At 71.3% G+C, this 56,757-nt stretch carries 52 protein-coding genes, 5 tRNA genes and 1 pseudogene (1 of these 58 only partly in view); 39 read left to right on the forward strand and 19 right to left on the reverse strand.

The window, feature by feature from the left end; all coding sequences use genetic code 11:
- Together AB0D46_RS04815 and AB0D46_RS04820 are read left to right on the forward strand one after the other, a co-directional pair.
- A partial coding sequence (locus AB0D46_RS04815; RefSeq protein WP_362875848.1) for a carboxyl transferase domain-containing protein occupies positions 1-408 on the forward strand: 408 nt, incomplete at its 5' end.
- A gap of 20 nt (positions 409-428) precedes the next feature.
- Positions 429-623: an acyl-CoA carboxylase subunit epsilon gene (locus AB0D46_RS04820; RefSeq protein WP_362875849.1), complete on the forward strand. Its 195-nt coding sequence runs from the start codon at positions 429-431 to the stop codon at positions 621-623.
- Positions 624-1,343: 720 nt separating this feature from the next.
- Here AB0D46_RS04820 and AB0D46_RS04825 read toward each other — a convergent pair.
- The 9 genes from AB0D46_RS04825 to AB0D46_RS04865 form a co-directional block, all read right to left on the reverse strand.
- Entirely contained in the window at positions 1,344-2,474 is a 1,131-nt protein-coding gene (locus tag AB0D46_RS04825) for a hypothetical protein (protein ID WP_362875850.1), read from the reverse strand.
- A gap of 86 nt (positions 2,475-2,560) precedes the next feature.
- Positions 2,561-3,154, reverse strand: coding sequence for an ATP/GTP-binding protein (locus AB0D46_RS04830; protein ID WP_319192543.1), 594 nt, complete (start codon positions 3,152-3,154; stop codon positions 2,561-2,563).
- Positions 3,135-3,695: a DUF742 domain-containing protein gene (locus tag AB0D46_RS04835; protein ID WP_362875851.1), complete on the reverse strand. Its 561-nt coding sequence runs from the start codon at positions 3,693-3,695 to the stop codon at positions 3,135-3,137. The genes AB0D46_RS04830 and AB0D46_RS04835 overlap by 20 nt, the downstream gene beginning before the upstream one ends.
- 93 nt (positions 3,696-3,788) lie before the next feature.
- Entirely contained in the window at positions 3,789-4,202 is a 414-nt protein-coding gene (locus AB0D46_RS04840) for a roadblock/LC7 domain-containing protein (RefSeq protein ID WP_030037347.1), read from the reverse strand.
- A 10-nt stretch (positions 4,203-4,212) separates the two neighbouring features.
- Positions 4,213-7,401: a nitrate- and nitrite sensing domain-containing protein gene (locus tag AB0D46_RS04845; RefSeq protein ID WP_362875852.1), complete on the reverse strand. Its 3,189-nt coding sequence runs from the start codon at positions 7,399-7,401 to the stop codon at positions 4,213-4,215.
- A 293-nt stretch (positions 7,402-7,694) separates the two neighbouring features.
- Positions 7,695-8,279 carry an ATP/GTP-binding protein gene (locus tag AB0D46_RS04850; RefSeq protein WP_362875853.1) on the reverse strand — a complete coding sequence of 195 codons (585 nt, stop codon included), beginning with the start codon at positions 8,277-8,279 and terminating at the stop codon, positions 7,695-7,697.
- Positions 8,260-8,652: a DUF742 domain-containing protein gene (locus AB0D46_RS04855; protein ID WP_215149806.1), complete on the reverse strand. Its 393-nt coding sequence runs from the start codon at positions 8,650-8,652 to the stop codon at positions 8,260-8,262. Before AB0D46_RS04855 ends, AB0D46_RS04850 begins: the two co-directional genes overlap by 20 nt.
- 152 nt (positions 8,653-8,804) lie before the next feature.
- Positions 8,805-9,218, reverse strand: coding sequence for a roadblock/LC7 domain-containing protein (locus tag AB0D46_RS04860; protein WP_150207164.1), 414 nt, complete (start codon positions 9,216-9,218; stop codon positions 8,805-8,807).
- Between the two features lie 9 nt (positions 9,219-9,227).
- The gene (locus tag AB0D46_RS04865; RefSeq protein WP_362875854.1) at positions 9,228-13,007 is read right to left on the reverse strand and encodes a nitrate- and nitrite sensing domain-containing protein; all 3,780 of its coding nucleotides are present in this window, start codon (positions 13,005-13,007) and stop codon (positions 9,228-9,230) included.
- Positions 13,008-13,588: 581 nt separating this feature from the next.
- Between AB0D46_RS04865 and AB0D46_RS04870 the strand changes: the two genes are divergently transcribed.
- The 9 genes from AB0D46_RS04870 (at position 13,589) to AB0D46_RS04910 (ending at position 17,573) form a co-directional block, all read left to right on the forward strand.
- Complete coding sequence (locus AB0D46_RS04870; protein WP_362875855.1) at positions 13,589-13,777, forward strand: hypothetical protein; 189 nt, start codon at positions 13,589-13,591, stop codon at positions 13,775-13,777.
- A gap of 97 nt (positions 13,778-13,874) precedes the next feature.
- The gene (locus AB0D46_RS04875) at positions 13,875-14,681 is read left to right on the forward strand and encodes a fumarylacetoacetate hydrolase family protein (protein ID WP_362875856.1); all 807 of its coding nucleotides are present in this window, start codon (positions 13,875-13,877) and stop codon (positions 14,679-14,681) included.
- On the forward strand, positions 14,674-16,149 hold the full coding sequence (gene gltX / locus AB0D46_RS04880; protein WP_362875857.1) for a glutamate--tRNA ligase: 1,476 nt from the start codon (positions 14,674-14,676) through the stop codon (positions 16,147-16,149). The genes AB0D46_RS04875 and gltX overlap by 8 nt, the downstream gene beginning before the upstream one ends.
- A gap of 115 nt (positions 16,150-16,264) precedes the next feature.
- Positions 16,265-16,993 carry an HAD family hydrolase gene (locus tag AB0D46_RS04885; protein ID WP_362875858.1) on the forward strand — a complete coding sequence of 243 codons (729 nt, stop codon included), beginning with the start codon at positions 16,265-16,267 and terminating at the stop codon, positions 16,991-16,993.
- Positions 16,994-17,079: 86 nt separating this feature from the next.
- A tRNA-Gln gene (locus AB0D46_RS04890) sits at positions 17,080-17,151 on the forward strand.
- 26 nt (positions 17,152-17,177) lie between these two features.
- Positions 17,178-17,250, forward strand: a tRNA-Glu gene (locus tag AB0D46_RS04895).
- A gap of 61 nt (positions 17,251-17,311) precedes the next feature.
- Positions 17,312-17,384, forward strand: a tRNA-Glu gene (locus tag AB0D46_RS04900).
- A gap of 24 nt (positions 17,385-17,408) precedes the next feature.
- Positions 17,409-17,480, forward strand: a tRNA-Gln gene (locus tag AB0D46_RS04905).
- A 20-nt stretch (positions 17,481-17,500) separates the two neighbouring features.
- Positions 17,501-17,573, forward strand: a tRNA-Glu gene (locus tag AB0D46_RS04910).
- Between the two features lie 182 nt (positions 17,574-17,755).
- Here AB0D46_RS04910 and ndgR read toward each other — a convergent pair.
- Positions 17,756-18,472 carry an IclR family transcriptional regulator NdgR gene (ndgR, locus tag AB0D46_RS04915; protein ID WP_112450208.1) on the reverse strand — a complete coding sequence of 239 codons (717 nt, stop codon included), beginning with the start codon at positions 18,470-18,472 and terminating at the stop codon, positions 17,756-17,758.
- A gap of 184 nt (positions 18,473-18,656) precedes the next feature.
- On the opposite strand from ndgR, the gene leuC reads away from it, so the two are divergent.
- The 4 genes from leuC to AB0D46_RS04935 all read left to right on the forward strand — a co-directional run bounded on the left by leuC (position 18,657) and on the right by AB0D46_RS04935 (position 21,880).
- Positions 18,657-20,081, forward strand: coding sequence for a 3-isopropylmalate dehydratase large subunit (leuC, locus tag AB0D46_RS04920; protein ID WP_362875859.1), 1,425 nt, complete (start codon positions 18,657-18,659; stop codon positions 20,079-20,081).
- 3 nt (positions 20,082-20,084) lie between these two features.
- Positions 20,085-20,678, forward strand: coding sequence for a 3-isopropylmalate dehydratase small subunit (leuD, locus tag AB0D46_RS04925; protein WP_362875860.1), 594 nt, complete (start codon positions 20,085-20,087; stop codon positions 20,676-20,678).
- A 137-nt stretch (positions 20,679-20,815) separates the two neighbouring features.
- The gene (locus AB0D46_RS04930; RefSeq protein ID WP_362875861.1) at positions 20,816-21,043 is read left to right on the forward strand and encodes a hypothetical protein; all 228 of its coding nucleotides are present in this window, start codon (positions 20,816-20,818) and stop codon (positions 21,041-21,043) included.
- A 144-nt stretch (positions 21,044-21,187) separates the two neighbouring features.
- Positions 21,188-21,880, forward strand: a complete 693-nt coding sequence (locus tag AB0D46_RS04935; RefSeq protein WP_362875862.1) for an HU family DNA-binding protein — start codon at positions 21,188-21,190, stop codon at positions 21,878-21,880.
- A 326-nt stretch (positions 21,881-22,206) separates the two neighbouring features.
- Here the strand turns inward: AB0D46_RS04935 and cofC are convergent.
- Positions 22,207-22,857 (reverse strand): annotated as a pseudogene (gene cofC, locus AB0D46_RS04940) (2-phospho-L-lactate guanylyltransferase); the annotation flags it as partial.
- Between the two features lie 187 nt (positions 22,858-23,044).
- On the opposite strand from cofC, the gene AB0D46_RS04945 reads away from it, so the two are divergent.
- From AB0D46_RS04945 to AB0D46_RS04955, 3 genes are read left to right on the forward strand one after another with little or no spacing between them, the layout of a single operon-like run.
- On the forward strand, positions 23,045-23,797 hold the full coding sequence (locus tag AB0D46_RS04945) for a lysophospholipid acyltransferase family protein (RefSeq protein WP_362875863.1): 753 nt from the start codon (positions 23,045-23,047) through the stop codon (positions 23,795-23,797).
- Positions 23,794-24,804 (forward strand): NAD(P)H-dependent glycerol-3-phosphate dehydrogenase, encoded by a 1,011-nt coding sequence (locus AB0D46_RS04950; protein ID WP_362875864.1) that lies wholly within the window; start codon positions 23,794-23,796, stop codon positions 24,802-24,804. The genes AB0D46_RS04945 and AB0D46_RS04950 overlap by 4 nt, the downstream gene beginning before the upstream one ends.
- Positions 24,805-24,843: 39 nt before the next feature.
- A complete protein-coding gene (locus AB0D46_RS04955) occupies positions 24,844-26,001 on the forward strand; it encodes a D-alanine--D-alanine ligase family protein (protein ID WP_362875865.1) in 1,158 nt (385 codons plus the stop codon).
- 125 nt (positions 26,002-26,126) lie between these two features.
- On the opposite strand, the gene AB0D46_RS04960 is transcribed toward AB0D46_RS04955, so the two are convergent.
- Together AB0D46_RS04960 and AB0D46_RS04965 are read right to left on the reverse strand one after the other, a co-directional pair.
- Positions 26,127-26,618, reverse strand: coding sequence for a DUF3515 domain-containing protein (locus tag AB0D46_RS04960; RefSeq protein ID WP_362875976.1), 492 nt, complete (start codon positions 26,616-26,618; stop codon positions 26,127-26,129).
- Between the two features lie 23 nt (positions 26,619-26,641).
- Complete coding sequence (locus tag AB0D46_RS04965; protein WP_281206340.1) at positions 26,642-26,875, reverse strand: Lrp/AsnC ligand binding domain-containing protein; 234 nt, start codon at positions 26,873-26,875, stop codon at positions 26,642-26,644.
- Between the two features lie 272 nt (positions 26,876-27,147).
- Between AB0D46_RS04965 and AB0D46_RS04970 the strand changes: the two genes are divergently transcribed.
- Positions 27,148-28,131: a thiamine-phosphate kinase gene (locus AB0D46_RS04970; protein WP_362875866.1), complete on the forward strand. Its 984-nt coding sequence runs from the start codon at positions 27,148-27,150 to the stop codon at positions 28,129-28,131.
- Positions 28,128-28,946, forward strand: coding sequence for a bifunctional hydroxymethylpyrimidine kinase/phosphomethylpyrimidine kinase (thiD, locus tag AB0D46_RS04975; RefSeq protein ID WP_362875867.1), 819 nt, complete (start codon positions 28,128-28,130; stop codon positions 28,944-28,946). Before AB0D46_RS04970 ends, thiD begins: the two co-directional genes overlap by 4 nt.
- Positions 28,947-29,083: 137 nt before the next feature.
- On the opposite strand, the gene rpmB is transcribed toward thiD, so the two are convergent.
- The gene (gene rpmB / locus AB0D46_RS04980; protein WP_073911113.1) at positions 29,084-29,269 is read right to left on the reverse strand and encodes a 50S ribosomal protein L28; all 186 of its coding nucleotides are present in this window, start codon (positions 29,267-29,269) and stop codon (positions 29,084-29,086) included.
- A gap of 242 nt (positions 29,270-29,511) precedes the next feature.
- On the opposite strand from rpmB, the gene AB0D46_RS04985 reads away from it, so the two are divergent.
- The 9 genes from AB0D46_RS04985 to mutM all read left to right on the forward strand — a co-directional run bounded on the left by AB0D46_RS04985 (position 29,512) and on the right by mutM (position 38,586).
- Entirely contained in the window at positions 29,512-31,176 is a 1,665-nt protein-coding gene (locus AB0D46_RS04985; RefSeq protein WP_362875868.1) for a DAK2 domain-containing protein, read from the forward strand.
- A gap of 26 nt (positions 31,177-31,202) precedes the next feature.
- Positions 31,203-33,404, forward strand: coding sequence for an ATP-dependent DNA helicase RecG (gene recG, locus AB0D46_RS04990; protein WP_362875869.1), 2,202 nt, complete (start codon positions 31,203-31,205; stop codon positions 33,402-33,404).
- 76 nt (positions 33,405-33,480) lie between these two features.
- Complete coding sequence (gene rsmD, locus AB0D46_RS04995) at positions 33,481-34,059, forward strand: 16S rRNA (guanine(966)-N(2))-methyltransferase RsmD (protein ID WP_362875870.1); 579 nt, start codon at positions 33,481-33,483, stop codon at positions 34,057-34,059.
- Between the two features lie 29 nt (positions 34,060-34,088).
- The gene (gene coaD, locus AB0D46_RS05000; protein WP_281206353.1) at positions 34,089-34,568 is read left to right on the forward strand and encodes a pantetheine-phosphate adenylyltransferase; all 480 of its coding nucleotides are present in this window, start codon (positions 34,089-34,091) and stop codon (positions 34,566-34,568) included.
- A 124-nt stretch (positions 34,569-34,692) separates the two neighbouring features.
- Complete coding sequence (locus tag AB0D46_RS05005) at positions 34,693-35,733, forward strand: ATP synthase F0 subunit B (RefSeq protein ID WP_362875871.1); 1,041 nt, start codon at positions 34,693-34,695, stop codon at positions 35,731-35,733.
- Between the two features lie 103 nt (positions 35,734-35,836).
- Positions 35,837-36,526, forward strand: a complete 690-nt coding sequence (locus AB0D46_RS05010) for a DUF177 domain-containing protein (RefSeq protein ID WP_362875977.1) — start codon at positions 35,837-35,839, stop codon at positions 36,524-36,526.
- Between the two features lie 2 nt (positions 36,527-36,528).
- Complete coding sequence (gene rpmF, locus AB0D46_RS05015; RefSeq protein ID WP_003965982.1) at positions 36,529-36,702, forward strand: 50S ribosomal protein L32; 174 nt, start codon at positions 36,529-36,531, stop codon at positions 36,700-36,702.
- Between the two features lie 19 nt (positions 36,703-36,721).
- Positions 36,722-37,555 (forward strand): ribonuclease III, encoded by an 834-nt coding sequence (gene rnc / locus AB0D46_RS05020; protein ID WP_362875872.1) that lies wholly within the window; start codon positions 36,722-36,724, stop codon positions 37,553-37,555.
- 161 nt (positions 37,556-37,716) lie between these two features.
- The gene (gene mutM, locus AB0D46_RS05025) at positions 37,717-38,586 is read left to right on the forward strand and encodes a bifunctional DNA-formamidopyrimidine glycosylase/DNA-(apurinic or apyrimidinic site) lyase (RefSeq protein WP_362875873.1); all 870 of its coding nucleotides are present in this window, start codon (positions 37,717-37,719) and stop codon (positions 38,584-38,586) included.
- Here mutM and AB0D46_RS05030 read toward each other — a convergent pair.
- Positions 38,559-38,963 (reverse strand): helix-turn-helix domain-containing protein, encoded by a 405-nt coding sequence (locus tag AB0D46_RS05030; protein ID WP_362875874.1) that lies wholly within the window; start codon positions 38,961-38,963, stop codon positions 38,559-38,561. The two genes, mutM and AB0D46_RS05030, sit on opposite strands and share 28 nt — an antisense overlap.
- A 118-nt stretch (positions 38,964-39,081) precedes the next feature.
- Here AB0D46_RS05030 and AB0D46_RS05035 point away from each other — a divergent pair, with 118 nt between their 5' ends.
- Complete coding sequence (locus tag AB0D46_RS05035) at positions 39,082-39,696, forward strand: flavodoxin family protein (protein WP_362875875.1); 615 nt, start codon at positions 39,082-39,084, stop codon at positions 39,694-39,696.
- Positions 39,697-39,710: 14 nt separating this feature from the next.
- Here the strand turns inward: AB0D46_RS05035 and AB0D46_RS05040 are convergent, their stop codons facing one another.
- Complete coding sequence (locus AB0D46_RS05040; RefSeq protein ID WP_362875876.1) at positions 39,711-40,709, reverse strand: CAP domain-containing protein; 999 nt, start codon at positions 40,707-40,709, stop codon at positions 39,711-39,713.
- A gap of 130 nt (positions 40,710-40,839) precedes the next feature.
- Between AB0D46_RS05040 and AB0D46_RS05045 the strand changes: the two genes are divergently transcribed.
- The 4 genes from AB0D46_RS05045 (at position 40,840) to AB0D46_RS05060 (ending at position 47,273) form a co-directional block, all read left to right on the forward strand.
- A complete protein-coding gene (locus AB0D46_RS05045; protein WP_362875877.1) occupies positions 40,840-41,121 on the forward strand; it encodes an acylphosphatase in 282 nt (93 codons plus the stop codon).
- 350 nt (positions 41,122-41,471) lie between these two features.
- Positions 41,472-41,687: a hypothetical protein gene (locus AB0D46_RS05050; RefSeq protein ID WP_030227372.1), complete on the forward strand. Its 216-nt coding sequence runs from the start codon at positions 41,472-41,474 to the stop codon at positions 41,685-41,687.
- A gap of 248 nt (positions 41,688-41,935) precedes the next feature.
- Complete coding sequence (locus AB0D46_RS05055; protein WP_362875878.1) at positions 41,936-45,646, forward strand: AAA family ATPase; 3,711 nt, start codon at positions 41,936-41,938, stop codon at positions 45,644-45,646.
- A 196-nt stretch (positions 45,647-45,842) separates the two neighbouring features.
- Positions 45,843-47,273, forward strand: a complete 1,431-nt coding sequence (locus AB0D46_RS05060) for a sugar porter family MFS transporter (protein ID WP_362875879.1) — start codon at positions 45,843-45,845, stop codon at positions 47,271-47,273.
- A gap of 45 nt (positions 47,274-47,318) precedes the next feature.
- Here AB0D46_RS05060 and AB0D46_RS05065 read toward each other — a convergent pair whose 3' ends face one another.
- A complete protein-coding gene (locus AB0D46_RS05065) occupies positions 47,319-48,305 on the reverse strand; it encodes an LLM class flavin-dependent oxidoreductase (RefSeq protein WP_362875880.1) in 987 nt (328 codons plus the stop codon).
- A gap of 63 nt (positions 48,306-48,368) precedes the next feature.
- The gene (locus tag AB0D46_RS05070) at positions 48,369-49,841 is read right to left on the reverse strand and encodes a cytosine permease (protein ID WP_362875881.1); all 1,473 of its coding nucleotides are present in this window, start codon (positions 49,839-49,841) and stop codon (positions 48,369-48,371) included.
- A gap of 158 nt (positions 49,842-49,999) precedes the next feature.
- On the opposite strand from AB0D46_RS05070, the gene ftsY reads away from it, so the two are divergent.
- Positions 50,000-51,223 (forward strand): signal recognition particle-docking protein FtsY, encoded by a 1,224-nt coding sequence (gene ftsY / locus AB0D46_RS05075; protein ID WP_362875882.1) that lies wholly within the window; start codon positions 50,000-50,002, stop codon positions 51,221-51,223.
- A 71-nt stretch (positions 51,224-51,294) separates the two neighbouring features.
- On the opposite strand, the gene AB0D46_RS05080 is transcribed toward ftsY, so the two are convergent.
- Positions 51,295-51,963, reverse strand: a complete 669-nt coding sequence (locus AB0D46_RS05080) for a bifunctional DNA primase/polymerase (protein ID WP_362875883.1) — start codon at positions 51,961-51,963, stop codon at positions 51,295-51,297.
- Positions 51,964-52,368: 405 nt separating this feature from the next.
- Between AB0D46_RS05080 and AB0D46_RS05085 the strand changes: the two genes are divergently transcribed.
- From AB0D46_RS05085 to AB0D46_RS05100, 4 genes are all read left to right on the forward strand, one after another.
- The gene (locus AB0D46_RS05085; protein WP_362875884.1) at positions 52,369-53,850 is read left to right on the forward strand and encodes a hypothetical protein; all 1,482 of its coding nucleotides are present in this window, start codon (positions 52,369-52,371) and stop codon (positions 53,848-53,850) included.
- A gap of 308 nt (positions 53,851-54,158) precedes the next feature.
- Positions 54,159-55,499: an ammonium transporter gene (locus AB0D46_RS05090; RefSeq protein WP_362875885.1), complete on the forward strand. Its 1,341-nt coding sequence runs from the start codon at positions 54,159-54,161 to the stop codon at positions 55,497-55,499.
- Positions 55,496-55,834 carry a P-II family nitrogen regulator gene (locus AB0D46_RS05095; RefSeq protein ID WP_362875886.1) on the forward strand — a complete coding sequence of 113 codons (339 nt, stop codon included), beginning with the start codon at positions 55,496-55,498 and terminating at the stop codon, positions 55,832-55,834. Before AB0D46_RS05090 ends, AB0D46_RS05095 begins: the two co-directional genes overlap by 4 nt.
- A 26-nt stretch (positions 55,835-55,860) precedes the next feature.
- On the forward strand, positions 55,861-56,757 hold the start of the coding sequence (locus AB0D46_RS05100) for a [protein-PII] uridylyltransferase (RefSeq protein WP_362875887.1). 1,545 nt of this gene lie beyond the right edge of the window; 897 of the gene's 2,442 nt are visible here — the first part of the coding sequence; the start codon lies at positions 55,861-55,863; its stop codon lies off the right edge, out of view.

Raw genomic sequence — 56,757 nt, forward strand, 5'->3', positions numbered from 1 at the left:
GCGAAGTTGCTGTACGCGTACTGCAACGCGACCGTGCCGCGGATCTCGCTGATCCTGCGGAAGGCGTACGGCGGTGCGTACATCGTCATGGACTCGCAGTCCATCGGGGCCGACCTGACCTACGCCTGGCCCACCAACGAGATCGCGGTGATGGGCGCCGACGGCGCCGCCAACGTCATCTTCCGCAAGCAGATCGCGGACGCCGAGGACCCCGAGGCGATGCGCGCGCGCATGGTCAAGGAGTACAAGGCCGAGCTGATGCACCCGTACTACGCGGCCGAACGCGGTCTCGTGGACGACGTCATCGATCCCGCCGAGACCCGCGAGGTCCTCGCGGGCGCGCTCGCGATGCTCCGCACCAAGCACGCCGACCTGCCGTCGCGCAAGCACGGCAACCCGCCGCAGTAAACGAAGGAGACATGCCACCGATGAGCATTGCCACCGACACCCTGTTGAAGGTCGAGAAGGGCAACGCCGAGCCCGAGGAGCTGGCCGCGATCACCGCGATCCTGCTCGCCCGCGCCGCCGCGACCCCCGAGGCCGTCAACATCCCCCGCCCCCCGGCGGGCTGGCGGCGCCTGGAGCGCAGCCGGGGCTTCCAGGCCCCGCACAGCTGGCGCTGACCCGGCGCGGTACGCACCCCGCTCGTCCCGACGGCCGCTCAGCCGCTCCTGACCTTGATGCCCTCCGGCACCGAGTCGAGGCGGCGGGCGGCCGTCGGCCGTCCGGCACCCGGACAGCCGCAGCGTCCGGCAGCCGAGCACACCGAGGCCGCTCAGGTCCTCGGGCAGCGTGCAGCCGTGCAGGACCAGCTGTTCCAGGTGCGGGGGCCCGCTCTCCAGACGCGGGAGCCAATCCCGCAGGTCGTAGCCGAACAGCGTGAGACCGGTCAGGCGCTCCAGCCGGTCGAGGCCGGAAGCCGCGCGGTGTGCCCTCGCCCTGGAGCACCAGCCGACTCAGGCGGACGCCGAGGCGGAGGGAGTCGAGTCCGACATCCGCGGGGAGCCGTCCCAGGGACAGGCCACGCAGCTTCGGGACGTCCGATATCTCGTCCGGCGCCGGGCAGGTGCTCCAGTTCAGGAGCTGGAGGAACTCCAGGTCCGGCAACTCGCGTAGCGGCCCTACGTCGCGCAGCGGTACGTTGCCCCAGGCGTCGAGCGCCGTCAGGCCGGTGAGGGAGGCCACGGGCGCGAGGTCGGCGTCCTCCCGCAGATCGGTCACCGACAGCCTCTCCAGCGGCCCCAGTTCCACGAACGCCCCCAGGCCTCGGGTGAGGGGGTGGTGCACCGCGATCCGCCGGGCATGGGCCAGCAGCGGCATCGCGTGCCACTGGGCGGCGTGCGTCAGCGAGAGCCAGGCTCCACCAGGTTGCCGATGCGGTCCTCCGAGGCCGCCTCGGCCGCCGCCAGGTACTCCTGGAAACTGCGGTGGACGAAGTCCACCCGGTCCTCGGCCGGCGCCCGCAGCACGCCCGAGCGCACCAGCAGGTGGTCCAGTACGGCCGCCCCGTCCGCCCCCTCCAGGTGCCGCATCGCGGAGATCGCGCCGCGCACGTGCTCGGCGGCCCGGTCCCGGGCGATCTCGCTGCGGTTGTTGTCCGACAGCCGCCAGGCCAGGTCCTGGAGCAGCAGGAGCTTGTCCGCCAGGGTCAACGGGACGACGAGGTCGCCCGGGACGCCCCGCTCCGTGTCCCGCCGGTGCAGCAGGATCTCCAACGCCGTCCGGTACAACTCCATCCGACTGCGGGGCAATTGCCGACGTCGCTCCAGGTGGAGCGCGCACAGCAGCGCGGCCATCAGCGGGCTCGCGGCCAGGGACTGCAGCTCCACCTCGTCCAACGTCCCGCTGATGAGCTCCAGGTACTCCCGCCGGAACGCCTCGTCCTCGCCCGCGCCCTCGGGCGCGTACAGCGAGCGGACGGGCAGGCGGTCCAGCGCGCGGGCCACCTCGGCGGCCAAGGTCGTGGTACGGGCCAGCAGTTCGGTGACGGCCCGCTCGGTGAAGACCGGCAGGTGCTTCAGGATCCGTACGTAGCAGTCGACGGACTCGGCGAACAGGGCCTCGTGGAAGGCGGCAGCCGCCTCGGACAGCCCTGCCGGGGCCGGGACGGCGCCGCGGATCGCCCGGGCCGGCTCCGACGGGTCGGCGTCCGCGCCGATGACCGCCGCGTCGGAGAGGTCGGCGCGGACGAAGGTGTCCGAGACGCCGTCGAGCGCCGCCCGGCGCTCGTGGTCGGGAAGTCCGCGGAACTCGTGCGCCAGCAGCGGCTCCAGGCGCGCGGCCACGGCATCGGCCATGTCCTCGAACTGTCGCTCCAGGCCCCGCTGATGGCGCAGCCCCGGTACGCGGAAGCGAATCAGGTCCGCCATGGAGGAGTCGGCCTCCTGCGCACACCGGCGTGGCGCGAGCCACAAGGACACCGCGCGGGTGGCCAGCACCCTGCCCAGATTGATGGCCGCGACCTCGGCGCTCACGCCTACCCCCCTCCGTCAGAAGGAGAGAACGCCGGGAACCCGTCACGGGTTCCCGGCGTCCCGGGTGAAACGACCGGGCGGAGCGCCTACCGCAGGCGGGCCATCAGGGCGTGCTCGACGAGCGTGATGAGCGCGCTCTTGGCGTCGCCGCGGTGCCGGGCGTCGGTGGTGATGATGGGGGCGTCCGGGCCGATCTGCAGGGCCTCGCGGACTTCCTCCGGCGTGTACGGCTGGTGCCCGTCGAAGCCGTTGAGGGCGATCACGAACGGCAGGCCGCTGTTCTCGAAGTAGTCCACCGCGGGGAAGCAGTCCGCCAGACGGCGCGTGTCCACGAGCACGACCGCGCCGATGGCGCCGCGCACCAGGTCGTCCCACATGAACCAGAAGCGGTCCTGACCCGGGGTACCGAAGAGGTACAGGATCAGGTCCTGGTCCAAGGTGATGCGGCCGAAGTCCATGGCGACCGTGGTGGTCGTCTTGTCACCGGTGTGGGTGAGGTCGTCGATGCCCGCGGAGGCGCTGGTCATGACGGCTTCGGTGCGCAGCGGGTTGATCTCGGAGACCGCGCCGACGAACGTGGTCTTGCCCACGCCGAAGCCGCCCGCCACCACGATCTTCGCGGAGGTGGTGGAGCGCGGTGCTCCTCCGGCAGAACCTCCGTTAGAGCTTGCGAAGTCCACTGAGCACCCTTTCGAGCAGTGTCACATCTGGCTGGCCGCCCGCGGACTCGTCGCCGCCGGGCTGGTGGATGGCGACGAGGCCCGCCTCCGCCAGGTCGGCGACGAGGATTCGGGCGACACCAAGAGGAATGGAGAGGAGTGCCGAGATCTCCGCGACGGATTTGATCTCCTGGCACAGGCGGCAGATGCGCTGGTGCTCGGGCAACTGCCCTTGCAGCCGCGCGGGATCGGCCGTGGTACTGACCAGCGCCTCGATGGCGAGCTGGTAGCGCGGCCGGGTACGGCCGCCGGTCATGGCGTACGGACGCACCAGCGGGTTGTGCGCCTTCGGAGCCGGGGGCTGCGAGGACCGCATGGGACTCTGCGAGGGCCGATGGCCCTGCGGAGGCTGCTGCGGCTGCTGGGGCTGGCCGTACTGCTGGTACGGGTTGTGCTCCGGCACGGGCCGGCTGGGAGCGGAGGGGAAGTTGAAGCGGTTCTGGTCGTGCCCACCCTGCGGCTGCTGCGCGCCGCCATAAGGATGTCCTCCGGGTGTTGTCACGTTTCCTCCTCCGACTCCAAGAACGCAGTACTCCCTGTGGAACCGCGCCACCGCACCCTATGGTGCGGTGACGCGAAACGCACTGCTTGTTTGCTAGTTGAGAAGACTTCCCTGGAGCTCCGCGCGCAGGTCCGGGGTGAGGACGCTGCCCGCGCGGTCCACGAGGAGGGCCATCTCGTAGCCCACGAGGCCGATGTCGCACTCGGGGTGCGCGAGCACCGCGAGCGAGGAACCGTCCGACACGGACATGAGGAAGAGGAACCCGCGGTCCATCTCCACGACGGTCTGGTTGACGGCGCCACCCTCGAAGATGCGGGAAGCACCGGCGGTCAGCGACGTCAGACCGGAGGCCACGGCCGCCAGCTGATCGGCGCGGTCGCGCGGGAATCCGTCGGACATCGCCAGAAGGAGTCCGTCGGCGGAGACCACCACCGTGTGCGACACCCCTGGGGTGTTGTCCACGAAGTTGGTGATCAACCAGTTCAGGTTCTGTGCCGCCTGGCTCATCGGGCTCACACTAACGCTCCTGGTCATAGCTGTTACTTGACTGCTCGGATCCCGCGTTGCGTCCCTGCTGGACACCACGCCGCAGGTTGCTCAACCTGCCACGGACGTCCTCCGGTGCGCGGGAGACCTGGGGGCCGCCCTGCGGAGTCGTCTCCGCAGCACCCTCGACCAGGTTGGCCTTGGGCACCCGCCGAGGGAGACCGGACGGGGTGACCCCGCCCGCCTTCGGCTCACGGAGCTTGCCGGCCTGTTGCCAGCGCTCGTCGTTCGTCGAGCGCCAGGACTCGGTGCCTTCGGATTCCTCCGGGGCCCGCTTCGGTTCGGCGGGCTGCTGCTGACGCTGCGGCCGCTGCTCGAAGAGAGATCCGGTGGACTCCGCTTCCTGCTTCGCCGGCTGCCACTGCTGCTGGCTGCCGCGTCGCGGCAGGCCCGCTCCGGTCATCTGGTGACCGGTGTCGGCAGCGGCGCCCGGACGGTCGAAGCCTACGCGCTCCGCGGCCGGTTCGGGAGCGGACGTCGATTCCGATTCGGTCCCGTAGCTCTGCTGGTAGGAGCCCGAATAGGTGTTCTGCTGGGGCCACTCGCCCTGCTGGGACTGGTCCTCGTAGCCACCCTCGTACGACGGGGCGGGCTGCTGGGGGTCCTGGTAGCCGACCTCCGGATAGGCATATGCCTGGTCCGGGTAGGCCTCCTGGCCCACCGGCTGCTGCGGAGCGTCCCAGGTGTTCTGGTAGCCCTGCGCGGCCGGTTCCTCGTAGCCCTGGTACGGCTGGTAGCCGTGTTCCGGTTGAGGTTCCGGATAGTCCTGGGACGGGTACTCGGCCTGCCCCTGCGGGAAGCCGACCTGAGCCTCCAGCGCGGCCCGGCGCTCCTCGCGGCCCAGCGACCGTACGACGGGGTCCGCGGGCGCAGCGTCGGCGCTGCGGTCGCCCTGGCGGTCGTACGCCGAGTCGTCGAAGCCGAGTTCGGCGGCGGTGCGCAGCGGGGCGGCCTGCTGGGACTTCTGCTCCGGAATCATCGAGGAGACCGTGAAGTCGTCGTCCGGGATGCCCTCGCCACCGCCACCGTGGGTGATCGCGTCCGGGAGCATGACCAGCGAGGTGGTGCCCGCGGCCTCGCCCGAGGGACGCAGCTGGACGCGGATGCTGTGGCGGTCCGCCAGCCGGCCGACCACGAACAGACCCATGCGCTGCGAGATCGCGGCGTCCACGGTCGGCGGGTTGGCCAGCTTGTGGTTGATGTCCGCGAAGTCCTCGGCGGTGAGGCCGATGCCCTTGTCGTGGATCTCGACCATGACGCGGCCGTCCGGCAGACGCGTGGCGTTCACCCGGACCTTGGTCTGCGGGGAGGAGAACGTGGTGGCGTTCTCCAGCAGCTCGGCCAGCAGGTGCACGAGGTCGGTCACGGCCTGGCCGTGGATCTCGGCCTCGGAGACGCCGGAGAGCTCGATGCGCTCGTACTGCTCCACCTCGGAGGAGGCGGCGCGCAGCACGTCGACGAGGGGCACCGGCTGGTCCCAGCGGCGGCCCGGGTTCTCACCCGCGAGGATGAGGAGGTTCTCGCCGTTGCGGCGCATGCGGGTGGCCAGGTGGTCCAGGCGGAAGAGGTTCTCCAGCTGGTCCGGGTCGGCCTCGTTGTTCTCCAGGTCGGTGATGAGGGTCAGCTGGCCCTCGATCAGCGACTGGTTGCGCATGGAGAGGTTCGTGAAGATCGCGTTGACGTTCCCTCGCAGGAGCGCCTGCTCGGCGGCGAGCCGGACCGCTTCCCGGTGGACCTGGTCGAAGGCGCGGGCGACCTCGCCGATCTCGTCCTGGGAGTTGATCGGGATCGGCGCGACACGGGTGTCGACCTTGCCCGGGTCGGTGCGCGAGAGCTGGTCGACGAGCATCGGCAGGCGCTGCTCGGCGATGTCGAAGGCCGAGCTGCGCAGGTGGCGCATCGCACGGCCCATCTGGCGGGCCATCATGCCGGCCAGGATGAAGGCGGCGAGCAGGGCCACGACCACGATCGCGCCGGTCAGGATGGCGTCGCCGCGGGACTCGTCGGAGACCGCGACGGCGTCGTCGACGGCCTTTTCGAGGAGTTCCTTCTCGATCTCGGCGTAACCGTCGAACTTGGCCGTGGAGGCGGCCTGCCAGGCGGCCGGCGTGGTGCCGTTCAGGGCCAGCTTCGTGTTCTTGTCGCCGCCGGCTATCGCCTCGGTCATGCCGACCAGCGGGGAGCCGTTGACCACGGGCGGAGCCTTGAAGGCGGCGCCGGACTGCTCGGCGGCCTGCTTGGCCTGCGCGAGCTTGGCGGCGCCCTCCTGGGACTTCTTGCCCATGACCTCCTTGAGCCGGTTCGTCTCCTCGTCGGTACCGGCGGCGACGTACTCGCCGATGGCTATCTCTTCGAGGTAGGCGTAGGAGGAGAAGGCGACGAGCTGGGCCTTGCGGACCTCCTCGTTCTCGTTCGGACGCACCAGCAGGTGCGTGCCGACCGAGCGCTGGAGGGAGTTCGCGGCCTTCGCCAGCTCGATCGCGTAGACCATGCGGCCGTAGCTGGTGACGTTGCCGGTGCCGAGGCCGAGCTCGTTGGAGAACTGCATGAGGTAGTGCTGGACCAGCACGTACCCCTCTTCGGTCGGGATGGGACCCGCCGAGGCCGGGAGGTTCTTCTTCGCCGACTCGGGCACCGCGTAGGCGGTCTTGCGGACCTGCTCCAGCTTCGGCTCCTCCTGGCGGAAGAGCTCCAGCCGGCGCTCCAGGCCCTGCTTCGAGGGCAGGTCCTTCGCGGCCGTCGCGAACTTGGCCTTGGCGGCATCGGTGGCGGCGTACGCCTTCGACACGACCTCGCTGTTGCGGTCGCCCTTGAGGAGCGGCTCGGCGGTCAGGTCGCGCTCGTTGAGCAGCGCCTGGCCGTACTCGGCAGCCGCCTGGACGATGCGCGCGGTCTTCTCGGCGTCCTTCGCCTCGTTCCAGCTGTCGACCGAACCCTTGACCTGGAAACCGCCCATGACCAGTCCGACGAGGACGGGTACGAGGAGGATGGCGTTCAGACGGGTCGGTACGCGCCAGTTGCGGGGGGACAGCTTGCTGGTGCTACCGCCGCTCGTGGGTGGGTCCACGGGCACGTCGACGGATGACGTGGCCGCGCGCGGCGGCGGGGTGAAGTTGCCGCGCGCGGGTTCATCCGCGGGGCTCGAGTTGCTTCGCCTCACTCGACCAACAACCTCTCGGCGGTGCTACTAGCTAGTTCGTTGAATTCCAGCACGGTTGACGGCCGTGTTCCAAACAGTTGAAATCGGCGATTCACAGAGCCTTGAGCCCCACATAAACCGGACATAAAGAGCGAGCTGCGGCAAAAACCGGGCCATATGTGCGCGCAGCGGTACCGGACGAACGCACCCTGTGCGCACGCCCCCGATAATTCTCTGTCGAAACGTTATGAACGACAGGGGCGGGCCGTGTCGTAGGACACAGCCCGCCCCGGTGCACGGCGTGCGGAATCGTGTTACTTGAGCCGCGCCATCAGGGCGTGCTCGACGAGCGTGATGAGCGCGCTCTTGGCGTCGCCGCGGTGCCGGGCGTCGGTGGTGATGATGGGGGCGTCCGGGCCGATCTGCAGGGCCTCGCGGACTTCCTCCGGCGTGTACGGCTGGTGTCCCTCGAAGCCGTTGAGGGCGACGACGAACGGCAGGCCGCTGTTCTCGAAGTAGTCCACCGCGGGGAAGCAGTCCGCCAGGCGCCGCGTGTCGACCAGCACGATGGCGCCGATGGCGCCGCGCACCAGGTCGTCCCACATGAACCAGAAGCGGTCCTGACCCGGGGTACCGAAGAGGTACAGGATCAGGTCCTGGTCCAGGGTGATGCGGCCGAAGTCCATGGCGACCGTGGTGGTCGTCTTGTCACCGGTGTGGGTGAGGTCGTCGATGCCCGCGCTCGCGGACGTCATCACGGCCTCGGTGCGCAGCGGGTTGATCTCGGAGACCGCGCCGACGAACGTGGTCTTGCCCACGCCGAAGCCGCCCGCGACCACGATCTTCGCGGAGGTGGTGGAGCGAGGAGCCGCTCCACCGTCAGAGCTTGCGAAGTCCACTGAGAACCCTCTCGAGCAGCGTTACATCCGGCGTTCCGCCGGCCTCTCCATTGCCCGGCTGGTGGATGGCCACCATTCCGGCCTCGGCCAGGTCGGCGACGAGGATCCGGGCGACACCGAGCGGCATCGACAGCAGTGCGGAGACCTCCGCGACCGACTTCACCTCACGGCAGAGCGTGCAGATGCGCTGGTGCTCCGGCAGCAGGCCGGACAGGTGCATCGGATCGGCCGTGGTGCTGACCAGCGCCTCGATGGCGAGCTGGTAGCGCGGACGGGTCCGGCCACCGGTCATCGCGTACGGACGTACCAGCGGCTGGTCGCCATCCGAGTACGAATCTCCGTACGCATCGGGATAGGCGGGGGGCGGGGTCATTGATCCTCCGGGCTGGACAGCAGTGGTCAGCGTGCCGTCTGACGGGGCGGCCGGTGGGGGGACGTGATGACGGCCTGTCGGGGGTACTGGGTACCGGGGGTGGGGTCCCGGTTCCCCCGGCCGGAAGTACCGTCCGGCCGGGGGATGTGCAGTCAGATGAGCAGGCTTCCCTGGAGCTCGGCGCGCAGGTCCGGGGTGAGGACGCTGCCCGCGCGGTCCACGAGGAGGGCCATTTCGTAGCCCACGAGGCCGATGTCGCACTCGGGGTGCGCGAGTACGGCCAGCGAGGAGCCGTCCGAGACGGACATGAGGAAGAGGAATCCCCGGTCCATCTCCACGACGGTCTGGTTGACGGGGCCGCCCTCGAAGATGCGGGAGGCACCGGCGGTCAGCGACGTCAGACCGGAGGCCACGGCCGCCAGCTGATCGGCGCGGTCACGGGGGAATCCTTCGGACATCGCCAGAAGGAGTCCGTCGGCGGAAACCACCACCGTGTGGGACACCCCTGGGGTGTTGTCCACGAAGTTGGTGATCAACCAGTTCAGGTTCTGTGCCGCCTGGCTCATCGAACTCAACTAACGCTCCTGCTGGTAAGTGGGGTCGATGTGGTAACTGCCGGTCGCGGGGCCGGTGGTGCCGGCCTGGCGCCCCTGCTGGATACCGCGTCGGAGGTTGGTGAGACGGCCACGGACGTCGTCCGGAGCACGCGAAACCTGCGGGCCCGCCTGGGCTTCGGCCTGCTGCTGCGCGGTGCCGGCCACGAGGTTCGCCCGCGGTACCCGGCGGGGCAGCCCCGACGTCGTGATCCCTCCGGCGGCGGGCTGACGGACGCGCTCGGCCTGCCGCATCAGCTCGTCGTTGGGGGAGGAGCGCCAGCTGACGGTCGGCGAGGTGCCGGTGACCGCCGCGGCGGGCTCGGCGGCGAGTTCCGTGCCGCGCTGAGCCTGTGCCTGCTGCTGGGGTACGGCCGGTGCCTGCGCGGCGGGCTGTTCGCCCTCCTCGCGGAACCAGTTCGACTCCAGCGTGTCGAAGATCGGGCTGCGGCCCGGACCGCTCGCGGGCTGCGCCGGCGGCAGGGCCTCGGGCTGTGTCTGGGGCAGCCGGGGCGCGTCGGGACGCTGAACCGGGAGGGGCGCCGGCGCGTAACCGCCGGGCTGCTGCTGCTCCTGCCCGTAGCCACCGACACCCGGACCGCCGGGCAGCGGTGCCGGAGCGTGCTGCTGGGGCGGGACCGGACGGGCGAACTGGCCCGTCGAGGCCGGGTCGAGGGGGCCGCCCAGCTGCGGGCGCTCGAACTGTCCCGTGGTGGACGGGTCCAGGGGACCCCGTACGTCGGGACGCTCGAACTGGCCGGTCGTGCTGTTGGCGGGGTTGCCGCCGGTGGCCTGGGGCGGGTAGGGGGCGTTGTAGTCCGGGCGAGCGAACTCGGAGGTCGAGCCGGGGCCCGAGAGCTCGTCGTGGCCGCGCGGGACCTCGTGGCCGCCCTGGGCGGAGCCCCAGCTGGCGGACTGCGGGATCCCGGCGGGCGAAGCGCCGGTGCCCGGGAGCTCCGCACGGGGGGCGCCGCCGCGCGGCGGCAGCTGCGGCCGCTTGCGCTGGACCGGAGCGGCGGGCTGCTGGCCGCCGGGCTGCTGCTGTGCGGCCTGCTGCGGCTGCTGCTGTCCGGGCTGCTGACCCTGCTGGAACTGGCCCTGCTGACGGCCCTGCTGGGGCTGCTGCGCCTGCGGCCGCTCGAAGCCGTTGCCCTGGGCGAACGCGCCGGGCCCGGAGGACTGGGGCGCCGCCGGACGGGCCTGCGGGCCGCCGGACGGGCCGCGCGTGGGCAGCGGGCCACCGCTGCCGAAGGCCGCCTGACCCTGGCCGGTCGGAGCCGAGGGGCCGCCCTGCTGCGGGCGACCGCCCTGCGGGCCCTGACCCTGGCCCGGACCCTGCCCCTGGGGGCGCTGCTGCTGACCGGGGCCACCGCCCTGGCCGGGCAGCGCGGGGCGCTGTCCGCCACCGGCGACCTGACCGCGCTGCGGCCCGGCGCCGACCGGGGGACGGGTACCCGCACCGGCCATCGAAGCCTGACCACCGGGGCCACCCGCGCCGGGACCGCCCGTGCCGCCGGCGTTGCCCTGGGATCCCGGGCCGCCCTGGCCCGGCATCGGAGCCGGCTTCTTGCCGCCCTGGGCGACGTCCACCGGCAGCATGACGAGAGCCGTCGTACCGCCCGAGTCGGAGGGGCGCAGCTGGATGCGGATGCCGTGTCGCAGGGACAGGCGGCCGACCACGAACAGGCCCATGCGGCGGGAGACGGAGACGTCCACGGTCGGCGGCGCCGCGAGGCGCTCGTTGATCGCGGCCAGGTCCTCGGGGGAGAGGCCGATGCCGGTGTCGTGGATCTCGACGAGCACGCGGCCGTCGGGCAGCGCGTGACCGGTCACCTTGACCTTGGTCTGCGGGGAGGAGAACGAGGTGGCGTTCTCCAGCAGCTCGGCGAGCAGGTGGACGAGGTCGTTGACGACGCGGCCGGCGACGTCGGTGCCGGGCACCGACGAGAGTTCGATGCGCTCGTACTGCTCCACCTCGGACGCCGCGGCGCGGAGCACGTCGACGAGCGGGACGGGGCGGGTCCACCGGCGGCCCGGCTCCTCACCCGCGAGGACGAGGAGGTTTTCGCCGTTACGGCGCATGCGGGTCGCGAGGTGGTCGAGCTTGAAGAGCGAGGACAGCTGGTCCGGGTCGGCCTCGCGCGACTCCAGCTCGGAGATGAGCGAGAGCTGACGCTGGATGAGGCCCTGCGAGCGGCGCGAGAGGTTGGTGAACATCGCGTTGACGTTGCCCCGGAGGAGGGCCTGCTCGGCGGCGAGGCGGACGGCCTCGCGGTGCACGTCGTCGAAGGCCGCGGCCACCTGGCCGATCTCGTCGCGGGTGTGCAGACCGACGGACTCCACGGAGGTGTCCACGTCCTGCGGGTCCGACTCGGAGAGCTGCTTGACGAGCTCGGGCAGACGGTCCTGGGCGACGCGCGTCGCGGTGTCCTGCAGGCGGCGCAGCGAGCGGATCATCGACCGGGCCATGACGAAGGCGCCGACGAGGGAGACACCGAGGACGAGGAGGATCAGGGCACCGTTGATGATGGCGTCCTGCTGCGACTCGCTCTTGAGCTCGCGGGCCTTCTGCTCCATGTCCTCGAGCAGCGTCAGCTCGATGACCTTCATCGCCTGGAGCTTGGTGTCGTCGGCGTCGTACCAGTCCATCCAGGACCGGTTCTTCTCCTTGCCGAGCTGTCCCGGGGTGGTCAGGACGCGGCGGGCGTAGTGGTCCGCGGTGCCGATCTCCGAATTGCCGTCCCCGAGCGAGGCGAGGAGGTCCTCCGCCTTGCCCTGGTAGGCCACGTCGAAGGCCTTCCGGGACTGGCTCTCACCGCGGAGCGCGGAGAGCGCGTAGAGGCGGTCGTTCTCCTCCAACTTGCCCGGCTGGGCGCCGTTCTCGGGGAGCGAGGCGGCGATGACCGCGCGCTGGATGGAGGCGTACTCCTTGGCGGACGAGAAGGCCGCCAGGGCGCGGGTGCGCTTGATCATCTCGGGGCTGGAGGTGGCCTGGGCCATGTCCTGCGACAGCGAGAGGAGCGAGGTGATCAGTGCGTTGTACTCGGTGACGGTCTGCTGGGCGCCGTTGGCGTACGCCTTCTTGCGGATGTCCTCGATGCCGGTCAGCTGGCGCGCGATCTGCAGGATGTTGCTGCGGATCGACTGGAGGGTCTCGTCCTGGTCCTTGGTGTTGTTGACCTTCTCCGTCGCCGCCGTGAAGGCGATGGCGGCGGCGTCGGTCTGGTCGCGGACGCCCTCGACGAGGCTGTTGGTCTTGCCGTCCTTGGCGACGGACATCGGACCGGCCGACTTGTCCCGCTCCTCCTGGAGCATGGCGGCCAGGTTGGTGGCCTGCCGGGTCATCGTCGTCAGCAGCTGCATGTGCTCCAGCTGCGAGATGTCGTTCATCGAGTCGTTGATGCGGAAGCCACCGAGCGTGGTGGCGGCGACGACCGGCAGGGTCAGCAGCGACACCAGTCGCGTGCTGATGCGCCAGTTCTGCATGGCGAGACGGGAACCGGGCCCGGGAGCCTTCGGTATCGCCTCGGCCGCCGGCTGGGGCGCGTCGAGCTTGCCCTTGGGCTTGGCCTTGACGGCCTTACCGGGCTTGCCCGACTTTCCGCGTCCCTTCGCCTTCACCGAAGCGGAGGCATCGGGTCCCGCTCCTTCGACAGCCGGCCCGCGGTTCTGGGCGTGCTGGGGCGAGGAGCCACGGTCGGTCCCGCCGCGCGGCTCCTGCTCCGCCGCAGCGCTGCCATCCCTCTTGAATCGTCCCTGCACTAGCGTCGCAACCTCTGGACCAGGCGCCCCGCCGGGTGAGCGGTGGGACGGTGTCGAGTCTTGGGGCACTGACGGCCCCATGGTGGTCGTCGGTGACCGGCGCGTCTCCCTCTCCGTTGCCACCGCGCTCGGCGCTGTCTCGCGCCACCTGCGCGCCGGCTGATTCCCGCGGCGGTCCCGCGAATTCCAGCACAGTGGGGGATCTCCAACAAGGTGCGCGTGTCGCCCCGGCGAGCCGTCACGGCACGTGACAGGAACGCTACGCGACGTGGACCCGCTACCGGGACGAACCGGACTTACGCCAATCAAAGCTCGCGCCTGGCAAGGTGTCCCAGTCCTGATGATCAGGAGCGGAATGGCGCATTCAGTGGCGCAATGTCCGATTGGTCGGTCGGAATCCACTGTCTGGTATGCCGGGAATGCCCGGTCATTGGTGAGCAAACTCACACGCCCATGGCCATTACTTCCCGGTTCAGCCGGGGATTCAGATGTTTAGCCTTGCCCATTGAAGGGTTGGCGCCAAGGTTGGCGCATCACACAACCACCACCCACCACGACCGAACCGAGGGCCCCGGACTCCGATGAAGACGACGATGCTGTTCCGCAACATAGCCAACCCCCGCCGCACCACCCTCGCGCACCTCGAGGACGCCGAGGAGCTGCAGGCGGCCCCGGCCACCCCGGAGCACTCCGTCGAGCTGCCGGCCCAGACCGCGAACCCCCGCCGCACGATCCTGATGGACGCCCCGGTCGCGGTCGCCGCGCCGTAGTCCCCCGGGTACGGAGCGCCGAACGCCCCCGCCCGCCGCGTTAGCCTGGAGTCCGCAGACTCCAGCAAGCGGACATACAGAGGGGCAGACGCAACACGTGCGCATCGCCAGGTTCTCGATCGACGGCAACGTCGCCTTCGGCGCGGTCGAGGGCGATGCCGCCCCCGGCGCCGAGGGCGAGCTCGTCCTCGACATCATCAAGGGCATCCCGTTCGCGGACTTCGAGCTCTCCGGCACGAAGGTCCCGCTCGCCAAGGTCCGGCTGCTGCCGCCCGTGCTCCCGAACAAGATCGTGGCCGTCGGCCGCAACTACGCGGAGCACGCGGCGGAGCTCGGGAACTCCCTCGTCGACGAGCAGGGCGCGCTCGAACCGCCCCTCACCTTCTTCAAGCCCTCCACCTCGGTGGTCGGCTCCGGCGACCCGATCACGTACCCCCCCTTCTCGCAGGACCTCCACCACGAGGCGGAACTCGCCGTGGTCATCGGCCGCATGTGCCGCGAGGTCCCCAAGGAGCGCGTCAAGGACGTGATCCTCGGCTACACCTGCGCCAACGACGTCACCGCCCGCGACGTGCAGCGGCGCGAGAAGCAGTGGGCCCGGGCCAAGGGCTTCGACAGCTCCTGCCCCCTCGGCCCGTGGATCGAGACCGACCTCGACCCGAGCGACCTGACCATCCAGTGCACCGTCAACGGCGAACAACGCCAGCTCGGCCGCACCAGCGACATGGTCCGCTCCATCGAGGACCTGATCGTGCACATCAGCGAGGCCATGACCCTGCTCCCGGGCGACGTCATCCTCACGGGGACCCCGGCCGGAGTCGGCCCCCTCAACGTCGGCGACGAGGTCGCCGTCACCATCGAAGGCATCGGCACTCTCACCAACAAGGTGATCAAGCGTGGTTAACGGACCCGTCCGCGTACGTTTCTGTCCCTCCCCGACCGGCAACCCCCACGTGGGCCTGGTCCGCACCGCCCTGTTCAACTGGGCGTTCGCGCGCCACCACGGCGGCACGTTCGTCTTCCGCATCGAGGACACCGACGCGGCCCGCGACTCCGAGGAGTCGTACGACCAGCTGCTCGACTCGCTGCGCTGGCTCGGCTTCACCTGGGACGAGGGCCCCGAGATCGGCGGCCCGCACGCCCCGTACCGCCAGTCGCAGCGCATGGACATCTACGCGGACGTCGCGAAGAAGCTCCAGGACGGCGGCCACGCCTACAGCTGCTACTGCACCACCGAGGAGCTCGACCAGCGGCGCGACGCCGCCCGCGCGGCCGGCAAGCCCTCCGGTTACGACGGCCACTGCCGCGAGCTGACCGCGGAGCGGAAGGCCGCGTACGAGGCCGAGGGTCGCGCCTCGATCGTCCGCTTCCGGATGCCCGACGAGACGATCACCTTCACGGACCTGGTCCGCGGCGAGATCTCCGTCACCCCGGAGAACGTCCCGGACTTCGGCATCGTCCGGGCCAACGGCGCCCCGCTGTACACCCTGGTCAACCCGGTCGACGACGCGCTGATGGAGATCACCCACGTCCTGCGCGGCGAGGACCTGCTGTCCTCCACCCCCCGCCAGATCGCGCTCTACCGGGCACTGATCGAGCTGGGCGTCGCCAAGGCCGTCCCCGAGTTCGGCCACCTGCCGTACGTCATGGGGGAGGGCAACAAGAAGCTCTCCAAGCGCGACCCGGAGTCCTCGCTCAACCTCTACCGCGAGCGCGGCTTCCTGCCCGAGGGCCTGCTGAACTACCTCTCGCTGCTCGGCTGGTCCTTCTCCAAGGACCAGGACATCTTCTCGATCGAGGAGATGGTGGCGAAGTTCGACATCCCGGACGTCAACGCCAACCCGGCCCGCTTCGACCTCAAGAAGGCCGAGGCGATCAACGCCGACCACATCCGGCAGCTGGACCCCAAGGACTTCGCGGACGCCTGCGCCCCCTGGCTCACGGCCCCGCACGCCAATTGGGCGCCCGAGGACTTCGACGCCGAGGCGTGGGCCCGCATCGCCCCGCACGCCCAGACCCGCGTCACCGTCCTGTCGGACATCACCGCGAACGTGGACTTCCTCTTCCGCCGGGAGCCCGTCGAGGACCAGGCGTCCTGGGACAAGGCGATGAAGGGAGAGCCCGCGGCCCTGCTGACCACGGCCCGCGCCAACCTGGAGACGGCCGACTGGTCCGACCCGGAGGCCCTCAAGCAGGCCGTCCTGACCGCGGGCGAGGCCCACGGCCTCAAGCTCGGCAAGGCCCAGGCCCCCGTCCGCGTCGCCGTGACCGGCCGCACCGTCGGCCTGCCGCTCTTCGAGTCCCTGGAGATCCTGGGCAAGGAGCGCTCGCTGGCCCGCATCGACGCCACCCTGGCCAAGCTCACCGCCTGACCCGCACCACCCCCGCGGGGGCGACGGCCGCGCCGGCCGTCGCCCCCGCGGCGTTCCCGGTCGTACTTCCCCGTTGCCCTCCCGAGGCCGGGCGCCCCGGCGTAGGCTCGGCCGCATGCCGATCCGCGCCGTGCTGTGGGACATCGACGACACCCTCTTCGACTACACGAGCGCCGACCGGGCCGGACTGGCCGCGCACCTGCTCGCGGAGGGCACCGCCGGACGGTACGGGGCCCCGCACGAGGCGCTCGCGCGGTGGCGGCGGATCACCGAGCGGCACTGGAACCGCTTCGCCGCGGGGCACGGAACCTTCCAGGGGCAGCGCCGGGACCGGGTGCGGGAGTTCGCGGGGCTCCCCGCGATGAGCGACGCCGAGGCCGACGACTGGTTCGCACGGTACGTGGAGCACTACCGGGGCGCCTGGGCGCTCTTCCCGGACGTCGTGCCCGTGCTGGACGCCCTGGCCACCACCCACCGGCACGGGGTGCTCTCCAACTCCTCCGTGGCCAACCAGGACCCCAAGCTGCGCCACCTCGGGCTGCGCGACCGCTTCGAGGTCCTGGTCTGCGCCGCCGAGCTGGGCATCAGCAAGCCCGACGCGGGCGCCTTCCGCGCGGCGTGCGCGGAGCTGGCCCTGGAGCCGCACGAGGTGGTCTACGTGGGGAACGAGCCGGAGATCGACGCCCGCGGCGCCCACGACGCCGGGCTCGCGGCCGTCTGGCTGGACCGGGACGGCGGCCGTGGTTCCGGACCCGACGGCGTGCACCGGATCACGGGACTCGACGGGCTCCTGCGGCTACTGGCCGCCGATACCCGTTTTGGAGCACGGTCAGGCATCCGGTAATGTTCTTTCTGCGCCGCCCGAGCGGGCCGAAAGGCCGGGCCGGAGGCGCTAACCGAACGAAAGCCCCTCAGGGTCTTGAGTTTTGGTGGGCTATAGTGTAATTGGCAACACGAGGGTTTCTGGTTCCCTTATTCTAGGTTCGAGTCCTGGTAGCCCAGCGCAGTTCAGTAGTGACGCAGTGCTTGCCCCCGTTGTGTAGCGGCCTAGCACGCCGCCCTCTCAAGGCGGTAGCGCCGGTTCGAATCCGGTCGGGGGTACAGATCCTTCCCGCGAGATCTCCAGGGTCGCACCCGGATGTTTTGATGCAGGATCGCTAGGGCCCCCGTTGTGTAGCGGCCTAGCACGCCGCCCTCTCAAGGCGGTAGCGCCGGTTCGAATCCGGTCGGGGGTACGGTGTCTAGTTGGTCTAGACCTTTGGGCTATAGTGTAATTGGCAACACGAGAGTTTCTGGTTCTCTTATTCTAGGTTCGAGTCCTGGTAGCCCAGCGCAGTACCGCAGTAAACAGGCCCCCGTTGTGTAGCGGCCTAGCACGCCGCCCTCTCAAGGCGGTAGCGCCGGTTCGAATCCGGTCGGGGGTACATGAGGAAGAGGCCCTCCGCGATCATCGCGGAGGGCCTCTTCGCCGTTCCCGGCCACCCGCCCACCCGTCCGGCCAGCGGACAAGTGCGGGCCCGGAGGCGCGAGTTCGGACGTGTGCGGCGTCGTACGCGCCCCCGGACCCGGGGGGATGGGTGAGGGAGGTCCTTCGGACCGGGGGTGCTCAGCTGGAGCGGCGCAGGGCCTCCGTCAGGCGGGCGGCCGCGTCGATGACGGCCTGGGCGTGCATGCGCCCCGGGTGGCGGGTCAGGCGCTCGATCGGGCCGGAGACCGATACGGAGGCCACCACGCGGTTCGACGGCCCGCGCACCGGCGCGGAGACGGAGGCCACACCGGGCTCCCGCTCGCCGATCGACTGGGCCCAGCCGCGGCGTCGTACGCCCGACAGGGCCGTGGCCGTGAAGCGCGCGCCCTGCAGGCCGCGGTGGAGCCGCTCGGGCTCCTCCCAGGCCATCAGGATCTGCGCTGCCGAACCCGCCTTCATGGGCAGGGTGGAGCCCACCGGGACGGTGTCCCGCAGGCCCGACAGTCGTTCCGCCGCTGCCACGCAGATGCGCATGTCGCCCTGACGACGGTAGAGCTGCGCGCTCTCACCCGTCACGTCACGGAGGTGCGTGAGCACCGGTCCGGCCGTGGCCAGCAGACGGTCCTCGCCGGCCGCGGCGGCAAGTTCTGCCAACCGCGGGCCGAGGATGAACCGGCCCTGCATGTCCCTCGCCACCATGCGGTGGTGTTCCAGTGCCACGGCAAGGCGATGTGCCGTGGGTCGTGCGAGCCCTGTCGCCGCGACCAGCCCGGCGAGGGTGGCCGGACCGGACTCCAGTGCGCTCAATACCAGAGCTGCCTTGTCGAGAACGCCGACGCCGCTAGAGTTGTCCATGAAACGATATTCGCGTCTCACACTGTGAAACGCAAGTTCAATTTTTCCAAGAACAGGCGAGTCTGTATGTGCGGGTCCACGAACCACTGGGTCCGAGCCGTCGATCCGCGCGGGGGGTGCGGGCGATCAGGCGCACCAGGTCTCTATGAAGCGCCGGCACAACCGGCCGGCCGGAGGGAAAGCGATGGGTAGGACACTCGCGGAGAAGGTCTGGGACGACCACGTCGTCCGGCGCGCCGAAGGCGAGCCCGACCTCCTCTTCATCGATCTGCACCTGCTGCACGAGGTGACCAGCCCGCAGGCCTTCGAGGGTCTGCGCCAGGCCGGCCGCAAGGTCCGACGCCTCGACCTCACCATCGCGACCGAGGACCACAACACCCCCACCATCGACATCGACAAGCCGATCGCGGACCCGGTCTCCCGGGCCCAGCTGGAGACGCTGCGCAAGAACTGCGCCGAGTTCGGCGTACGCCTGCACTCGCTGGGCGACGTCGAGCAGGGCGTCGTCCACGTCGTGGGCCCGCAACTGGGGCTGACCCAGCCGGGCACCACGGTGGTCTGCGGCGACTCGCACACCTCCACGCACGGCGCCTTCGGCGCGCTGGCATTCGGCATCGGCACCAGCCAGGTCGAGCACGTGCTGGCCACCCAGACGCTGCCGCTGGCCCGCCCCAGGACGATGGCGATCACCATCACCGGCGCGCTGGCCGAGGGCGTCACCGCGAAGGACCTGATCCTGGCGATCATCGCCAGGATCGGCACCGGCGGCGGCCAGGGCTACATCCTGGAATACCGCGGCGAGGCCATCGAGCAGCTCTCGATGGAAGCCCGCATGACCATCTGCAACATGTCGATCGAGGCCGGCGCCCGCGCGGGCATGATCGCCCCCGACGCCACCACCTTCGACTACCTCAAGGGCCGCGACCACGCCCCCGAGGGGGCGGACTGGGACGCGGCCGTCGAGTACTGGAAGACGCTGCGCACCGACGACAACGCGGTCTTCGACGCCGAGGTCGTCATCGACGGCACGACGCTGGCCCCGTTCGTCACCTGGGGCACCAACCCCGGCCAGGGCGCGCCGCTGTCGGCCAACGTCCCCGACCCGGCTTCGTACGAGGACGCTTCGGAGCGGTACGCCGCCGAAAAGGCCCTGGAATACATGGGGTTGACCGCCGGCCAGCGGCTGCGGGACATCAAGGTCGACACCGTCTTCGTAGGTTCCTGCACCAACGGCCGCATCGAGGACCTGCGTGCCGTCGCCGGGATCGTCGAGGGCCGCAAAGTCGCCGACGGCGTACGGATGCTGGTCGTCCCCGGCTCGGTGCGCGTCGCGCTCCAGGCCGTGGAGGAGGGCCTGGACAAGGTCTTCAAGGAGGCCGGCGCCGAATGGCGGCACGCGGGCTGCTCGATGTGCCTGGGCATGAACCCCGACCAGTTGGCCCCCGGTGAGCGCTCCGCGTCCACCTCCAACCGCAACTTCGAGGGCCGGCAGGGCAAGGGCGGACGCACCCACCTGGTCTCCCCGCAGGTGGCCGCGGCCACCGCGGTGCTGGGCCATCTGGCCTCGCCCGCCGACCTGTCCGACGCCCCCGCGACCGCCGGAGTCTGAACCATGGAAGCCTTCACCACCCACACCGGCCGGGCCGTCCCGCTGCGGCGCAGCAACGTCGACACCGACCAGATCATCCCGGCCCACTGGCTGAAGAAGATCACCCGCGACGGCTTCGAGGACGGGCTCTTCGAGGCCTGGCGCAAGGACCCGGAGTTCGTCACGAACCGTCCGGAGCGCGCGGGCGCCACCGTGCTGATCGCGGGCCCCGACTTCGGTACGGGTTCCTCGCGCGAGCACGCCGTCTGGGCGCTGCAGAACTTCGGCTTCAAGACGGTCATCTCCTCCCGCTTCGCCGACATCTTCCGCGGCAACTCGCTGAAGAACGGTCTGCTGACCGTCGTTCTGCCGCAGGAGACCGTCGAGCGGCTGTGGGAGCTGACCGAGGCCGACCCCACCGCCGAGGTGACCGTCGACCTGGTGGACCGCAAGGTCCGAGCCGCTGGCGTCGAGGCGGAGTTCGAACTCGACGACAACGCCCGCTGGCGCCTTCTGGAGGGGCTGGACGACATCTCGCTCACCCTTCAGAACGAAGGGGACATCAGCACCTACGAAAGCACCCGCCCGGCGTTCAAGCCGCGCACGATTAGGGCGTGATTCCAGCCTGATCAGCGCTTATTCACCTACGGGTGATCACATCGACAACACTGTGCCCCTCGCCTTCCGGCGGGGGGCACAGCTGTATGTTGAGGCCCCGTGAGGCGACAACTCGCCCCAGATGGCACAATCTGTGCATGGAACGCGACAGTCAACTGGAGCTCTGGGAACTCGTCGCCGACCGACTGAAAGAAGCACACACAAGGGTGCGCACACTGCAAGTCCCGGAGGGCGTAAGGATGGCGCTGTCCCGGAAGCTGTTGGTCGCCACTGCCGCGGCGAAGCATGATCTCGCCGACGCGGCAAGGCGCCTGGACAGGTTGATGAAGGACCTCGACGAGGGTCGATTCCCTGAAGGCGACTGATGCGAAGGAACTCCGTAACGGACTGCATCGTTGCGGCACTAGGGTGATTAGCCCGTTTCGTGTTTGATTTGCGGTATATATCCGCCTAACGTGCGAAATAAGCTTGAACACATTCGTTCTGGCGAAGTCTCCGAAGGGGAAGACGTGAACAAGGCGCAGCTCGTAGAAGCGATTGCCGACAAGGTGGGCGGCCGCCAGCAGGCCGCCGACGCCGTCGATGCGGTACTCGACGCGATCGTCCGCGCAGTCGTCGCGGGCGACCGGGTCTCGGTCACGGGCTTCGGCTCGTTCGAGAAGGTCGACCGGCCGGCCCGCTACGCCCGTAACCCGCAGACGGGTGAGCGCGTCCGGGTCAAGAAGACCTCTGTTCCCCGCTTCCGCGCGGGCCAGGGCTTCAAGGACCTTGTCAGCGGCACCAAGAAGCTGCCCAAGGGCGGCGAGGTGTCCGTGAAGAAGGCGCCCAAGGGCAGCCTGAGCGGCGGCGGCGCCTCGGTGACCGTCAAGAAGGCCGCGGCCAAGAGGGCCACCACCGCGAAGAAGGCCGCGGCGAAGACCGCCGTCGCGAAGAAGACCACGGCCACGCCGGCGAAGAAGACGACCGCCACCGCCAAGAAGGCCACCGCCACGGCGAAGAAGGCCGGCGCGACGGCCAAGAAGACCACGGCGACCGCGAAGAAGGCGGCCGTGAAGTCCACGACGGCGGCGGCGAAGAAGACCACCGCCAAGAAGACCGCTCCCGCGGCCAAGAAGGCCACCGCGAAGACCACGGCGCCCGCCACCAAGACGGCGACCGCCCGCAAGACCACCGCGAAGAAGACCACCGCTCGCAAGAAGTAGGGCACGAGTCACACACGCCGGGCCGGTTTCCCCACCGTGGGGAAGTCGGCCCGCGGTGCTTTCCCCGCAGGTCAACGGGGTGCCTGGTGACGCAGCGCCCGCCGGCGCCGGCAGGCGCGTCAGAAGGTCTGCAGCGTGACCAGCGTGATGCGCAGGGCCGCGCCCTCGCCGTCCGTCTCGATCCGCACCCGCTGTCCGGGGCGCAGCAGTCGCAGACCGCCCGCGTCGAAGGCCGGGGCGCCGAAGGGCACCGGGGTGCCGTCGTCCAGCAGCACGCTGCCGCTGCGGGTCTGGGAGTCGTACGTGTACGCGGTCGCCTGCATACGCGCACTGTATCGGGCGGTGTGGCGGCCCACACCGAGGGTGAGGGCCGTGCGCAGATCGGCCGCGGTGTCCACGTCCCGACGCACGCTCTCGACGTCCGGCAGGGCGATTTCCACCGCGCCCGACGCCGAATGCCGGGCCCGGGAGGGCCCTCCGAACGAGGGTGCCAATTCCACGTCCGGAGCAGCGGAAAGCAGAGTCGTCCCGATTCCCGCCGCATCCGCCAGAAATGCCCGGGGAAATGCCGAAGCGTTATCGAGCACGCGTAGCAATTCCGGTGCCCGCAAAGCGGGCAGATCGGCGTTCATCGCGGCCACCCGAGCCCCGGGGCGCCCCCTGCGCACCGCCCCGGCGCCGTGCGCGAGGGCCGCGTTGAGGCCGGCGCCCGGGGCGTCGGCCAGGATCCGCGCCCCCAGCCTGGCCAGTTCCGCACCGGCCAGGGAGTCGTCCGTGACGACCACCACATCCGCCACCGCCGCGCAGGCCAGCGCCCCCGCCACGGTGTCCTGCGCGAACGCCAGCGCCCATCCCGGGCGGGACGAGCCGACGGCCGCCGCGAGCCGGCTCTTGGCCACCGCCAAGGGCTTGAGCGGAACCACCAGACTCCACACGGCGTTCGTGGCGGACTCCTTCCTTCCGGCGCGTTCACGCACCCCCCGGCCATCGGCAGGTCATGGCCTGGTCATCAGTCGGCCCATTGTCGCCCCCGACCGGCCACTGGGGGGCCCGGTGGTGCGGGCGGGGCGTACGGTGTCCTCGACAGAGACCGGACCTGGGGCGAGACTTGTCCGGCCGATGAGGTGCCCAAGCCGCGCACCGGTCCTAGAGGAAGGTGTCCGAGTGTCCCGCCGCAGAATCGGCTTCTGGTACCGCCTGGCAGCGGTCATCGCGAAACCGCCGCTGGTAGTGCTCTTCAAGCGGGACTGGCGGGGAATGGAGCACATTCCGGCCGACGGTGGATTTATCACCGCCGTCAATCACAACTCGTATCTGGACCCGCTGTCCTACGCGCACTTCCAGTACAACACCGGCCGGGTGCCCCGATTGCTCGCCAAGGCCGGACTCTTCAAGGTGCCTTTCGTCGGCATGATCCTCCGCGGATCGGGCCAGATCCCCGTCTACCGGGAGACCACGAACGCCCTGGACGCATTCCGGGCCGCCGTGGACGCCATCGAACGCGGTGAATGCGTCGCCTTTTACCCGGAAGGCACCCTGACCCGGGATCCCGAGATGTGGCCGATGGCCGGCAAGACCGGCGCCGCCCGGGTGGCGCTGATCACCAAGGCGCCCGTCATTCCGGTGGCCCAATGGGGCGCGAATCTCGCGATGCCGCCCTATGCCAGGGAGAACAAGCTCAGCCTGTTCCCCCGCAAGACCCTCCAGGTCCTCGCCGGACCGCCCGTGGACCTCTCGGCCTTCCACGACCTGGAACCCACGCCGGACGTCCTCAAGGGCGCCACCGAGGCCATCATGGCCGACATCACCAAACTCCTGGAGGAGCTGCGCGGGGAGAACGCCCCCGCGCAGCCCTACGACCACCGCAGGGCCAGGGCGCAGCAGCGGCGCGACGCCGCGGGGGAGGACAACAAGTGACACGTCCCGTGAAGGTGGCCGTCTTCGGAACCGGCTCGTGGGGAACGGCCTTCGGCATGGTGCTCGCCGACGCCGGCTGCGAGGTGACCCTGTGGGGCCGCCGGCAGGAACTGGCCGACGCCATCAACAACGGCCGGACCAACCCCGACTACTTCCCCGACGTGGAACTGCCCGCGAACATGCGGGCCACCACCGACGCCGCACAGGCCGCGGACGGCGCCGACTTCGCGGTCCTCGCGATCCCCTCGCAGACCCTGCGCGGCAACCTCGCCGCCTGGGCCCCGCTGCTCCCGGCCGACGCCGTCCTCGTCTCCCTGATGAAGGGCATCGAACTCGGCAGCGCCAAGCGGATGAGCGAGGTCATCGAGGAGGTGGCCAAGGTCCCCTCCGAGCGGGTCGCCGTCGTCACCGGCCCCAACCTGGCCCGCGAGATCGTCGCCCGGCAGCCCGCCGCGTCGGTCGTCGCCTGTGTGGACGAGGCCGTGGCGCAGCGGCTCCAGGCCGCCTGCCACACCCCGTACTTCCGCCCGTACACGAGCACCGACGTCATCGGCTGCGAGCTCGGAGGCGCCGTCAAGAACGTCATCGGCCTCGCCGTCGGCATCGCGGACGGCATGGGGCTGGGCGACAACACCAAGGGCTCCCTCATCACCCGAGGCCTCGCCGAAGCCACCCGCCTGGGCCTGGCCATGGGCGCCGACCCGCTGACCTTCTCCGGACTCGCCGGGCTCGGCGACCTCGTCGCCACCTGCTCCTCGCCGCTTTCCCGGAACCACACCTTCGGCACCAACCTGGGCCGCGGGATGACCCTGGAGGAGACCATCGCGGTCACCAAGCAGACCGCCGAGGGGGTCAAGTCCTGCCAGTCGGTGGCGGATCTGGCCAACCGGTACGGAGTGGACATGCCGATCACCGACACCGTCGTCGACATCGTCCACCACGGCAAGCCCACGCTGGTCGCCCTGAAGGAACTCATGGGACGCAGCGCCAAACCGGAACGGCGCTGACTCCGTTCCGGCCGTTCGAACGGGTACCCTCGTGGCGATATGAGCAGCGAGAACCTCCCCCAGACCCCTGAGCAGCAGGGCCGCAAGCCCCGCGTGGCCGTCGTGTTCGGCGGCCGCAGCTCGGAACACGCCATTTCGGTCGTCACGGCAGGCGCCGTGCTGCGTTCCATCGACCGCTCCAAGTACGAGGTGCTGCCCATCGGCATCACCACGGACGGCCGGTGGGCGCTGACCGCCGACGAGCCCGAGCGCATGGCCATCGCGGACCGCGAGCTGCCGAGCGTGGAGACGCTCGCCGACTCCGCCGACGGCAGCGTCGTGCTCTCCGTCGACCCGGCCAGCCGCGAGGTCGTCTACACCGAGCCCGGCGCCGTTCCCAAGGCCCTGGGCGAGGTCGACGTCGTCTTCCCCGTCCTGCACGGCCCGTACGGCGAGGACGGCACCCTCCAGGGCCTCCTGGAGCTCTCCGGGATCCCGTACGTCGGCTCGGGCGTCCTCGCCTCGGCCGTCGGCCAGGACAAGGACTACATGAAGCGGGTCTTCACGTCCTTCGGGCTGAAGGTCGGCCCGTACGTGACCATCCGCCCCCGCGAGTGGGAGGCCGACCAGGACGCGGCCCGCGCCAAGGTCCTGGACTTCGCCGCCGAGCACGGCTGGCCGCTGTTCGTGAAGCCCGCCCGCGCGGGCTCCTCCATCGGCATCACCAAGGTCGACGACGCCGCCGGACTGGACGCCGCGATCCGCGAGGCCCGCCGCCACGACCCGAAGATCATCGTGGAGGCGCTGCTGCGCGGCCGCGAGATCGAGTGCGGGGTGCTGGAGTTCGAGGACGGCCCGCGCGCCAGCGCGCCCGCCGAGATCCCGCCGGTCTCCAGCCACGACTTCTACGACTTCGAGGCGAAGTACATCGACTCCGCCTCCGGGATCGTGCCCGCCCCGCTCACCCCGGAGCAGACCGCGGAAGTGCAGCGCCTGGCGATCGAGGCGTTCGACGCCGCGTCCTGCGAGGGCCTGGTGCGCGCCGACTTCTTCCTCACCGAGGACGGCGAGTTCGTCATCAACGAGATCAACACGATGCCGGGCTTCACCCCCATCTCGATGTACCCGCGCATGTGGCAGGAGGCCGGCATCGAGTACCAGCAGCTGGTGGACCTGCTCATCCAGGCGGCGCTGCGCCGCTCCACCGGGCTGCGCTAGCAGGCGGCCCGGACCCCGGACAGCCGACCGCCCGCCGCCGCGCTCATCGAGCGCGGCCGGCGGGCGGCGGTGTGCGGGCGGCGGATCCGGTGGGACGGATCCGGTGGGGGAACGCGTCGACGGACTCAGTAGGACGAGATGCCGACGGGCACGGACTCGGCAACGGCGCCGGACAGCCCGACCAGCATCCCGGCATCCGTGGCATGCTCCTCGTCGACCAGGACCTCGGTGTAGGCCAGCCGTGACCCGGTGGTGAACCGGTACCCGCCGTCGTCCGTCTTCTCCAGCAGCCAGCCGACGCCGTTCACCTCGACGCCCTCCTGTTTCGGATCCGCCATCTTGGGGGGCTTGGGGATACCGCACCGCAGTACGATCGCCGAGCCGCCCCACGCGGCCGTCAGATCCGAGCGCGGTTCGGTGGTGGTCCGCGCCAGCCCGGCCACCTCTTCGGGGAGCTTCTCGTGCAGCGTCGCACAGAGCCCCGCGACGTCGGCGGGCGGAGCGGGCGGCGGATCCACCGTGACCCCGGAATCCCCCGGGGCGCAGCCCGCGAGGGCCAGGAGGACCGCGGCGGCGGGCGGGGCGAGCAGACGGAGCGGCCGGCGGTGCAGTGACATCACCGGCCCAGAGTAGACGGGGGCTACAGATGGACCACCGGGCAGGTCAAGGTGCGGGTGATGCCCTCCACCTGCTGGACCTTGGCCACCACCATGCGGCCGAGATCGTCGACGGTGTCGGCCTGGGCGCGCACGATCACGTCGTAGGGGCCCGTCACGTCCTCGGCCTGGATCACCCCCGCGATCTGGCTGATGGACTCGGCGACGAACGACGCCTTGCCCACCTCGGTCTGGATGAGGATGTACGCCTGTACCACGGAACCTCCAGGGCGGCCACGGGGATCATTTCCCCTAACCTTCGGATGGGCCCGGGGACAACGGGCGGGCCCCGGCACGAAGGGACGCCACGGTACCGCGTCGCCGCGTGCCGCGGGGAGACCCTTCCCGCACGTGCCGTGGGGAGATCCGATGGACCCGGCGCCACGCACCGCGAGGCGTACGGAAAGCAGCAGTTGACGTATCTGTTGACGGTACCCAGAGCTGTGACGGCTCGCGACCGCAAGCGGACTTGCCAAGAAGGGGCACAGCGATGAAGGGCACTGTGGGCGAGCTGGGGGAGTTCGGGCTCATTCGGGAGCTCACCTCACGGCTCACCACCACCCCGGCGGTCCGGCTCGGACCGGGCGACGACGCCGCGGTGGTGTCGGCACCCGACCGCCGGGTCGTGGCGAGCACGGACATCCTGCTGGAGGGCCGGCACTTCCGGCGCGACTGGTCCACGGCCTACGACGTCGGCCGCAAGGCCGCCGCGCAGAACCTGGCCGACATCGCCGCCATGGGCGCGGTACCGACCGCGCTCCTGCTCGGCCTGGTCGTGCCGGCGGAACTGCCGGTCACCTGGCCCACCGAGCTGATGGACGGCATCCGCGACGAGTGCCAGGTCGCGGGCGCCGCCGTGGTCGGCGGCGACGTCGTACGCGGCGACACCATCACCGTCGCCATCACGGCCCTCGGTGACCTGCGCAACCACGAGCCCGTGCTGCGCTCCGGCGCCCGCCCCGGCGACGTGGTGGCCGTGACCGGCTGGCTCGGGTGGTCCGCCGCCGGGTTCGCCGTGCTCTCGCGCGGCTTCCGCTCTCCGCGCGCCTTCGTCGAGGCCCACCGCAGGCCCGAACCGCCGTACCACGCGGGTCCGGCGGCCGCCGGACTCGGCGCCACCGCCATGACCGACGTCAGTGACGGGCTGATCGCCGACCTCGGGCACATCGCCGAGGCGAGCAAGGTGCGCATCGACGTGCGGTCGGGGGCCGTGGACATCCCGACCCAGATGCACGACATCGGCCAGGCCGTCGGCGTCGACCCGCTCCAGTGGGTGCTCACCGGGGGAGAGGACCACGCCATCGTGGCGACGTTCCCGCCCGACGTGAAGCTGCCGGCGCGCTGGAAGGTCATCGGGGAGGTCCAGAACCGCTCCGCGCTGCCCCAGGTGACGGTGGACGGCGCCCCCTGGACCAGCACCGGCGGCTGGGACCACTTCGGCGCCGACCCGGCCCCCGAGGAGAACCTGCGATGAGCGGCCCCGTACCGCCGCTGTGCCTGACCGTCGCCGGATCCGACTCCGGCGGCGGCGCCGGCGTCCAGGCCGACCTCAAGGCCATGCTCGCGCTGGGCGTGCACGGCATGAGCGTGCTCACCGCCGTGACCGCCCAGAACTCCCTCGGCGTGCACGGGGTCTGGGAACTGCCGCCCGAGGCCGTCACGGCCCAGTACCGGGCCGTCGTCGACGACATCGGGGTGGGAGCGGTCAAGACCGGGATGCTGGCCTCGGCCGTCCTCGTCGAGACCGTCGCGGAACTGCTGGCCGGTACGGACGCCCCGGCGGTCGTGGACCCGGTGGGCGTCTCCAAGCACGGGGACGCGCTGCTCGCCGCCTCGGCGCTGGACGCCGTACGCGAGGAACTGCTGCCCCGGGCCACGGTCGCGACGCCGAACCTGGACGAGGTCGCCCAGCTCACCGGCATCGTCGTCGAGGACGAGGACGGGATGCGGCGGGCCGCCGACGCGATCCTGGGCCACGGAGCGCGGTGGGCGCTGATCAAGGGCGGACACCTCGCGGCGCACGGCGGCGAGGCCGTCGACCTGCTGACGGACGGGACCGAGGAGCACTGGCTGCGGGCGCCCCGCCACGACAACCGGCACACGCACGGCACGGGCTGCACGCTGGCCAGCGCCGTCGCGGCCGGCCTGGCCAAGGGGCGGACGGTCCCGGAGGCCGTCACGGAGGCCAAGGCGTACGTCACCGGCGCCATCGCGGCCGGCTTCGCGCTCGGCGCGGGCATCGGCCCCGTGGACCACGCCTGGCGGTGGAAGGGCACCACCAAGCGCTAGAACCCGTGCGCGGGTCCCCGGTTCACGCCGGGGGCCGGCGGCTCAGGAAGGTTCCGGGCAAGGCAAAAGGCCGGTTCACCTGGGTGAACCGGCCTTTCTGGCAACCGAGAAGGGCTGCGCGACGACGACGGAGGCCGTCAGCGCGAGACCTTGCCGGCCTTGATGCACGAGGTGCAGGCGTTGAGGCGCTTCGGCGTCCCATTGACCACGGCACGGACGCGCTGGATGTTCGGGTTCCAGCGACGCGAGGTGCGGCGGTGCGAGTGGGAGATGCTGTTGCCGAAGCTCGGCCCCTTGGCGCAAACGTCGCAGTTGGCAGCCACAGGTCACTCCAAAGACTTCAGATGCACTTACAGTGAAATCCGGCGCACCGGAATCAGAGATCTGAAGTGGCTTGCCGGACGAATGGCCCGACTCTCGACGGGCAACCTGAGCAGCATACAACGACTGCTTCGGTCCAAGAAAACTACCATGTGAGCCACCGGCCCCGCCCCGGGGTCCCGGGCCGGCGGCCGCCCTTCGTTACCCTGCGGTGAACCCTGGCCCGCACAAGGAGGAACGCCCGGTGGCGAACGAGCCCGGCCCGCACACCCTCGACGCCGAAGCGGTGCGCACCTGGAGCTCGCTGGCCCTGGCCGCACTGGGCCGGGCCCGCGAGGACATCGACGCGATCAACGTCTACCCGGTCGCGGACGCCGACACCGGCACCAACCTCTACCTGACCGCCGAGGCGGCCCACCGCGCGCTCACCGAAGCCTTCGAGAAGGCCGACGGCGGGGTGACCGAGGGCACACCCGGGACCGCCTCCCTGGCCGAGGCCGTACGCGCCTACGCGCACGGGGCCCTCATAGGCGCCCGCGGCAACTCCGGCACGATCCTCGCCCAACTGCTGCGGGGCGTCGCCGACGTCCTGGGCGCCGAGCGCGCGCCCGCCGAACGCGCCCCCGGCACCCTGCTGGCCCGGGCCCTGACCAGGGCCGCGGAGGAGGCGTACCAGGCCGTCGCGCACCCCGTCGAGGGCACCATGCTCACCGTCGCGGGCGCCGCGGCCCGCGCCGGGGCCGCCGTGGAGAGCGCCGCCGCCACCGCCGCCGACGTCGCCAGGGCTGCGTACGACGGCGCCCGCGCGGCCCTCGCCGAGACCCCGGGACAACTCGCCGCGCTGAGCCGCGCCGGCGTCGTCGACGCCGGGGGCTGCGGGCTCGTCGCCGTACTCGGGGCCCTGTGGCAGGCCCTGTCCGGCGAGGCGCCCGCCGAGGAGCCGGTGCGCGGTCGGGCCGTGCCCGTACCGTCGACGCCGCAGCCCTGCGCCGAGGAACAGGGCGGACCCGGCTACGAGGTGATCTACCTGCTGGAGGCCTCCGAGGAAGGCGTCGGCGAGCTGCGCGAGCGCCTCGACGGGCTCGGCGACTCCCTGGTGGTGGTCGGCGGCGACGGCCTGTGGAACGTCCACGTGCACGTCGACGACCCCGGCGCCGCCGTGGAGGCCGGAGTCGTCGCCGGCCGGCCGTACCGGATCCGCATCACGCACTTCGGCGACGAACGCCGCCGCGCCAAGGCCCCGCGCGCCCAACGGGCCGTGGTCGCCGTGGTCCCGGGCGAGGGGCTGGCCGCCCTGTGCGGGGAGGCCGGCGCGACCACCGTGCTGGCCCGCCCCGGCGAGGCGCCCGCCGTCACCGAACTCCTCGACGCCGTCGGCCGGGCCCACGCCCGCGAGGTGATCCTGCTCGCGGGCTCCGTCGAACTGCGCGCCGCCGCCGTCGCCGCCGCCGAACGGGCCCGCGCCGACGGGATCCGCGTCGCCGTGATCCCCACCCGGTCCGCCGTCCAGAACCTGGCCGCGCTCGCCGTGCACGACCCCGACGCCAGCTTCGACGAGGACGTCGTCGCGATGACGGCCGCCGCCGGCGCCACCCGGTACGCGGAACTCGCCGTCGCCGAGGCCCGGTCCTTCACCTCCGTCGGCATCTGCCAGGCCGGCGACGTGCTCGGCCTCATCGACGGGGACGTCGCCGTCATAGGCTCGGGCCTGCCCGAGACGGCCGAGGCGGTGCTGGAGCGGATGCTCGGCTCCGGCGGCGAACTCGTCACCCTCGTACTGGGACCCGAGGTCCCCGACACCCTGGCCGCGCACCTGGAGGCGTACGTCCAGCACGGACACCTGGCCGTCGACACCGTTACCTACCGGGGCGGACGCTGGTCGGCGCCCCTTCTCATCGGGGTGGAATAGCCGGCTTGTCGGCGCCATGGTGTGCAATGGAACACGTGCCCGCGCTCGACGAAGACCTCAAGAAGACCCTCGGCCCCGCCACCGCCAAGGTGCTGGCCGAGCAGCTCGGCCTGCACACGGCCCTGGACCTGCTGCACCACTACCCCCGGCGGTACGCCGAGCGCGGCGAGCTGACCCCGCTCGCCGAACTCGCCGACCAGATCGACGAGCACGTCACCGTCGTCGCCCAGGTCGCCGACGCCCGACTGCTGACCTACCAGGGCAGCCGAGGCGGCGGAAAGCGCCTGGAGGTGACCATCACCGACGGCAGCGGCCGCCTCCAACTGGTCTTCTTCGGCGCCGGCGTCCACAAACCGCACAAGGACCTGCTGCCCGGCAGCCGCGCCATGTTCGCGGGCAAGGTCTCGAAGTTCAACAACAAGCTCCAACTGGCCCACCCGGCCTACGAACCGCTCGGCGCGGACGCCTCCGACCAGGACGCCGCCAGCGCCTTCGCGGGCCGGCTCATCCCGATCTACCCGGCCTGCGCCAAGATGGAGTCCTGGAAGATCACCAAATGCGTCGACGCGGTACTGCCCGGCGTCGGCGAGATCGTGGACCCGCTCCCGCCCGCCCTGCGCGAGGGCCGCGGGCTGCTCCCGCTCACCGAGGCCCTCCTCAAGATCCACCGACCCACCACCAAGGCCGACATCGAGGACGCCCGCCAACGCCTCAAGTGGGACGAGGCCTTCGTCCTCCAAGTGGCCCTGGCCCGCCGCCGGCACGACGACTCCCAGCTCCCGGCCGTCCCGCGCCGCGCCACCCCCGGCGGCCTCCTCGACTCCTTCGACGCCACCCTGCCCTTCACCCTCACCGAGGGCCAGCAGACCGTCTCGAAGGAGATCTTCGACGGCCTGGGCACCAGCCACCCCATGCACCGACTCCTCCAGGGCGAGGTCGGATCCGGGAAAACGATGGTGGCCCTGCGGGCCATGCTCGCCGTCGTCGACTCCGGCGGACAGGCCGCGATGCTCGCGCCGACCGAGGTGCTCGCCCAACAGCACCACCGGTCCATCACCGAGATGATGGGCGAACTCGCCGAGGGCGGCATGCTCGGCGGCTCAGACCGGGGCACCAAGGTGGTGCTGCTCACCGGCTCTATGGGCATGCCCGCCCGCCGGCAGGCCCTGCTCGACCTGGTCACCGGCGAGGCCGGCATCGTCATCGGCACCCACGCCCTGATCGAGGACAAGGTCCGCTTCCACGACCTCGGCCTGGTCGTCGTCGACGAACAGCACCGCTTCGGCGTCGAACAGCGCGACGCCCTGCGCTCGAAGGGCAAGCAGCCCCCCCACCTGCTCGTCATGACGGCCACCCCGATCCCGCGCACCGTCGCCATGACCGTCTTCGGCGACCTGGAGACCTCCGTCCTGGACCAGCTGCCCGCCGGGCGCTCCCCGATCGCCACGCACGTGGTGCCCGCCAAGGACAAGCCGCACTTCCTCACCCGCGCCTGGGAGCGGGTCCGCGAGGAGGTGGAGAACGGCCACCAGGCGTACGTGGTCTGCCCCCGGATCGGCGACGGCGAGGACGAGCCCAAGAAGAAGAAGGCCGCCGAGGAGGACGGCGACCGGCGGCCCCCGCTCGCGGTCCTGGAGATCGCCGAACAACTGGTCAAGGGACCCCTGTCCGGGCTGTCCGTCGAAGTGCTGCACGGCCGGATGGACCCCGCCGACAAGGACGACGTGATGCGCCGCTTCGCCGCCGGCGAGGTCAAGGTGCTGGTCGCGACCACCGTCATCGAGGTCGGGGTGAACGTACCGAACTCCACCGTCATGGTGATCATGGACGCGGACCGGTTCGGCGTCTCCCAACTCCACCAGCTGCGCGGCCGCGTCGGCCGCGGCTCCGCCCCCGGCCTGTGCCTGCTGGTCAGCGAGATGCACGAGGCGAGCCCCGCCCGGGCCCGGCTCGCCGCGGTCGCCGCCACCCTCGACGGGTTCGAACTCTCGCGGATCGACCTGGAACAGCGCCGCGAGGGCGACGTCCTCGGCCAGGCCCAGTCGGGCGTGCGCTCCTCGCTGCGGATGCTCGCCGTCATCGAGGACGAGGAGGTCATCGCCCAGGCCCGGGAGGAAGCCACCCGCGTCGTCGCCGCCGACCCAGACCTGGAGCGGCTGCCCGGACTGCGCACCGCGCTGGCCGCCCTGCTGGACACCGAACGGGAGCAGTACCTGGACAAGGGCTGAACGGCGGCCCCCCGGCGGCACGACCTATCGTGGGGCGGGAGACCGACATCCCGCCCACCCCAGCGAAGGACCCCAGATGACCCGCGTGATCGCCGGCACCGCCGGCGGGCGGCGGCTGACCGTGCCGCCCGGCACCGGCACCCGCCCCACCTCCGACCGGATGCGCGAGGGGCTCTTCTCCACCTGGGAGTCGCTGCACGGCCTGGAGGGCGCCCGGGTGCTCGACCTCTACGGCGGCTCCGGCGCCGTGGGCCTGGAAGCCCTCTCCCGGGGCGCGGCCCACGCCCTGCTCGTCGAGGCCGACGCCAAGGCCTCCCAGGCCATCCGACAGAACATCACGACCCTGGGACTGCCCGGCGCCGAGTTCCGCCCGGGCAAGGCGGAGCAGATCGTCGCGGCCACCGCGCAGGGGGACCCGTACGACATCGTCTTCCTGGACCCCCCGTACGCCGTCGAGCACGGCGATCTTGGCGAGATCCTGCTCACACTCCGGTCCAATGGCTGGCTCACCGACGATGCGCTCGTCACCGTGGAGCGCAGTACGAGGAGCGGTGCGTTCCCGTGGCCCGAGGGCTTCGAGCCGCTCCGCTCGCGCAAGTACGGCGAGGGCACGCTTTGGTACGGTCGCGCCGCCTTCACCAGCGAAGATTCATGATGCCCGCACGGGAGAGCGAGGGACTTCAGTTGCGCCGCGCCGTCTGTCCGGGGTCGTTCGACCCCATCACCAACGGACACCTCGACATCATCGGCCGGGCCTCCCGGCTCTACGACGTGGTCCACGTCGCCGTGATGATCAACCAGTCCAAGCAGGGCCTCTTCACCGTCGAGGAGCGGATCGAACTCATCCGCGAGGCGACCGCCGACTACGGGAACATCGAGGTCGAGTCCTTCCACGGGCTGCTCGTCGACTTCTGCAAGCAGCGGGACATCCCGGCCATCGTCAAGGGCCTGCGCGCGGTCAGCGACTTCGACTACGAACTCCAGATGGCCCAGATGAACATGGGCCTGTCGGGAGTCGAAACGCTGTTCGTGCCGACCAACCCGACCTACAGCTTCCTGTCGTCCTCCCTGGTCAAGGAGGTCGCGGCCTGGGGTGGCGACGTCGCCCACCTGCTCCCCGCGCACGTGCACGCGGCGCTGATCGAGCGACTCGGCTCCAAGTGACCGGGCGGCGGCCGGACCGGGGTTCCCCGGTCCGCGTCGCCCGCCGGTCCGGTGGCCCTACAGTCGTCTCCTCAGCCGTCCCGTCCGTCCCGGCACCGGCCCGGGGCAGAGAGTGCGAGCCCCCATGGACGTACAGAAGAAGCTGGACGAGATCGTCGCGGCCGTCGGCGCCGCCCGGTCCATGCCCATGTCGGCCTCCTGCGTGCTCAACCGCACCGAGCTCCTCGCCCGACTCGACGAGTTGCGCCAGGCCCTGCCCGGCTCCCTCGCCCAGGCGCGCGAGCTCCTCGGCGGCCGGGAGCAGATGGTCGAGGAGGCCCGCCGGGAGGCGGAGCGGATCATCGGATCCGCGCACGCCCAGCGGGGCGCGCTGATCGCCGACACCGAGGTCGCCCGCCGCTCGCAGGCCGAGGCGGACCGGATCCTGGCGGACGCCCGCCGCGAGGCCGAGGAGATCAGGGCCGAGGCGGACGACTACGTCGACAGCAAGCTCGCCAACTTCGAGGTCGTCCTCGGCAAGACCATCGGCGCGGTGGACCGCGGCCGGGAGAAGCTGTTGGGCCGCGGCCCCGGCCACGGCCGGGAACACCCGGACGACGCGGACGCCCCCGAGCGCAGCGAGGACCCGCGCACGCAGCGCGAGCAGGCGGACGCGTACGTCGACACGAAACTGGCGACCTTCGAGGCGGTGCTCGCCAAGACCCTGGAGGCCGTCGGTCGGGGCCGCCAGAAGCTCCAGGGCCGGGGCCGGAGCGACGACCTCGGGGCCCACGTGGCCGCCCAGGACGCCGTCGGGGGCCGGGCGGGACGCCCGTCGAGCGACGCGGACTTCCTGGCGGGCCTGGCCGAACCGGCCCCGGCGCACGTTCCGATCCCGGCGCAGGCGCAGCCGGAGCCCGCGTACGAGGCCTACTACCCGCAGCCGGTGGCCGCGCAGCAGGACGCGTACGGCTACCAGGACCCCTACGGGGGGCAGGCGTACGGCACGCAGCAGCAGCCCGCGTACGTCGATCCGTACGGCGGCGGGCAGCAACCCGACCCGTACGCGGCGTACCAGCAGCCGCAGCAGCCGCAAGCGCGGCAGCCGGCGCTCGACGAGACCAGCTTCTTCGACACGGGCATGATCAACCTGGACCAGCTGCGCCCGTACGAACAGGGGCGCTAGCCCGGATTGGGTCCAGGGCGCGTCGCCGGGTATCCTGGCACTTCGGTCGCGCGTATGCACCGCGATCCATGCTGCCCGTAAGCGGTTCCCGCTTGTGCGGCAGGTGTTTGATCTTCAACGATCCGTGAAAGCAGGAACGGCCCTGAATACCCGCCTTGACCACCGCGACCCCCTCGTGTTCGACACGCACGAACTGGGTCGGCGTCCGGGTGCCATGCAGCGGCTGTCCCGTGAGATCGCGACCCCGGCGGACTTCGGTCTCGCCGGTGTCATCGGAGTGCCGGAAGGCACCCCGATGAAGCTCAAGCTCCGCCTGGAGTCGGTCATGGAAGGGGTGCTTGTCACAGGCACCGCCCGTGCATCGGCCGTGGGGGAGTGCGTAAGGTGTCTGGAGACCGTCGAGCGTGAGCTCAAGGCGGACTTCCAGGAGATGTTCTCGTACCCTGACGCCGACGACCGGACCCGCTCCAAGGCGGAGCCGGCCGACGACGCCGAGGACGACGAGGACACTCTCTTCCTCGAGGACGGCTTGTTCGACCTCGAACCCGTGCTGCGCGATGTGGTGGTGCTCGCACTGCCCATGCAGCCGGTGTGCCGGGAGGACTGTCTCGGACTGTGCCCCGATTGCGGGCTCAGCCTGAACGACGACCCGGACCACCACCATGACGCCGTCGACATCCGTTGGGCGGCATTGCAGGGACTCGTCGTGACCGATCAGGACGACGAGAAGGACAACATGAGCGGCACTGCCTCTGACGGAGTTCAGGGCGCCGCCGAGAAGCAGGAGAAGTAGCCGTGGCTGTTCCGAAGCGGAAGATGTCGCGCAGCAACACGCGCCACCGCCGGTCGCAGTGGAAGGCTGCGGTCCCCACCCTGGTTTCGTGTGAGCGTTGCCAGGAGCCGAAGCTCCAGCACATTGCGTGCCCGAGCTGCGGCACCTACAACAAGCGCCAGGTCCTCGAGGTCTGAGCGGCTGGTGAGAGGCGCAATGTCTGAGCTGTCCAACGCTGAGAAGCAGGCAGACAGTAAGAACGCGGCCTCGTCCCACACGCTTCTGGAAGGGCGGCTCGGGTACCAACTCGAGTCCGCCCTTCTGGTGCGTGCGCTGACCCACCGTTCGTACGCGTACGAGAACGGCGGTCTGCCCACCAACGAACGCCTGGAGTTCCTCGGGGACTCCGTGCTGGGCCTGGTGGTCACGGACACGCTGTACACCACCCACCCCGACCTGCCTGAAGGCCAGCTGGCCAAATTGCGGGCCGCGGTGGTCAACTCGCGTGCGCTGGCGGAGGTGGGGCGCGGCCTCGAACTCGGCTCCTTCATCCGGCTCGGCCGGGGCGAAGAGGGCACGGGTGGCCGGGACAAGGCCTCCATCCTCGCCGACACCCTTGAAGCGGTGATCGGCGCGGTCTACCTCGATCAGGGCCTCGACGCGGCCTCGGAGCTGGTTCACCGGCTCTTCGACCCGCTCATCGAGAAGTCCTCCAACCTCGGGGCCGGCCTGGACTGGAAGACCAGTCTCCAGGAGCTCACGGCGGCTGAAGGCCTCGGCGTACCGGAATATCTGGTGACCGAGACCGGACCGGACCACGAAAAGACCTTTACCGCTGCTGCCCGCGTCGGTGGTGTCTCGTACGGCACCGGCACCGGCCGCAGCAAGAAGGAAGCGGAACAGCAGGCAGCGGAGTCCGCCTGGCGCGGGATCCGTGGCGCGGCGGACGAGCGGATCGCGGCGGCCGCCGCGCCCGTCGCGATGCCCGCCGCCGCTGCGGCCGAGGACGACGGGGCGCCGACGCCCGCCGAACCGACGCCGGGCGCCTGACGGCACCGCCCCTTCGGGTGTTTCCCCGCCCGCCCCCTGCCCCGGCAGGAGGCGGGCGGATCCGTTTCCGGGGGCTGTTTCCGGATCACTTTCCGGGCGGGACGGGGAGGCCGGTAGGCTCGCCGGAGCCCCCAGTCCGTGGATCTCCGGAGGAGAACGCCGTGCCCGAGCTGCCCGAAGTCGAAGTGGTGCGGCGCGGGCTGGAGCGATGGGTGGCCGGGCGGACCGTCGCGTCCGTGGAAGTGCTGCACCCCCGCGCGGTACGCCGCCACCTCGCCGGCGGCGCCGATTTCGCCGCGCGCCTGGCCGGCCGGACGATCGGGGTGCCGCGGCGGCGCGGCAAGTACCTGTGGCTGCCGCTGGAGGGCGGGGACCTCTCCGTACTCGGCCACCTCGGGATGAGCGGGCAGCTGCTGGTGCAGCCTGCCGACGCCCCCGACGAGAAGCACCTGCGCATCCGGGTCCGCTTCGCCGACGACGCCGCCACCGAGCTGCGCTTCGTCGACCAGCGCACCTTCGGCGGGCTGTCCCTGCACGAGATCGTCGGCGACGGCGCCGAGGGGCTGCCCGACGTCATCGCGCACATCGCGCGCGACCCGCTGGACCCGCTCTTCGAGGAAGCGGCCTACCACCTCGCGCTGCGCGCCAAGCGCACCACCGTGAAGCGGGCCCTGCTGGACCAGTCGCTGATCAGCGGGGTCGGCAACATCTACGCCGACGAGGCGCTGTGGCGCGCGAAGCTGCACTACGAGCGCCCCACCGGCACGCTGACGCGCCCCCGGAGCACGGAACTCCTGACCCACGTACGGGACGTCATGAACGCCGCGCTCGCCGTCGGCGGGACCAGCTTCGACAGCCTGTACGTCAACGTGAACGGCGAGTCGGGCTACTTCGACCGCTCGCTCGACGCGTACGGCCGGGAGGGTGAACCCTGCCGCCGATGCGGCACGCCCATGAGGCGCCGGGCCTGGATGAACCGGTCCAGCTACTTCTGCCCGCGCTGTCAGCGGCCGCCGCGCTCGGAGTCGTAGGCGCCGCGGGAGACCATGACCTGGTCCATGCTGCCTTCGAGGAAGTGGATGAGCGCGAGCAGTCGGTCCGCGACCTCACGGCCGAGCGCCGTGAGCTCGTAGTCGACGCGCGGCGGGTTGGTCGGCTGCGCCTCGCGGTGCACGATGCCGTCGCGTTCCAGCGCGTGCAGGGTCTGCGAGAGCATCTTCTCGCTCACCCCGTCGACCCGGCGGCGCAACTCGTTGAAGCGGCAGGGCCCTTCGCGCAGGGCGCCGACCGTCAGGCTGCCCCAACGGCCGGTGACGTGCTCCAGGGTTTCCCGGGACGGACAGGCGCGCGCGAAGACGTCGAACGGCAGGTCCGCGCCGGCGGCCTCGGTACAGACAGGTGTCTCCATACGCACAAGCGTACCGCCGGGCAGCGCTAACTGTCTGCTTGCGCTTTCGAAAAGTTAGTGCTTTTCTTTCTCTCGTCGCACCGCGCCACCCACCGCACCGCTCCTGAGGAGAACAGTCATGTCCGCAGTCACCCCCGCACCCGTCGTGTCGATCGCCTACCACTCCGGCTACGGGCACACGGCGGTCGTCGCCGAGGCCGTCCGGGCGGGAGCCGCCGCGGCCGGCGCGACGGTCCACCTGATCAACGTCGACGGGATCGGCGAAGCCGAATGGGAGCTGCTCGACGGCTCCGACGCCATCGTCTTCGGCTCCCCGACCTACATGGGCACCGCCTCCGGCGCCTTCCACGTCTTCGCCGAGGCCACCTCGAAGCGTTGGTTCGGCGACGTCTGGCAGGACAAGGTCGCCGCCGGCTTCACCAACTCCGGCTCCAAGAGCGGCGACAAGCTGCACACCCTGCAGTTCTTCCAGACGCTCGCCGCGCAGCACGGCATGAGCTGGGTCAACCTGGGCCTCAAGCCCGGCTGGAACTCGACCACGGGCTCCGAGTTCGACCTGAACCGTCTCGGCTTCTTCTCCGGCGCCGCGGCCCAGACCAACTCCGACGAGGGTCCGGAAGGCGTGCACAAGGCAGACCTCGCTACGGCCGAGCACCTCGGCCGCCGCGTCGCCGACCACACCCGTGTGATCGTGGCGGGCCGGGCGGCGCTGTCGGCGACCGCCGCCGTCTGATCGGGCGAGGGCTTCTAGAAGCCGAAGTCCTGGGTCCACCAGGGGCCGCCGGACGCGACGTACACGCCGACGCCCAGGGTGCGGAATTCGCAGTTGAGTATGTTCGCCTTGTGGCCCGGGCTGTTCATCCAGGCCTTCATCACGGCGTCGGCGTCACCCTGGCCGCGCGCGATGTTCTCGCCGCCCATGCCCGAGATCCCGGCCCGGTCGGCCCGCGTCCAGGGGGTGTTCCCGTCCGGGTCGGTGTGGTCGAAGAAGCCCCGGACCGCCATGTCCTTGCTGAAGGCTCCGGCCAGCGCGGCCAGCGGCGGGTTCGCCCGGACCGGTCCGCAGCCCGCCATCGCGCGCTCCTGGTTCACCAGGGTGAGGACGGCCGCCTCCTCGGCGTTGTGGCCGTCGTCGGGCGTGGGGGCGGTGGGCTTGGCGGTGGTCGGCTTCGGGGCCGGCGGCTCGGGTTCCGCGGGCTTGGGCGCCACGGGCTTGGGGGTCGGCGGCTCGGGTTCCGCGGGCTTGGGCGCCGGCGGCTCGGGCGCCACGGGCTTGGGCGCCGGCGGCTTGGGGGCCGGCGGGGCGGGCGTCCGCTCCGGTTCCTTGGTGGAGGGGGAGGGCGAAGGGGCTGCCGAGGACGGGGACGGGGCCGAAGCCGACGGGGACGGCGAGGCGGAGGTCGAGCCCGACGGGGACGGCGAGGCCGAAGTGTCGGCAGGGGTAGGCGGGCTGGTCACGCCGCCCTTGCCGGCGGGGGCCGACGAGGCGCGACCCGACAGGCCGGCCAGCCCGCCCTGCCGCTCCGGCGTCCGCTCCGCGCTCGCGACCGGCTTGGCCTTCGTCTCGGACCGGTCGGCGCCGGGGCCCACGTAAGGGAACGACCCGCCGACCGGGACGAAGCCGGTCGTGACGGCCGCGGTGCCGAGGGCCACGGCCACCGAGACGCCGAGCAGGCCGGTGCGTACGGCCGTGCGGCGCGTGACGCCGCGGCGGGGCGGTGCGGCGTGGAGTCGGTGGCGTCCCATCGGCGGCTCGCCCTTCCTGGCAAGATCAACCCAAACTCACCCGAACGGGTGAGGCATTGGTGGGGGACTGTAGTCCATGACGGGAGGGGGCGATGTGACCCGAAAGTGTTTGCCCCGTTAGCGTTCACGCATGGATGAAGAGGTCCGGCTGACCGCCTGGGTGCGCGGCCGTGTACAGGGAGTGGGCTTCCGTTGGTTCACCAGGGCGAATGCTCTGGAGATCGGCGGCATGGTCGGATTCGCCCTCAATCTGGACGACGGCAGGGTCCAGGTCGTGGCGGAAGGTCAACGTGAGAATTGCCACCGGCTGCTGGAGTGGCTCGGCTCCGCCGACACGCCCGGGAGGGTGGACGGAGTGACGGAGATCTGGGGCACGCCCCGCGGCGGTTACGACGGGTTCGGAATCCGTTGATCTTTCGACTGATCATGAACTGATCAGATCCCGGGGTCGCGCGCACCTGGTCGGATCTGCGCATTCATCGCCGACGCGTTGCCGTGGGCGCCGATCCGTGGAAGGCTCGGAGACGAGGATGATCTCCGCGCCCCTTGTGCGGACCGGGCCGCCCGCCGATACGGGGCGTGATCGTGTTGACCGTCAAACTTTTTGGTGAGACGCTGGAAGCCCCGCGCACCTGAGCTGTTTGGCAGTGTTGGCAGTAGTAAGCGCAGTGGCTGTCAGTCGCTGCCGGACATCCGCGGGTGCGATTCCCTCACGACCCACACCGCTCTCGGTCGGTCACTCAGTGTGGAGGACCATCCATCATGGCAAAGGCGCTTCTCGGTTACGTCGGCGGTTCCGACCCGCGACTCCTCGCCGAGATGCGACGGCTTCAGCAGCGCGTCCAGGACCTCGAGTCCGAGCTCGGACGAATCCAGTCCGAGAATGACGCACTGAACGCGGCCGCCGCTCAGCACGGAGACTCGCTGCTCGACAGCATCGACCTCGACGTACCCCAGGCGGAGCCTGCGCTCACCTGATCCGCGCTCACCCGTCGCAACTCCAGCCCCGCATGATCTGCAAGGGACGCTCCGGCGTCCCTTCTTTCTTTCACCCGCCGCCCCCTCCGTTCCTCGGCGGCCCGCCGGCGGCCCCGTCCTCGGCCCTTCGCGTTCCGACTTCGCCGTCGGACGTGCGTTGGGCCGGGCGGGGGGCCGCGTCCTTCGGCGTCCGATCTGCCCTGCACCTTCATGGGTGAAACCGGACGCGAAAGGTAGAGTCCGGCGGCGTGCACCTCAAGTCCCTGACCCTGCGCGGCTTCAAATCATTTGCCTCCGCGACCACCCTGCGCTTCGAACCGGGGATCACCTGCGTCGTCGGCCCGAACGGTTCCGGCAAGTCCAACGTGGTGGACGCGCTGTCGTGGGTCATGGGGGAGCAGGGAGCCAAGTCCCTGCGCGGCGGCAAGATGGAAGACGTCATCTTCGCCGGCACCACCGGCCGCCCGCCGCTCGGCCGCGCCGAGGTCTCCCTGACGATCGACAACTCTGACGGCGCGCTGCCGATCGAGTACGCCGAGGTCACCATCACGCGGATCATGTTCCGCGGCGGCAGCAGCGAGTACCAGATCAACGGGGACACCTGCCGGCTCCTCGACATCCAGGAGCTGCTCTCCGACTCCGGCATCGGCCGCGAGATGCACGTCATCGTCGGGCAGGGGCAGCTGGACTCCGTGCTGCACGCCGATCCCATGGGCCGCCGCGCCTTCATCGAGGAGGCGGCGGGCGTGCTGAAGCACCGCAAGCGCAAGGAGAAGGCGCTGCGCAAGCTCGACGCGATGCAGGCCAATCTCGCGCGGGTGCAGGACCTCACCGACGAACTGCGGCGCCGGCTCAAGCCGCTCGGACGGCAGGCCGCGGTGGCCCGGCAGGCCGCCGTGATCCAGGCCGACCTGCGCGACGCGCGGCTGCGGCTGCTCGCCGACGACCTCATGACGCTGCGGGGCGCGCTGGACGCCGAGCTCGCCGACGAGGCGGCGCTCAAGGAGCGCAAGGAATCGGCGGAACGGGACCTCGCCGCTGCCCTGCGTCGGGAGGCCGAGCTGGAACAGGCCGTACGGGAGCTCTCGCCCCGGCTCCAGCGCGCCCAGCAGACCTGGCACGAATTGGCGCAGCTCGCCGAACGGGTCCGGGGAACCGCCTCGCTCGCCGACGCCCGGGTCAGGAGCGCGACGGCCCCGGTGGAGGAGGAACGGCGCGGCCGGGACCCGCAGGACATGGAGAAGGAGGCCGAACGGATCCGCGAGCAGGAGGCGGAGCTGACGGCCGCGCTGGAGGCCGCCGAACGGGCGCTGGAGGACACCTCCGAGCACCGTGCCGAGCTGGAACGGGCGCTCGCCGCGGAGGAACGCCGGCTGCGGGACGCGGCCCGGGCGATCGCCGACCGGCGCGAGGAACTCGCCCGGCTGACCGGGCGCCTCGGTGCGGCGCGCTCCCGGGCGGGCGCCGCCCAGGCGGAGATCGACCGGCTGGTGGCGGCCCGGGACGGCGCGCAGGCCCGGGCGGTGGCGGCCCGGGAGGAGTACGAGGCCCTGGCCGAGGAGGTCGGCGCGCTGGAGGACCCCGGGGCGGAGGGCGCGTACGAGGAGGCCCGCGCCGAACTGGTCGCGGCCGAGGCCGCGCTCGGGGTGGCCCGGGAGGCGTCGACCGCGGCGGAACGCTCCCGCGCGGCGGTCTCGGCGCGCCGGGACGCCCTCGCGCTGGGGCTGCGCCGCAAGGACGGTACGGGGGCGCTGCTCGCGGCGCGCGAGAAGCTGTCCGGGCTGTTCGGCCCGGCGGCGGAGCGCCTGACGGTGACGCCGGGGTACGAGGTCGCGGTGGCCGCGGCGCTCGGGGTCGCGGCCGACGCGCTGGCGGTGGACTCACCGGGGGCTGCGGCGCAGGCCATCCGCCTCCTCCGCGACACGGACGGGGGCCGGGCGGGCTTCCTGATCACCCCGCCGCCGGCCGGGGCGGCGGGCGCGAACGGCTGTGGGGCGAACGGTGTCGGCAGCCCCCGTCCGGCCCCCGGCGGGGTTCCGCATCCGGCGCCGGGCCGGGACCGCAGCGTCGCCGCCGAGGCGGGTGCGGCGCGGGGCGGGGCCGACGCCCGGACGGCCGTCGGGGTGCTGGCGCCGCCGTGGCGGGAGGCCGCGGCCCTGGTCGGCGGGGACGCCGAGGTGCGGCGGGCCGCCGCCTGGGTGCTGCGGGACCACGTGGTGGTCGGGACCCTGGAGGAGGCCGAGGCCGTCGTGACGGAGCATCCGCACCTGGTGGCGGTGACCGCGGAGGGCGACGTACTCGGGGCGCACGCCGCGCACGGCGGCTCGGCGGGGGCTCCGAGCCTGATCGAGGTACAGGCCGCCGTCGACGAGGCGGCGGCGGAGCTGGACCGGCTGGACGAGCGGTGCCGCGAGCTGGCCGGGGCGCAGGACGGAGCCCGGGAGCGGCGTACCGGGGCGGCGGCCCGGGCCGATGAACTCGCCGAGCGGCGCCGCGCGGGCGAGCAGGCGCGCGCCGGGGTCGCGCAGCAGCTCGGGCGCCTCGCCGGGCAGGCGAAGGGGGCCCTCGGCGAGGCCGAACGCAGCGCCCAGGCGGCGGCCACCGCGCAGGAGGCGCTGGAGCGGGCGCGGATCGACGTGGAGGAGTGCGCGGAGCGGCTCGCGGTGGCGCAGGAGCTGCCGGCGGAGGAGGAGCCCGACACCGCGGCGCGGGACCGGCTCGCCGCCGACGGGGCGAACGCCCGGCAGACCGAGATGGAGGCCCGGCTCCAGCTGCGCACCCACGAGGAGCGGGTCAAGGGCCTGGCCGGGCGCGCGGACGCCCTCGACCGGGGGGCCAGAGCCGAACGCGAGGCCCGGGCGCGGGCGGAGCGGCGCCGCGCCCGGCTGCGCCACGAGGCCGAGGTGGCCCGGGCCGTGGCCGACGGGGCGCGGCAGCTGCTGGCGCACCTGGAGGTGTCGATCGGCCGGGCGGAGCAGGAGCGGGCGGCCGCCGAACGGGCGAAGGGGTTGCGCGAGCGGGAGCTCGGGGAGGCCCGCGGTCGGGGGCGTGACCTCAAGGGCGAACTGGACAAGCTGACCGACTCGGTGCACCGGGGCGAGGTGCTCGGCGCGGAGAAGCGGCTGCGGATCGAGCAGTTGGAGACGCGGGCCCTGGAGGAGCTGGGCGTGGACCCGGTCGCCCTGGTGGCGGAGTACGGACCCGACCAGCCCGTCCCGCCGTCCCTGCCCGCCGAGGGGGAGGGCGGCACGGCCGGCCCCGTCGCGGAGGGTGGGGATCCGCAGGATCCGCGCCGGCTGCCCGGACCCTTCGTACGGGCGCAGCAGGAGAAGCGGCTGCGCGCGGCGGAGCGTGCGTACCAGCAGCTCGGCAAGGTCAACCCGCTCGCGCTGGAGGAGTTCGCGGCGCTGGAGGAGCGCCACCGGTTCCTCAGCGAGCAGCTGGAGGACCTGCGCAAGACCCGGACCGACCTCCTTCAAGTCGTGAAGGAGGTCGACCAGCGCGTCGAGCAGGTATTCACGGAGGCCTACCGGGATACCGCCCGGGAGTTCGAGGGGGTGTTCTCGCGGCTGTTCCCCGGCGGCGAGGGCCGGCTGATCCTCACCGACCCGAGCAACATGCTGACGACCGGGGTGGACGTGGAGGCCCGGCCGCCGGGCAAGAAGGTCAAGCGGCTGTCGCTGCTGTCCGGCGGCGAGCGATCGCTGACGGCCGTGGCGTTGCTGGTCTCCATCTTCAAGGCGCGCCCCAGTCCGTTCTACGTGATGGACGAGGTCGAGGCGGCGCTGGACGACACCAACCTGCAACGTCTGATCCGCATCATGGTGGAGCTCCAGGAGAGCTCCCAGCTGATCGTCATCACGCACCAGAAGCGGACGATGGAGGTCGCGGACGCGCTCTACGGAGTGTCGATGCAGGGGGACGGGGTATCCAAGGTGATCAGCCAGCGGTTGCGTTGAGTTCCGGTCCCTGATCTCAAACCTTCAAGAAGTTAACTCAAGTAGCGAGCCTGTAGTCCATCGGACCTTTGCACCCGCCTCTTGACTTCAGAAAATGAACACATAGGCTCGCTCCGCTGTCCCCCGACTTCGGGTGGTGCCCGATCTTGACCTGTGCGCCACTAGGAGAACGGACAAAACCCCCACGGAGCGCACCTTGACCAGCAGCACAGCGAAGGCACCCGCGCCGGGCGGCGGCTCGCCGCAGCCCGAGCACCTCGGGCACGTCATCTTCATCACCGCGGCCGCGGCCATGGGCGGATTCCTCTTCGGCTACGACAGTTCCGTCATCAACGGCGCCGTCGAGGCGATCCGCGACCGTTTCGACGTCGGTTCCGGCACCCTCGCCCAGGTGATCGCCGCCGCGCTCATCGGCTGCGCCCTCGGCGCGGCCACGGCCGGCCGCATCGCCGACCGGATCGGCCGAATCCGCTGCATGCAGATCGCCGCGGTCCTCTTCACCGCGAGCGCCATCGGCTCCGCCCTGCCGTTCGCCCTCTGGGACCTCGCCCTGTGGCGCGTCATCGGCGGCTTCGGCATCGGCATGGCCTCGGTGATCGGCCCCGCCTACATCGCCGAGGTGTCCCCGCCCGCCTACCGCGGCCGGCTCGCCTCCTTCCAGCAGGCCGCCATCGTCATCGGCATCGCCATCTCGCAGCTGGTCAACTGGGGCATCCTCAACCTCGCCGACGGCGACCAGCGCGGCGAGCTCGGCGGGCTGGAAGCCTGGCAGTGGATGCTCGGCGTGATGGTCGTCCCGGCCGTGCTCTACGGCCTGCTGTCGTTCGCGATCCCCGAGTCCCCGCGCTTCCTGGTGTCCGTCGGCAAGATGGACAAGGCCAAGACGGTCCTGCGCGAGGTCGAGGGCGAGGGGATCGACGCGGACGCCCGGGTGCGCGAGATCGACAACGCCATCCACTCGGAGCAGAAGTCGACGTTCAAGGACCTGCTCGGTGGCGGCTTCGGCTTCCTGCCGATCGTCTGGATCGGTATCGGCCTCTCCGTGTTCCAGCAGCTCGTCGGCATCAACGTGATCTTCTACTACAGCTCCTCGCTGTGGCAGTCGGTCGGCATCGACCCCAGCTCCTCGTTCCTGTACTCCTTCGAGACGTCCGTCGTGAACATCATCGGTACGGTGATCGCGATGCTGCTCGTCGACCGGATCGGCCGCAAGCCGCTGGCCCTCATCGGCTCCGTCGGCATGGCGATCTCCCTCGCGCTCGCCGCGTGGGCCTTCTCCTACAAGGACACCAGCGGCGGCGACATCGCCCTGCCGCACACGCAGGGCCTCGTCGCCCTCATCGCCGCCAACTGCTTCGTCCTCTTCTTCGCCCTGTCCTGGGGCGTGGTGGTCTGGGTGCTGCTCGGCGAGATGTTCCCCGGCCGGATCCGCGCCGCGGCCCTCGGTGTGGCCGCCGCCGCGCAGTGGATCGCCAACTGGGTCATCACGGTGTCGTTCCCGACCCTGTCGGACTGGAACCTGTCCGGCGCCTACGTCATCTACGCGGTCTTCGCCGTGCTCTCGATCCCCTTCATCCTCAAATGGGTGCCGGAGACCAAGGGCAAGGCGTTGGAGGAGATGGGGTAATCATCCCCGCCACCACCCCCTCTCCTCCTGCGGCGCTGCCCCGGCTCAGTCCTTGAGCCGGGGCAGTACCCGTTCGCACAGCAACTGGAGGCTGCGCCGACCCTCCTCCAGCGGCATCCCCCCGCACAACGGGTGCAGCACCAGGTTCCCCGCCTCGCCCGCGTCCCGAGCGAAGTCCACCGCCTGCTCCGGGCTCAGGATCCGGTACACCCCCTCCGCGCGGAGCTCCTCGACCGTGCGCGCGCCCGAGCGCACCGCGCTGCGGATGTCCTTGGACTGCCAGGAGGCGTACGTCGCGGCCTCGTGCAGGAAGTGCCCGCCGTACTCGGCCCACGCCCGGTCCGGGTCCTCGGCGATGTGCAGCAGCGGGGTCACGGCCGCGGGCATCATGCAGAACCCCTCCGTGCCGTACTCCGCGAGCTTCGTCAGGTAGTACGTCTCCAGCTCCGGCAGGTGCGCGCTCGGGAAGAAGGGCAACCCCAGCCGGGCCGCGCGCCGGGCCGCCGCCTGCGAGCTGCCGCCCACCAGGAGCAGCGGGTGCGGCCGGCTCAGGGGGCGCGGGGTGACCCGTACGGTCCTGCCGCGGAAGGTGAACGGCTCGCCGGTCCACGCCTTCAGCAGGGCCTCCAGCAACTCGTCCTGCAGCTTGCCGCGCCGGCCCCACTCCACGCCGTGCTGCTCGTACTCCTCGGGCCGGTAGCCGATCCCCGCGACGGTGACCAGGCGTCCGCCGCTGAGCAGGTCCAGGACGGCGATGTCCTCGGCGACCTTCAGTGGGTCGTGCAGCGGGCCGATGATCGCTGAGACGGTGACCGTGAGCCGGCGGGTCGCGCCGAGGACCGCGCCCGCGAAGGTGAAGGGCGAGGGCATCCAGTTGTTCGCGGTGCCGTGGTGCTCCTCGGTCTGGAGGGTGTCGATGCCGTGCCCGTCCGCGTAGACGGCCATCTCCAGCGCCGCCCGGTAGCGGGCGGAGAGGGTCTCGGGGGTGCCGTTCGGGTCGACCAGGTTGAACCGGGCCACGGTGATGGGCATGGAGGAGTCCCCCTTCGCCGGAGGTGGGTGGGCGGGCGAAGGGGGACGTTAGCTGACGTTGCGTCAGTTGGACAGGGTTCCCACCGGCGCCCCGCCCTCGGCGGGGGCGGGTGCCGGCTCGACCGGCGCCGTGCGCGGCAGGACGGCGTACAGCACGCCGGACGTCACGATGCCGGTCACCCAGCCCAAGCCGTTCTGCCCGATCCAGGTGGAAGCCAGCGGGCCGCCGAACCAGTCCACCTTGGTGAACAGCAGGCCCGTCACCAGGGCGAGGGCCCAGGCCGTCATGGCTTGCCAGGCGAACCCGCCGCGGTACCAGTAGGCGCTGGTGGGCGTGGTGTCCAGGAGCGCGGCACCGTCGTACGTCCGGCGGCGCAGCATGTCCACGCCGAACACGCCGATCCACGCGGAGAAGGCCACCGCCAGCAGCGTCAGGAAGGAGATGAACGAGCCGAAGAAGCTCGTGGCCACGACCATCAGCAGGAAGCCGAAGACCAGGCTGATGACGGCGTTGACGCTGACCGCCCAGGCGCGCGGGACCTTGATGCCGAGCGTCTGCGCGGTGAAACCGGCCGAGTACATGGACATCGAGTTGATCAGCAGCATCCCGATCAGCGCGATGAGCAGGTAGGGGACCGCCAGCCAGATCGGCAGCAGCTCGCCGATGAAGGAGACCGGGTCCTGGGCGGTGGCCAGGTCCGGCGTACCGACGGCCATCACGGCGCCCATCAGGACCATCGGCAGCACCACGACGCCCGCGCCGCCGATCGTCGCGCCGACCATGCCCCGCGAGGAGGCGGTGCGCGGGAGGTACCGGGTGAAGTCCGGGCCGGAGGGCACCCAGCTGATGCCGCCCGCCGCGATGGTGCCGATGCCCGCGATCATCATCGCCGTGGAGCCGGCCGGCTTGTCGAAGACGGCCGACCAGTCGGTGGTGAACAGCAGGTAGCCGAGCACGAGCACGCTGAAGCCGCCGAACAGGTACGTCGACCAGGTGGAGCAGACGCGCAGCGCGTTGATGCCGAGCCCGGACACCACGAAGGTGCAGCCCACGAAGAGGAGCAGGGTGAGGATGATCAGCGGGGTGTTGCTCCGGATCCCGAAGAGCAGGTCCAGGACGGTCAGCACGGCGTAGGCCCCGCTGACGGCGTTGATGGTCTCCCAACCCCACCGGGCCACCCAGATCAGCGCGCCCGGGAACAGGTTGCCCCGCTGCCCGAAGACGGCCCGTGAGAGGGCCATGCCGGGCGCCCCGCCGCGCTTGCCCGCGATGGAGATCAGCCCGACGAGCCCGTACGAGATCACGGGCGCGGCGATCGCCACGACCAGCACCTGCCAGATGTTCAGCCCGTTCAGGATCACGAGCCCGGCGCCCATGGTGAGCAGCAGCACGCTGATGTTCGCGGCGACCCAGGTGGGGACGAGCTCGCGCACGCGGCCGGTGCGCTCGCCGTCCGGTACGGGCTCCAGGCCGCGGGTCTCGACCGCGGTCTCGGTCGGGGCGGTCATCGCGCCGTCGACGGTCTCGGCAGGCATGCGCTACTCCGTGGGGGCAGGGAGGGTAATCCGACCATCATCATGGATTCCTCGCGAAAAGCCCAAACAACTGCTTAGTGCTCAAGGGGGAAGGGCCGAAAACGCCCGGGCGGGACCGACGGACCGCCGCGGACGCGGTCGCGCATACTGACCCTGTTATGGAAATCCTGATCCTTGCTGTAGTCATCGCCCTGGTCGCGGTCGGCGCGATCAGCGGGCTCGTGGTCAGCAGCCGCAAGAAGAAGCAGCTGCCCCCCACGGCGCCGCCGAGCACGCCGACCATCACTGCCCCGCCCGCCGAGCCGCAGGTGGGGGAGGACGCCGCACCGACGGCGCAAGAGCCGCGCCGCACCATCGAGGAGGTCGACCTCCCCGACGCCGAGGCTGCCCTCGCCTCCCCGGTCGCGGTCGAGGATCCGGTCGTCGAGGCGCCCGCCGCCCCCGAGATCGAGGTGCCCGAGCCCACCGCCGGCCGCCTGGTCCGGCTGCGCGCGCGACTCGCCCGTTCACAGAACTCCCTCGGCAAGGGGCTGCTCACGCTGCTCTCGCGCGAGCACCTCGACGAGGACACCTGGGAGGAGATCGAGGAGACCCTCCTCATCGCCGACGTGGGCGTCGCGCCGACCCAGGAGCTGGTCGACCGGCTCCGCGAGCGGGTCAAGGTGCTCGGCACCCGCACCCCCGCCGAGCTGCGCGCCCTGCTCAAGGAAGAGCTGGTGGCCCTGCTCGGCACCGACTTCGACCGCGCCGTGAAGACCGAGAGCGGCGTCGACACCCCGGCCGTCGTGATGGTCGTCGGCGTCAACGGCACCGGCAAGACCACCACCACCGGCAAGCTGGCCCGGGTCCTCGTCGCGGACGGCCGCAGCGTGGTCCTCGGCGCCGCCGACACCTTCCGCGCGGCCGCCGCCGACCAGCTCCAGACCTGGGGCGAGCGGGTCGGGGCGCGCACCGTGCGCGGCCCCGAGGGCGGCGACCCGGCGTCGATCGCCTACGACGCGGTCAAGGAGGGCATCGCCGAGGGCGCCGACGTGGTGCTCATCGACACCGCCGGCCGGCTCCACACCAAGACCGGCCTCATGGACGAGCTCGGCAAGGTCAAGCGCGTCGTGGAGAAGCACGGCCCGCTGGATGAGATCCTGCTCGTCCTCGACGCGACCACCGGCCAGAACGGCCTGACGCAGGCCCGCGTCTTCGCCGAGGTCGTGGACATCACCGGCATCGTCCTGACCAAGCTCGACGGCACCGCCAAGGGTGGCATCGTCATCGCCGTCCAGCGCGCGCTGGGCGTCCCGGTCAAGCTCATCGGCCTCGGTGAGGGCCCGGACGACCTGGCGCCCTTCGAGCCCGAGGCGTTCGTCGACGCCCTGATCGGCGACTGAGAGCACGTCCCCGCACGCGATGGTGCCCCCCGGTCCGCTCGGACCGGGGGGCACCATCGCGTACGGGGACGTCAGCGCCGGAAGCGGTGGCAGATGTAGGCCAGGGTGCCCAGCAGCAGCCGGGCCTGCGGCGGGCCGCCCGCACAGTCCAGCGCGGGCCGGCGCAGCCAGTCGGCCGGACCGAGGCCCGCGTGGTCGGAGGGCGGGGCGGTCAGGAAGGCGCCCGGGCCCAGGGCGCGCAGGTCCAGATCGGCGTCGTCCCAGCCCATCCGGTACAGCAGCTGCGGCAGCTCGGCGGCGGCGCCGGGGGCCACGAAGAACTGCGCGCGACCGTTCGGGGTGGCCGTGACCGGCCCCAGCGGCAGGCCCATCCGCTCCAGCCGGACCAGGGCCCGCCGGCCCGCTTCCGCGGAGACCTCGATGACGTCGAAGGCACGGCCGACCGGGAGCATGATCGCCGCGCCGGGGTACTCGCCCCACACCTTCGTGACCTCGTCCAGGGTGGCGCCCGCGGCGACGGTGGGAGCGAAGTCCAGCGGATGCGCCCCCGGCGCACCGCAGTTCGTATGACCGCAGGAGCAGTCGCGGGTGGGACCGGCGGCCCTGGCGCCGGGCCTCACGTCCCAGCCCCACAGTCCCGTGTACTCCGCCACCGTCGTGCACTCCGAGGTCCGGCCGCGGCGCCGGGCGCCGGTACGGAACTCCTTGGTGCCGCGGCTGCCGCCGATCGTGAAGCCCATGCCCATGCCCCCTCCAACGGGTCGGACGCGCCGGTGGTTACGACATCGGCGGCACCTTGCGGCGGTCGGGTGCGTCGCGTCCTCCGGTCGGACCCGCCCGGCGCACTCCTCGCCGCGCGCGCCCCGAGCGCACTCCCGACCAACCATTCCGTTCCGCCTTCGTGTCAAGTGAATCGCGCCTGGCCGGTGGCGAGTTCATTCGAAGGGGTGGCGAATGGTGGCGTTTCTGGAATCGACCTCGCGCTGGGGGTGATCGTAGGATTACTTTCGGTGCACGAACCCGAAGGCGGACCCGACCGTGGGTATGCCGGAGGCAATCCGTGGAGGACCTGTGAAGGTCCCCGGCGGTCCGGGCCGGGACGGCCAGGGTTCGTGTGGAGAAGCGATGCGGATGGGGGCGTTCCAGTGAGCGGCAACGGCGCGAGCGGAACGGTCGACGAGTCCGCTGACCGCAATGTGCAGCTGACCTCGTGGTTCGTCCGCAGCGGCTGGTCGAAGGGCGAACTCGCCCGCCAGGTCAACCGTCGGGCCCGCCAGATGGGCGCCCACCACATCAGCACGGACACCTCACGGGTCCGCCGCTGGCTGGACGGGGAGCAGCCGCGCGAACCCGTGCCGCGCATCCTCTCCGAGCTGTTCTCCGAACGCTTCGGGTCCGTCGTCGCCATCGAACAGCTCGGCCTGCGCACCGCCCACCAGACCCCGTCCGTCTCCGGCGTCGACCTGCCCTGGGCCGGACCGCAGACCGTGGAACTGCTCAGCGAGTTCTCCCGCAGCGACCTGATGCTGGCCCGGCGCGGCTTCCTCGGTACCTCGCTCGCGCTCTCGGCCGGCCCCGCCCTCATCGAGCCCATGCAGCGCTGGCTCGTCCCCGTTCCGGCCGCCGACCCCGCATCGCGCGACCTCGCCCCGCAGCCCGGCCACCGCCCGCCCCGGCTGTCCGAACCGGAACTCGACCTCCTCGAAGCCACCACCGTCATGTTCCGCCAGTGGGACGCCCAGTGCGGTGGCGGACTGCGCCGCAAGGCCGTCGTGGGCCAGCTGCACGAGGTCACCGACCTCCTCCAGGAGAACCACCCCGCCCCGATCATGAAGCGGCTGTTCAAGGTGGCCGCCGAACTCGCCGAACTGGCCGGCTGGATGAGCTACGACATCGGCCTGCACCCCACCGCCCAGAAGTACTTCGTCCTCGCGCTGCACGCCGCCAAGGAGGGCGGGGACAAGCCGCTCGGCTCGTACATCCTGTCCAGCATGAGCCGCCAGATGATCCACCTCGGCCGGCCCGAGGACGCGCTGGAACTCATCCACCTCGCGCAGTACGGCAGCCGCGACTGCGCCGGCCCCCGCACCCAGGCCATGCTGTATGCGATGGAGGCCCGCGCCTACGCCAACATGGGCCAGCCCAGCCGCTGCAAGCGTGCCGTGCGGATGGCCGAGGACACCTTCGACGACGCCCGCTCCGGCGGGGAGCCCGAGCCCGACTGGATCCGCTTCTTCTCCGAGGCCGAACTCAACGGGGAGAACTCCCACTCGTACCGCGACCTGGCCTACGTCGCCGGCCGCAGCCCCGCCTACGCCTCGCTCGCCGAACCCATCATGGAACGCGCCGTCGAGATGTTCGCCAAGGACGAGGTGCACCAGCGCTCGTACGCCCTGAACCTCATCGGCATGGCCACCGTCCACCTGCTCCAGCGCGAGCCCGAGCAGGCCACCGTCCTCGTCGACCAGGCCCTCGACGTGGCGCGAAAGGTGCGCTCCGAACGGGTGAACACCCGGCTGCGCAAGACCGTGGACACGGCCGCCCGTGAGTACGGCGACGTCGCCGAGGTGGTCCGGCTGACCGACCTCCTCGCCTCCCGCCTCCCCGAAGCGGCCGAGGCCGTCTGACGGCCCTCCCGGCCGCTCCCCAAGGCCCCGGCCGCGGCAGTCACCCCGTGAAGCCCGATCAGGCTCCCCCAGCCAGGTCTCCCGGGTCACCGCCGCGGCCGGCCCCTCCCCATGATCCGTTCATCGAGGCGTAACACTCCCGACCTCTTCGTCATCGGGGCGAAACACCCAGCGGTGCCGCCGGAAACCGGCCTGCGCGAATCTCAGGGCCATTAACCGGCCAGTCCCCCAGCGGGCCGGACCCCTTAACGCCGCTCAGGTTTTCACGTTCGCCCGCACGCGAACGTACCGACGACGAGGAGACGCCGATGGCATCAGCCATCACGACCCTCGCGGCAGACGCCCCGACGCTGTCTGCCGCGAACACCGGGTTCATGCTCATCTGCTCCGCCCTGGTCATGCTGATGACCCCGGGACTCGCCTTCTTCTACGGAGGCATGGTCCGCGTCAAGAGCAGCCTCAACATGCTGATGATGAGCTTCATCAGCCTCGGGATCGTCACGATCCTGTGGGTCCTCTACGGCTTCAGCCTCGCCTTCGGCACCGACCACGGCTCCCTCATCGGCTGGAACTCCGACTACGTCGGCCTCAGCGGCATCGGGATCACCGAACTCTGGGACGGCTACACCATCCCCGTGTACGTCTTCGCCGTCTTCCAGCTGATGTTCGCCGTCATCACCCCGGCCCTCATCAGCGGCGCCCTCGCCGACCGCGTCAAGTTCAGCGCCTGGGTCCTGTTCACCGTCCTGTGGGTCACCGTCGTCTACTTCCCCGTCGCCCACTGGGTGTGGGGCGCCGGCGGCTGGCTCTTCGAACTCGGCGTCATCGACTTCGCGGGCGGCACCGCCGTCCACATCAACGCGGGCGCCGCCGCCCTCGGCGTCATCCTCGTCATCGGCAAGCGCGTCGGCTTCAAGAAGGACCCGATGCGCCCGCACAGCCTCCCCCTGGTGATGCTCGGCGCCGGCCTGCTGTGGTTCGGCTGGTTCGGCTTCAACGCCGGATCCTGGCTCGGCAACGACGACGGCGTCGGCGCCGTCATGTTCGTCAACACCCAGGTCGCCACCGCCGCCGCGATGCTCGCCTGGCTCGCCTACGAGAAGCTGCGCCACGGCTCCTTCACCACCCTCGGCGCCGCCTCCGGCGCGGTCGCCGGTCTCGTCGCCATCACCCCGGCGGGCGGCTCCGTCAGCCCCCTCGGAGCGATCGCCGTCGGCGCCATCGCCGGTGTCCTGTGCGCCATGGCCGTCGGCCTCAAGTACAAGTTCGGCTACGACGACTCCCTCGACGTGGTCGGCGTCCACCTCGTCGGCGGCATCGCCGGCTCCCTCCTCGTCGGCTTCTTCGCCACGGGCGGCGTGCAGTCCGACGCGGCGGGCCTCTTCTACGGCGGCGGTCTCGAACAACTCGGCAAGCAGGCCGTCGGCGTCTTCGCCGTCCTCGCCTACTCTCTCGTCGCATCGGCGATCCTCGCCCTCCTCCTCGACAGGACGATGGGGATGCGGGTCAGCGAGGACGTCGAGGTCTCCGGCATCGACCAGGTCGAGCACGCCGAGACCGCCTACGACTTCAGTGGAGCCGGCGGCGGCACCGCCACGCGCACCGCCCCCGCACCCACCGCCGCAGCGAGCAAGAAGGTAGACGCATGAAGCTGATCACCGCGATCGTCAAGCCGTACAAGCTGGACGAGATCAAGGAAGCCCTCCAGGCGTTCGGCGTCCAGGGGCTCACCGTCTCGGAGGCCAGCGGATACGGACGCCAGCGCGGCCACACCGAGGTCTACCGGGGCGCCGAGTACACCGTGGACCTCGTACCGAAGATCCGCGTCGAGGTGCTCGTCGAGGACACCGACGCCGAGGAACTGATCGACCTCATCGTGCGGGTCGCCAGCACCGGCAAGATCGGTGACGGCAAAGTGTGGAGCGTCCCCGTGGACTCGGTCGTCCGGGTCCGCACCGGCGAGCGCGGCGCCGACGCGCTCTAGACGGCCCAGGTGACAGGAGCTTGCGGGTGACGAGCGTCGAACCGACCACGACCGGTCCGGACAACGATCCGGGCGACGCGGGACCCAGCGGCTACGCCGCGGCCCGGCTGCGACTCCTCCAGGAGGAGTCGCGGTCCGGGCCGTCCCGGCGTTCCGCGCTGTCCGCACTCACCGACCAATGGCTGACCGCCCTGTTCGCCACCGCCGTGCGCGAGACCGGCGTGCGCGGCGCCTCCCTCGTCGCCGTCGGCGGCTACGGACGGGGGGAGCTGTCCCCGCGCAGCGACCTCGACCTGCTGCTGCTCCACGACGGCAAGGCACAGCCCCGGGCCCTGGCCGCCCTCGCCGACCGGCTCTGGTACCCCGTGTGGGACCTCGGCCTGGCCCTGGACCACTCGGTGCGCACCCCGGCCGAGGCCCGCAGGACCGCCGCCGAGGACCTCAAGGTGCACCTCGGACTGCTCGACGCCCGGCCCGTCGCCGGGGACGCCGGGCCGCTCGCCGCCCTGCGCACCTCCGTCCTCGCCGACTGGCGCAACCAGGCCGCCAAACGGCTCCCGCAGCTGCACGCCCTGTGCCGCGAGCGGGCCGACCGGTCCGGGGAGCTGCGCTTCCTGCTGGAGCCCGACCTGAAGGAGGCGCGCGGGGGACTGCGCGACGCCACGGCGCTGCGGGCCGTCGCCGCGTCCTGGCTGGCCGACGCCCCGCGCGAGGGACTGGCCGAGGCCCGGCGCCGACTGCTGGACGCGCGGGACGCGCTGCACCTGGTGACGGGCCGGGCGACGGACCGGCTCGCCCTCCAGGAACAGGAGCAGGTCGCCGCCCGACTCGGCCTGATGGACTCCGACGCCCTGCTCCGCGAGGTGTACGAGGCCGCCCGGGTCATCGCCTACGCGGGCGACGTCACCTGGCGCGAGGTCGGC

The organism is Streptomyces sp. NPDC048383 (assembly GCF_040651775.1).
In the GTDB taxonomy this organism is placed as follows: domain Bacteria; phylum Actinomycetota; class Actinomycetes; order Streptomycetales; family Streptomycetaceae; genus Streptomyces.

What these genes read in the sequence shown, in the direction of transcription:
- AB0D46_RS04820 (WP_362875849.1), top strand. Translation starts at nt 429, where the DNA reads ATGAGCATTGCCACCGACACCCTGTTGAAGGTCGAGAAGGGCAACGCC.
- AB0D46_RS04840 (WP_030037347.1), bottom strand. Translation starts at nt 4,202, where the DNA reads ATGAGCCAGGCGGCACAGAACCTGAACTGGTTGATCACCAACTTCGTG.
- AB0D46_RS04855 (WP_215149806.1), bottom strand. Translation starts at nt 8,652, where the DNA reads ATGACCCCGCCCCCCGCCTATCCCGATGCGTACGGAGATTCGTACTCG.
- AB0D46_RS04860 (WP_150207164.1), bottom strand. Translation starts at nt 9,218, where the DNA reads ATGAGCCAGGCGGCACAGAACCTGAACTGGTTGATCACCAACTTCGTG.
- AB0D46_RS04870 (WP_362875855.1), top strand. Translation starts at nt 13,589, where the DNA reads ATGAAGACGACGATGCTGTTCCGCAACATAGCCAACCCCCGCCGCACC.
- AB0D46_RS04885 (WP_362875858.1), top strand. Translation starts at nt 16,265, where the DNA reads ATGCCGATCCGCGCCGTGCTGTGGGACATCGACGACACCCTCTTCGAC.
- ndgR (WP_112450208.1), bottom strand. Translation starts at nt 18,472, where the DNA reads ATGGACAACTCTAGCGGCGTCGGCGTTCTCGACAAGGCAGCTCTGGTA.
- leuC (WP_362875859.1), top strand. Translation starts at nt 18,657, where the DNA reads ATGGGTAGGACACTCGCGGAGAAGGTCTGGGACGACCACGTCGTCCGG.
- leuD (WP_362875860.1), top strand. Translation starts at nt 20,085, where the DNA reads ATGGAAGCCTTCACCACCCACACCGGCCGGGCCGTCCCGCTGCGGCGC.
- AB0D46_RS04930 (WP_362875861.1), top strand. Translation starts at nt 20,816, where the DNA reads ATGGAACGCGACAGTCAACTGGAGCTCTGGGAACTCGTCGCCGACCGA.
- AB0D46_RS04955 (WP_362875865.1), top strand. Translation starts at nt 24,844, where the DNA reads ATGAGCAGCGAGAACCTCCCCCAGACCCCTGAGCAGCAGGGCCGCAAG.
- AB0D46_RS04960 (WP_362875976.1), bottom strand. Translation starts at nt 26,618, where the DNA reads ATGTCACTGCACCGCCGGCCGCTCCGTCTGCTCGCCCCGCCCGCCGCC.
- AB0D46_RS04970 (WP_362875866.1), top strand. Translation starts at nt 27,148, where the DNA reads ATGAAGGGCACTGTGGGCGAGCTGGGGGAGTTCGGGCTCATTCGGGAG.
- thiD (WP_362875867.1), top strand. Translation starts at nt 28,128, where the DNA reads ATGAGCGGCCCCGTACCGCCGCTGTGCCTGACCGTCGCCGGATCCGAC.
- recG (WP_362875869.1), top strand. Translation starts at nt 31,203, where the DNA reads ATGGAACACGTGCCCGCGCTCGACGAAGACCTCAAGAAGACCCTCGGC.
- rsmD (WP_362875870.1), top strand. Translation starts at nt 33,481, where the DNA reads ATGACCCGCGTGATCGCCGGCACCGCCGGCGGGCGGCGGCTGACCGTG.
- AB0D46_RS05005 (WP_362875871.1), top strand. Translation starts at nt 34,693, where the DNA reads ATGGACGTACAGAAGAAGCTGGACGAGATCGTCGCGGCCGTCGGCGCC.
- rnc (WP_362875872.1), top strand. Translation starts at nt 36,722, where the DNA reads ATGTCTGAGCTGTCCAACGCTGAGAAGCAGGCAGACAGTAAGAACGCG.
- AB0D46_RS05030 (WP_362875874.1), bottom strand. Translation starts at nt 38,963, where the DNA reads ATGGAGACACCTGTCTGTACCGAGGCCGCCGGCGCGGACCTGCCGTTC.
- AB0D46_RS05035 (WP_362875875.1), top strand. Translation starts at nt 39,082, where the DNA reads ATGTCCGCAGTCACCCCCGCACCCGTCGTGTCGATCGCCTACCACTCC.
- AB0D46_RS05040 (WP_362875876.1), bottom strand. Translation starts at nt 40,709, where the DNA reads ATGGGACGCCACCGACTCCACGCCGCACCGCCCCGCCGCGGCGTCACG.
- AB0D46_RS05045 (WP_362875877.1), top strand. Translation starts at nt 40,840, where the DNA reads ATGGATGAAGAGGTCCGGCTGACCGCCTGGGTGCGCGGCCGTGTACAG.
- AB0D46_RS05050 (WP_030227372.1), top strand. Translation starts at nt 41,472, where the DNA reads ATGGCAAAGGCGCTTCTCGGTTACGTCGGCGGTTCCGACCCGCGACTC.
- AB0D46_RS05065 (WP_362875880.1), bottom strand. Translation starts at nt 48,305, where the DNA reads ATGCCCATCACCGTGGCCCGGTTCAACCTGGTCGACCCGAACGGCACC.
- AB0D46_RS05070 (WP_362875881.1), bottom strand. Translation starts at nt 49,841, where the DNA reads ATGCCTGCCGAGACCGTCGACGGCGCGATGACCGCCCCGACCGAGACC.
- ftsY (WP_362875882.1), top strand. Translation starts at nt 50,000, where the DNA reads ATGGAAATCCTGATCCTTGCTGTAGTCATCGCCCTGGTCGCGGTCGGC.
- AB0D46_RS05080 (WP_362875883.1), bottom strand. Translation starts at nt 51,963, where the DNA reads ATGGGCTTCACGATCGGCGGCAGCCGCGGCACCAAGGAGTTCCGTACC.
- AB0D46_RS05090 (WP_362875885.1), top strand. Translation starts at nt 54,159, where the DNA reads ATGGCATCAGCCATCACGACCCTCGCGGCAGACGCCCCGACGCTGTCT.
- AB0D46_RS05095 (WP_362875886.1), top strand. Translation starts at nt 55,496, where the DNA reads ATGAAGCTGATCACCGCGATCGTCAAGCCGTACAAGCTGGACGAGATC.